Annotated in this window: 39 protein-coding genes, 5 pseudogenes and 1 riboswitch (1 of these 45 cut by a window edge); of the genes and pseudogenes, 19 read left to right on the forward strand and 25 right to left on the reverse strand. The window is 70.8% G+C overall.

Annotation, left to right across the window (positions count from 1 at the left end):
- The 5 genes from katG to ACH5AF_RS21060 form a co-directional block, all read left to right on the forward strand.
- Nucleotides 1-1,887, forward strand: partial view of a catalase/peroxidase HPI gene (gene katG / locus ACH5AF_RS21040; protein ID WP_398903138.1) — the 3' portion only. Its footprint begins 345 nt before the window's first position; 1,887 of the gene's 2,232 nt are visible here — the last part of the coding sequence; its start codon lies off the left edge, out of view; it ends in the stop codon at nucleotides 1,885-1,887.
- Between the two features lie 221 nt (nucleotides 1,888-2,108).
- Nucleotides 2,109-3,209, forward strand: coding sequence for a M20 family metallopeptidase (locus ACH5AF_RS21045; RefSeq protein WP_398903139.1), 1,101 nt, complete (start codon nucleotides 2,109-2,111; stop codon nucleotides 3,207-3,209).
- A 321-nt stretch (nucleotides 3,210-3,530) separates the two neighbouring features.
- Entirely contained in the window at nucleotides 3,531-3,965 is a 435-nt protein-coding gene (locus tag ACH5AF_RS21050) for an Rrf2 family transcriptional regulator (RefSeq protein WP_398903140.1), read from the forward strand.
- A 106-nt stretch (nucleotides 3,966-4,071) separates the two neighbouring features.
- Nucleotides 4,072-5,268 carry an MFS transporter gene (locus ACH5AF_RS21055; RefSeq protein ID WP_398903141.1) on the forward strand — a complete coding sequence of 399 codons (1,197 nt, stop codon included), beginning with the start codon at nucleotides 4,072-4,074 and terminating at the stop codon, nucleotides 5,266-5,268.
- 43 nt (nucleotides 5,269-5,311) lie between these two features.
- Entirely contained in the window at nucleotides 5,312-5,815 is a 504-nt protein-coding gene (locus ACH5AF_RS21060) for a GNAT family N-acetyltransferase (protein ID WP_398903142.1), read from the forward strand.
- A 148-nt stretch (nucleotides 5,816-5,963) separates the two neighbouring features.
- Here ACH5AF_RS21060 and ACH5AF_RS21065 read toward each other — a convergent pair whose 3' ends face one another.
- Nucleotides 5,964-6,374, reverse strand: a complete 411-nt coding sequence (locus ACH5AF_RS21065; protein WP_398903143.1) for a DUF3592 domain-containing protein — start codon at nucleotides 6,372-6,374, stop codon at nucleotides 5,964-5,966.
- 264 nt (nucleotides 6,375-6,638) lie between these two features.
- Here ACH5AF_RS21065 and ACH5AF_RS21070 point away from each other — a divergent pair, with 264 nt between their 5' ends.
- The gene (locus ACH5AF_RS21070) at nucleotides 6,639-8,054 is read left to right on the forward strand and encodes a DEAD/DEAH box helicase (RefSeq protein ID WP_398903144.1); all 1,416 of its coding nucleotides are present in this window, start codon (nucleotides 6,639-6,641) and stop codon (nucleotides 8,052-8,054) included.
- Nucleotides 8,055-8,208: 154 nt separating this feature from the next.
- Here the strand turns inward: ACH5AF_RS21070 and ACH5AF_RS21075 are convergent, their stop codons facing one another.
- Entirely contained in the window at nucleotides 8,209-9,069 is an 861-nt protein-coding gene (locus tag ACH5AF_RS21075) for a UbiA family prenyltransferase (RefSeq protein WP_398903145.1), read from the reverse strand.
- A 45-nt stretch (nucleotides 9,070-9,114) separates the two neighbouring features.
- Here ACH5AF_RS21075 and ACH5AF_RS21080 point away from each other — a divergent pair, with 45 nt between their 5' ends.
- From ACH5AF_RS21080 to ACH5AF_RS21090, 3 genes are read left to right on the forward strand one after another with little or no spacing between them, the layout of a single operon-like run.
- The gene (locus tag ACH5AF_RS21080) at nucleotides 9,115-10,218 is read left to right on the forward strand and encodes a type III polyketide synthase (protein WP_398903146.1); all 1,104 of its coding nucleotides are present in this window, start codon (nucleotides 9,115-9,117) and stop codon (nucleotides 10,216-10,218) included.
- Between the two features lie 10 nt (nucleotides 10,219-10,228).
- Complete coding sequence (locus tag ACH5AF_RS21085; protein WP_398903147.1) at nucleotides 10,229-10,744, forward strand: isoprenylcysteine carboxyl methyltransferase family protein; 516 nt, start codon at nucleotides 10,229-10,231, stop codon at nucleotides 10,742-10,744.
- On the forward strand, nucleotides 10,741-11,772 hold the full coding sequence (locus tag ACH5AF_RS21090) for an NAD(P)/FAD-dependent oxidoreductase (RefSeq protein WP_398903148.1): 1,032 nt from the start codon (nucleotides 10,741-10,743) through the stop codon (nucleotides 11,770-11,772). The genes ACH5AF_RS21085 and ACH5AF_RS21090 overlap by 4 nt, the downstream gene beginning before the upstream one ends.
- Nucleotides 11,773-11,863: 91 nt before the next feature.
- Here ACH5AF_RS21090 and ACH5AF_RS21095 read toward each other — a convergent pair whose 3' ends face one another.
- Nucleotides 11,864-13,042 carry a cation:proton antiporter gene (locus ACH5AF_RS21095; RefSeq protein WP_398903149.1) on the reverse strand — a complete coding sequence of 393 codons (1,179 nt, stop codon included), beginning with the start codon at nucleotides 13,040-13,042 and terminating at the stop codon, nucleotides 11,864-11,866.
- 4 nt (nucleotides 13,043-13,046) lie between these two features.
- The gene (locus tag ACH5AF_RS21100; protein WP_398903150.1) at nucleotides 13,047-13,526 is read right to left on the reverse strand and encodes a cation:proton antiporter regulatory subunit; all 480 of its coding nucleotides are present in this window, start codon (nucleotides 13,524-13,526) and stop codon (nucleotides 13,047-13,049) included.
- Between the two features lie 253 nt (nucleotides 13,527-13,779).
- Here ACH5AF_RS21100 and ACH5AF_RS21105 point away from each other — a divergent pair, with 253 nt between their 5' ends.
- The 4 genes and pseudogenes from ACH5AF_RS21105 to ACH5AF_RS21120 all read left to right on the forward strand — a co-directional run bounded on the left by ACH5AF_RS21105 (nucleotide 13,780) and on the right by ACH5AF_RS21120 (nucleotide 16,783).
- A complete protein-coding gene (locus ACH5AF_RS21105; RefSeq protein WP_398903151.1) occupies nucleotides 13,780-14,070 on the forward strand; it encodes a hypothetical protein in 291 nt (96 codons plus the stop codon).
- A gap of 361 nt (nucleotides 14,071-14,431) precedes the next feature.
- Nucleotides 14,432-14,776: an STAS domain-containing protein gene (locus ACH5AF_RS21110; RefSeq protein ID WP_398903152.1), complete on the forward strand. Its 345-nt coding sequence runs from the start codon at nucleotides 14,432-14,434 to the stop codon at nucleotides 14,774-14,776.
- 100 nt (nucleotides 14,777-14,876) lie between these two features.
- Nucleotides 14,877-14,978 (forward strand): annotated as a pseudogene (locus tag ACH5AF_RS21115) (adenosine kinase); the annotation flags it as partial.
- Between the two features lie 182 nt (nucleotides 14,979-15,160).
- The gene (locus tag ACH5AF_RS21120) at nucleotides 15,161-16,783 is read left to right on the forward strand and encodes a pentapeptide repeat-containing protein (RefSeq protein WP_398903153.1); all 1,623 of its coding nucleotides are present in this window, start codon (nucleotides 15,161-15,163) and stop codon (nucleotides 16,781-16,783) included.
- A 124-nt stretch (nucleotides 16,784-16,907) separates the two neighbouring features.
- On the opposite strand, the gene ACH5AF_RS21125 is transcribed toward ACH5AF_RS21120, so the two are convergent.
- Nucleotides 16,908-17,717, reverse strand: coding sequence for a LysR family substrate-binding domain-containing protein (locus ACH5AF_RS21125; RefSeq protein WP_398903154.1), 810 nt, complete (start codon nucleotides 17,715-17,717; stop codon nucleotides 16,908-16,910).
- A 57-nt stretch (nucleotides 17,718-17,774) separates the two neighbouring features.
- Here ACH5AF_RS21125 and ACH5AF_RS21130 point away from each other — a divergent pair, with 57 nt between their 5' ends.
- Entirely contained in the window at nucleotides 17,775-18,179 is a 405-nt protein-coding gene (locus ACH5AF_RS21130) for a DUF5997 family protein (RefSeq protein ID WP_398903155.1), read from the forward strand.
- Nucleotides 18,180-18,350: 171 nt separating this feature from the next.
- Here ACH5AF_RS21130 and ACH5AF_RS21135 read toward each other — a convergent pair whose 3' ends face one another.
- The 3 genes from ACH5AF_RS21135 to ACH5AF_RS21145 all read right to left on the reverse strand — a co-directional run bounded on the left by ACH5AF_RS21135 (nucleotide 18,351) and on the right by ACH5AF_RS21145 (nucleotide 20,636).
- Nucleotides 18,351-18,641, reverse strand: a complete 291-nt coding sequence (locus ACH5AF_RS21135) for a hypothetical protein (RefSeq protein ID WP_398903156.1) — start codon at nucleotides 18,639-18,641, stop codon at nucleotides 18,351-18,353.
- A gap of 388 nt (nucleotides 18,642-19,029) precedes the next feature.
- Nucleotides 19,030-20,022, reverse strand: a complete 993-nt coding sequence (locus ACH5AF_RS21140) for a saccharopine dehydrogenase family protein (protein WP_398903157.1) — start codon at nucleotides 20,020-20,022, stop codon at nucleotides 19,030-19,032.
- Nucleotides 20,022-20,636 (reverse strand): MFS transporter, encoded by a 615-nt coding sequence (locus tag ACH5AF_RS21145; RefSeq protein WP_398903158.1) that lies wholly within the window; start codon nucleotides 20,634-20,636, stop codon nucleotides 20,022-20,024. The genes ACH5AF_RS21140 and ACH5AF_RS21145 overlap by 1 nt, the downstream gene beginning before the upstream one ends.
- 129 nt (nucleotides 20,637-20,765) lie before the next feature.
- On the opposite strand from ACH5AF_RS21145, the gene ACH5AF_RS21150 reads away from it, so the two are divergent.
- Entirely contained in the window at nucleotides 20,766-21,434 is a 669-nt protein-coding gene (locus tag ACH5AF_RS21150) for a TetR/AcrR family transcriptional regulator (protein ID WP_398903159.1), read from the forward strand.
- Between the two features lie 590 nt (nucleotides 21,435-22,024).
- Nucleotides 22,025-22,381, forward strand: coding sequence for a DUF779 domain-containing protein (locus tag ACH5AF_RS21155; RefSeq protein ID WP_398903160.1), 357 nt, complete (start codon nucleotides 22,025-22,027; stop codon nucleotides 22,379-22,381).
- 15 nt (nucleotides 22,382-22,396) lie between these two features.
- Here ACH5AF_RS21155 and ACH5AF_RS21160 read toward each other — a convergent pair whose 3' ends face one another.
- The 12 genes and pseudogenes from ACH5AF_RS21160 to ACH5AF_RS21215 form a co-directional block, all read right to left on the reverse strand.
- A complete protein-coding gene (locus ACH5AF_RS21160) occupies nucleotides 22,397-22,591 on the reverse strand; it encodes a hypothetical protein (RefSeq protein WP_215185738.1) in 195 nt (64 codons plus the stop codon).
- Nucleotides 22,592-22,698: 107 nt separating this feature from the next.
- Nucleotides 22,699-23,585 (reverse strand): annotated as a pseudogene (locus ACH5AF_RS21165) (phosphatidylinositol-specific phospholipase C/glycerophosphodiester phosphodiesterase family protein).
- A gap of 43 nt (nucleotides 23,586-23,628) precedes the next feature.
- Nucleotides 23,629-23,976: pseudogene (locus ACH5AF_RS21170) on the reverse strand (hypothetical protein); the annotation flags it as partial.
- A 138-nt stretch (nucleotides 23,977-24,114) separates the two neighbouring features.
- On the reverse strand, nucleotides 24,115-25,191 hold the full coding sequence (locus ACH5AF_RS21175; RefSeq protein WP_398903161.1) for an acyl-CoA dehydrogenase family protein: 1,077 nt from the start codon (nucleotides 25,189-25,191) through the stop codon (nucleotides 24,115-24,117).
- Nucleotides 25,188-26,378, reverse strand: a complete 1,191-nt coding sequence (locus ACH5AF_RS21180) for an acyl-CoA dehydrogenase family protein (RefSeq protein WP_398903162.1) — start codon at nucleotides 26,376-26,378, stop codon at nucleotides 25,188-25,190. Before ACH5AF_RS21180 ends, ACH5AF_RS21175 begins: the two co-directional genes overlap by 4 nt.
- On the reverse strand, nucleotides 26,375-27,343 hold the full coding sequence (locus ACH5AF_RS21185; RefSeq protein ID WP_398903163.1) for an NADPH:quinone oxidoreductase family protein: 969 nt from the start codon (nucleotides 27,341-27,343) through the stop codon (nucleotides 26,375-26,377). The genes ACH5AF_RS21180 and ACH5AF_RS21185 overlap by 4 nt, the downstream gene beginning before the upstream one ends.
- 131 nt (nucleotides 27,344-27,474) lie before the next feature.
- Entirely contained in the window at nucleotides 27,475-28,059 is a 585-nt protein-coding gene (locus tag ACH5AF_RS21190) for a helix-turn-helix domain-containing protein (protein ID WP_398903164.1), read from the reverse strand.
- A 73-nt stretch (nucleotides 28,060-28,132) separates the two neighbouring features.
- A pseudogene (locus ACH5AF_RS21195) lies at nucleotides 28,133-29,507 on the reverse strand (beta-N-acetylglucosaminidase domain-containing protein); the annotation flags it as partial.
- Nucleotides 29,508-29,775: 268 nt separating this feature from the next.
- On the reverse strand, nucleotides 29,776-30,525 hold the full coding sequence (locus ACH5AF_RS21200; RefSeq protein WP_398903165.1) for a PIG-L deacetylase family protein: 750 nt from the start codon (nucleotides 30,523-30,525) through the stop codon (nucleotides 29,776-29,778).
- 44 nt (nucleotides 30,526-30,569) lie between these two features.
- A pseudogene (locus ACH5AF_RS21205) lies at nucleotides 30,570-30,713 on the reverse strand (alpha/beta hydrolase); the annotation flags it as partial.
- A gap of 70 nt (nucleotides 30,714-30,783) precedes the next feature.
- A complete protein-coding gene (locus ACH5AF_RS21210) occupies nucleotides 30,784-30,990 on the reverse strand; it encodes a hypothetical protein (RefSeq protein ID WP_398903166.1) in 207 nt (68 codons plus the stop codon).
- Nucleotides 30,966-32,306, reverse strand: coding sequence for a cellulase family glycosylhydrolase (locus tag ACH5AF_RS21215; RefSeq protein ID WP_398903167.1), 1,341 nt, complete (start codon nucleotides 32,304-32,306; stop codon nucleotides 30,966-30,968). Before ACH5AF_RS21215 ends, ACH5AF_RS21210 begins: the two co-directional genes overlap by 25 nt.
- 444 nt (nucleotides 32,307-32,750) lie before the next feature.
- Between ACH5AF_RS21215 and ACH5AF_RS21220 the strand changes: the two genes are divergently transcribed.
- Nucleotides 32,751-33,722: an acetylxylan esterase gene (locus ACH5AF_RS21220; protein ID WP_398903168.1), complete on the forward strand. Its 972-nt coding sequence runs from the start codon at nucleotides 32,751-32,753 to the stop codon at nucleotides 33,720-33,722.
- A gap of 338 nt (nucleotides 33,723-34,060) precedes the next feature.
- Here ACH5AF_RS21220 and ACH5AF_RS21225 read toward each other — a convergent pair whose 3' ends face one another.
- The gene (locus tag ACH5AF_RS21225; protein WP_398903169.1) at nucleotides 34,061-34,948 is read right to left on the reverse strand and encodes an NAD(P)-dependent oxidoreductase; all 888 of its coding nucleotides are present in this window, start codon (nucleotides 34,946-34,948) and stop codon (nucleotides 34,061-34,063) included.
- A gap of 51 nt (nucleotides 34,949-34,999) precedes the next feature.
- On the opposite strand from ACH5AF_RS21225, the gene ACH5AF_RS21230 reads away from it, so the two are divergent.
- Nucleotides 35,000-35,350: a winged helix-turn-helix transcriptional regulator gene (locus ACH5AF_RS21230; protein WP_398903170.1), complete on the forward strand. Its 351-nt coding sequence runs from the start codon at nucleotides 35,000-35,002 to the stop codon at nucleotides 35,348-35,350.
- Nucleotides 35,351-36,233: 883 nt separating this feature from the next.
- Here the strand turns inward: ACH5AF_RS21230 and ACH5AF_RS21235 are convergent.
- The 3 genes from ACH5AF_RS21235 to ACH5AF_RS21245 form a co-directional block, all read right to left on the reverse strand.
- A complete protein-coding gene (locus ACH5AF_RS21235) occupies nucleotides 36,234-37,076 on the reverse strand; it encodes a hypothetical protein (protein WP_398903171.1) in 843 nt (280 codons plus the stop codon).
- Nucleotides 37,077-37,122: 46 nt separating this feature from the next.
- Complete coding sequence (locus ACH5AF_RS21240; RefSeq protein WP_398903172.1) at nucleotides 37,123-37,614, reverse strand: metallophosphoesterase family protein; 492 nt, start codon at nucleotides 37,612-37,614, stop codon at nucleotides 37,123-37,125.
- 128 nt (nucleotides 37,615-37,742) lie between these two features.
- Nucleotides 37,743-38,528 (reverse strand): transglycosylase SLT domain-containing protein, encoded by a 786-nt coding sequence (locus ACH5AF_RS21245; protein ID WP_398903173.1) that lies wholly within the window; start codon nucleotides 38,526-38,528, stop codon nucleotides 37,743-37,745.
- Between the two features lie 4 nt (nucleotides 38,529-38,532).
- A riboswitch (cyclic di-AMP (ydaO/yuaA leader) is annotated at nucleotides 38,533-38,687 on the reverse strand.
- A 460-nt stretch (nucleotides 38,688-39,147) separates the two neighbouring features.
- Between ACH5AF_RS21245 and ACH5AF_RS21250 the strand changes: the two genes are divergently transcribed.
- Complete coding sequence (locus ACH5AF_RS21250) at nucleotides 39,148-40,329, forward strand: zinc-dependent alcohol dehydrogenase (RefSeq protein ID WP_398903174.1); 1,182 nt, start codon at nucleotides 39,148-39,150, stop codon at nucleotides 40,327-40,329.
- Nucleotides 40,330-40,379: 50 nt separating this feature from the next.
- Here the strand turns inward: ACH5AF_RS21250 and ACH5AF_RS21255 are convergent, their stop codons facing one another.
- Nucleotides 40,380-41,159 carry an Fpg/Nei family DNA glycosylase gene (locus tag ACH5AF_RS21255; RefSeq protein WP_398903175.1) on the reverse strand — a complete coding sequence of 260 codons (780 nt, stop codon included), beginning with the start codon at nucleotides 41,157-41,159 and terminating at the stop codon, nucleotides 40,380-40,382.
- Between the last annotated feature and the right edge of the window lie 216 nt (nucleotides 41,160-41,375).

Genomic DNA, 41,375 nt, shown 5'->3' on the forward strand with positions numbered 1-41,375 from the left:
ATCAGCGACGGCCGCGGCGGCGCGGGCGCCGGCCAGCAGCGCTTCGCACCGCTCAACAGCTGGCCGGACAACGGGAATCTCGACAAGGCCCGCCGCCTGCTGTGGCCGGTCAAGAAGAAGTACGGCCAGAACATCTCGTGGGCCGACCTCATGATCCTCGCGGGCAACGTCGCCCTGGAGTCGATGGGTTTCCAGACCTTCGGCTTCGCCGGCGGGCGTGAGGACGTCTGGGAGCCCGAGGAGGACGTCTACTGGGGTCCCGAGTCCACCTGGCTCGGCGACGAGCGCTACACCGGCGACCGAGAGCTGGAGAACCCGCTCGGCGCGGTCCAGATGGGGCTCATCTACGTCAACCCGGAGGGCCCGAACGGGACTCCGGACCCGCTCGCCGCAGCCCGCGACATCCGTGAGACGTTCCGTCGGATGGCGATGAACGACGAGGAGACGGTCGCCCTGATCGCGGGCGGTCACACGTTCGGCAAGACCCACGGCGCGGGCCCGGCGGACGCTGTCGGTCCCGACCCCGAGGCCGCCCCGATCGAGGAACAGGGCCTCGGCTGGAGGAACAGCCACGGCACCGGCAAGGGCGGCGACACGATCACCAGCGGTCTCGAGGGAATCTGGACGAACACCCCGACCGCATGGGACAACAGCTTCTTCGAGATCCTTTTCGGCTACGAGTGGGAGCTGTTCAAGAGCCCTGCCGGGGCCCACCAGTGGAGGCCGAAGGACGGCGGCGGAGCGGGTACGGTTCCCGACGCCCACGACGCGTCGAAGAGCCACGCCCCGACGATGCTGACGACCGACCTCTCGCTCCGGTTCGACCCGGCGTACGAGCAGATCTCGCGGCGCTTCCTCGAAAACCCCGACGAGTTCGCGGACGCCTTCGCCCGGGCGTGGTTCAAGCTGACCCATCGTGACATGGGCCCGGTCGTGCGCTACCTCGGCCCGGAAGTCCCGAGCGAGACCCTGCTGTGGCAGGACCCCCTCCCCGAGGTCACGCACGCGCTCGTCGACGCCGCGGACATCGCAGCCCTCAAGCGCCAGATCCTCGGCCAGGACCTGTCGGTGTCCCAGCTCGTGTCCACCGCGTGGGCCTCGGCCTCGACCTTCCGGGGCAGCGACAAGCGCGGCGGCGCCAACGGTGCGCGCATCCGCCTCCTGCCGCAGAGCGGGTGGGAGGTCAACGACCCCGACCAGCTGGCGACGGTGCTGCGCACCCTGGAGGGGGTCCGGCAGTCCTTCAACTCCGCACAGACCGGCGGCAAGCAGATCTCGCTCGCCGACCTGATCGTGCTCGCCGGTGCTGCCGCCGTCGAACAGGCCGCCAAGGACGCCGGCTTCGACGTCCATGTTCCCTTCACGCCGGGGCGCGTCGACGCGTCGCAGGAGCAGACCGACGTGGAGTCGTTCGCCGCGCTCGAGCCGACCGCCGACGGGTTCCGCAACTACCTCGGGAAGGGCAACCGGCTGCCGGCCGAGTACCTGTTGCTCGACCGGGCCAACCTGCTGACCCTGAGCGCCCCCGAGATGACGGTCCTCGTCGGTGGCCTCCGCGTCCTGGGGACGAACCACCAGCAGTCGCCGCTCGGCGCCTTCACCACAACGCCGGGGTCGCTGACCAACGACTTCTTCGTCAACCTGCTCGACCTGGGCACGACGTGGAAGGCGACGTCCGAGGACGCGACCACGTTCGAGGGCCGCGACGCCGCCACGGGCGAGGTCAAGTGGACCGGCAGCCGTGCCGACCTCGTCTTCGGGTCGAACTCCGAGCTGCGCGCGCTCGCGGAGGTCTACGCGAGCGATGACGCGAAGGAGAAGTTCGTGAACGACTTCGTCGCGGCGTGGGACAAGGTGATGAACCTCGACCGGTTCGACCTCGTCTGATTCATGACGTCCAGGCCGGGCGGTACCGGCCGGCCTGGACGTTCTCCGTCGTGCACCGTTGCGGACCTGTACGGCGCCGGCTGCCCGAGCATGGAGCACGACCGCCACGACCACCACGGCCGACCCGGGCAGCGCGGTGCAGCGCAGAGTGCCGGGCACTGGCCGCGCGTTGGGCTTGATGCGGCGCCAGTTGGCCACGGCCGGCCGACTAGCCTTGCACCATGACGATGCACAAGACCGTCCAAGTGAGTGTTGAGGCGATGCTTGAGGACCTCAGGACACTCGTCGAGATCGAGTCTCCATCGCGCGATCTCGACGCCTTGACGGTGTCGGCCAAAGCTGTCGCCGCTGTCATCGAGAGCCGCCTCGGCGGGCGGGCTACCCTCGTGGAGAGCGAAGCCGGGCCGCACGTCCACTGGTCGGCCGGGGGCGATCCCACAGTACTGATCCTCGGTCACCATGACACGGTGTTTCCTCTCGGCACCCTTGAACGCCGCCCGTTCATGGTCGAAGACGGGCATGCGACCGGCCCCGGGGTCTTCGACATGCTTGGCGGTTTGGTACAGGCCGTTCATGGCCTGGCGACGCTCGATGACCGGTCAGGCGTCGAGATCCTGGTGACCGCCGACGAAGAGGTCGGCTCCCGCTCCTCTCGAGCTCTGATCGAAGCACGAGCCCTTGCCTGCGGCGCCGTACTTGTGCTCGAGGGCGCCGCTGATGGCGGAGCCCTGAAGACCGGCCGTAAGGGCTGCGGCACGTTTCGCGTCTCTGTCGCGGGCCGGGCCTCGCACGCAGGCCTGGAGCCCGCAGTCGGGGTCAACGCCCTGATCGAGGCAGCACACCAGGTACTGGACATCGCGGCGCTCGGTCGACCGGACGTCGGCACGACCGTCACCCCGACCGTCGCGTCCGCAGGCACCCTCGACAACGTCGTTCCCGCAGAGGCGACCGTCGTCGTCGACGTCCGCGTCGAGTCGGCCGGCGAGAAAGAGCGCATCGAATCCGCCTTCGCGGCACTGGCTCCGCATCTCGATGAGGCGAGGATCACGGTTCAGGGAGCCGTCAGCCGACCCCCGATGCCCGGGTCGGCGTCGGCCGAGCTCTTTGCGGTGGCCAAGCGGCTGCTTCCCGACCTCGAAGGCAAGGCAGTCGGCGGCGGAAGTGACGGCAACTTCACGGCCGCGCTGGGGGTGCCGACACTTGACGGCCTTGGAGCAGTCGGGGGCGGTGCCCACGCCGACCACGAGTACCTGGTGATCGAGGCCATGGCCGAGCGGGCGAATCTCGTCGCTGGACTGGTGGACGCGATTCATCACGCATAGGAACGCGAATACGTGAGTTCCTCGGACGGACGGTGGTTGCCGATCGGGCAGTTGACCTGGCGGCGGCGCCTCACCGCGCGGGAATGAAGCTGCGTGTGGGACGGGCTCCCCTCACAGCTGACGAAGCTGCGCTTGCGGGCGGACTCGTGTCCTTCCAGGGTGCGGTCGTGGATGTACTCGCCCAACAGTGCCGCGGTCGCTGCGGTGATTCACAGAGGTCGGGCGTCGGCCTGCAGGTAGGGCTGGACATGCGAGCCTGTGTCGTAACAGAATTAGTTGCGACACAGGGGACGTCGACGACTTCAGATGGCGGGAGGCCTCATGAGCACGAGCAGTCGCATGACCGTGGCCACGCACGCTCTGACCTGGATGGCGTGGGTCTGCCCCAAGCGCCCCGACGGCATCGTGACATCCGAGCAGATCGCCGCCAGCGTCAACACCAACCCTGTTGTCATCCGCCGCACCCTTGGAAGTCTGCGCGACGCGGGCCTCGTGGAGTCGCAGCGCGGCCAGGGCGCGGGCTGGCGGCTGGCCCGCGCTCCGGAATCGATCACCTTGAGGGACGTCTACCTCGCCGTCGAGCGCGATCCGCTCATCGCTCTGCACGCCGCGTCCCCCAATCAGCAGTGCCCCGTCGGGCGGGGCATCCCACCAGTACTGCGAGAGGTGTACGACCGCGCAGAGGAGTCGATGAAAGCCGAACTGGCAACCGTCACCGTCGCCGACGTGGCGAGAGAGACGGTTCCTCAACGCTGAGCCCCCACCCCGCAGTCCCTGGCGGCCGGTCCTCCCGGACCGGCCTCTCTTCGGGCCATTGTCGTAACTGTTTCTGTTACATCAAAACATCTGGAGGTCCCGCATCGTGTACCGATCGCTCGTCGTCCTGGCCGCCGGAATGTTCGCCATCGGCACGGACAGCTTCGTCATCGCCGGCATCCTGCCGGACGCGGCGCAGTCCCTGGGTGTCGGGGTCGGCACCGCCGGCTGGCTGCTCACCGCCTACGCCTTCACCTATGCCGTCCTCGGCCCCGTCATGGCGGCGCTCACTGCCCGCTGGCCGCGCCGCACCCTGTTTCTCGCCGGGTTCGCCGTCTTCACCACTGGCAACCTCGTCACCGCCTTCGCTCCGGCCTTCGGCGTGGCTCTGGCCGCGCGGGCGCTCGCCGGGTTCGGCGGCGCCATGGTCACCCCCGCCGCCGTCGCCGCGGCCACCGCGCTCGCGCCACCGGAGCGTCGCGGCCGCGCCATCGCCGCAGTCATGACCGGCCTCAGTGCCGCGACCGCGCTGGGGGCGCCCATCGGCACGGCGATCGGCAGCCTTACCGGTAACTGGCGCGCCACCATGCTGTTCGTCTCCGCGCTCGGAGTGCTGGCCGCCGCAGGCACAGCCCTGCTCCTGCCCCCGATACCAACGCCTCCGGCAGTACCGCTGCGCACCCGTGTTGCTCCGCTCGCCGACCGCCGCATCGGCCTGACCCTGCTGACCACCTTCCTCGTGTACACCGGTCTGTACACCGTCTACTCCTTCATCGGCGAAAGCCTCGACCGCGCCACCGGCGGCAGCGGCACCACCCTCGCTGCACTGCTGTTCGTGTGGGGACTGGCCGCCACGGCCGGAACTCTCGGCTCGGGCCGTCTGATCGACCGATTCGGCAACCGGCGCATCATCAATGCCGCGATCACCGTGGCCGCCGTCGACTTCGCACTGCTGCCGTGGACGAGCGCACATCTGCCCTCCGCCATCGCGGCACTCCTCCTGTGGGGTGTCTGCGGATGGGGACTCCTGGCACCGCAGACCCATCGCCTGATCACCGCCATGCCGGCGGCGGCACCTCTGCTCACCGGCCTTGCCTCAGCCATGGTCTACGTCGGTGTCTCGGTCGCACCCCTGGTCGGGCAGACAGGGATGGCATGGTTCGGCCCGCACTGGCTCGGTCCCGTCGGTGCGGCGTTCATCGCGCTTGGCCTCGGGGCGGCGGAAGCGGCGCACGCCGTCATCCACCGACACGCGAGGCGCAGCGCGCCCACGGCACGGTCTCAGCCATTGCAGGCCAAGTAGCGCACTGCCTCAACCACCCCCCGAAAGTAAGGACTGCACGACAGTGATCACCACAGAACGCCTCCGGCTGCGCCCGCTCACCGTCGCCGACACCGACTGGTGGGTGGATCTCCACGCCGACAAGGAGATCAACCGGTTCGTCGGCAGCTACACCCAAGAGCAGGCCGCAGCACGCCTGCACGAGACACAGCAGCAGTGGGCTCAGCGTGGTCATGGACTGTGCGCCGTCGAACTGCGCGGCACCGGCAAGGTGATTGGCCGCTGCGGCCTGAACTGGTGGCGGCAGTTCGGTGAGACCGAGATCGGCTGGACCTTCGCCCGCGCCCATTGGGGGCGGGGCTATGCCACGGAAGCGGCCCGAGCGGTCCTCGTGTGGGGCTTCGGGCCCCTGAGGCTCAAGCAGATCACCGCCATGATCCATCACGGCAACACTGCCTCTTCCGCAGTCGCTCAACGCCTCGGATTCACGCGCCTGCGCGAGGACACGGTCCTCGGCCGCCCCTGCACCGTCTACGCCCTGGCCCGGGACGACTTCTCCTCCCCCTGAACAACAGGAAGACGGCACCCTGGCCCGGCCGACCGGTAGCGGCAGCGAAGTTGAGCGTTCCGGCGGTTGGGCCGGCGGAGCGCCTGACACCGACCACGAGGAGGTGTCCGCTCCTTGGGCTGCATCTCCTTGGGGGGATGAGTGTGGTTCAGCGCAGCGTTTGCCCGAGGATCGTGGCATCGACGCCGAGGAGAGTCAGGCCGGCGAGCCCCCAGAGGACCTCGATCACCCTCGAGTCGTAGTTGTCGATGTAGATCTTCGAGGGCGAGGCCGGGTGGTAGCGGATCTGCCACTCCTGTCCGGGACGGAGCAGGTGGCCGTTCGGGACGCCGTCGGTCGGCTCGGCCTCGCGTTCCGTACCTTCCGCGGTGTGGAAGGCGATCACCGGGATGTATGTGGGGTCCCCGTCGCCATCGGTGTCCTCTCGGACGTGGACCACACGTCCGGTGGTACGCACGCCGTGCCGGATCAGCCGCCAGGAACGCCATGAGCGGTGCAGCAGGTGGACGGCGGCAGCCGTGGTAGCGGTGACGAGGACTATCGAAACCAAGGCGTCCATGGTGGGAAGCGTAGGCAGCGGCCGTCGCCTCAGGCGAAGAATCGGGCGAACTCCAGGGTGCAGCCGAGCGCCGTGAGCCGCACGCGGCGTGGGACCCCGGGAACACACGGGCCAGGTGTCCCGGCAGACCCGACCGAGGACGGCGGGCAGCCTGAAGCCAAATGGTTCGATGGTAAAATGTGTATACGCTTCGACGTTCCTGGGGCCCGCACCAAGGGGTGCGGGCCCCGGCTCGTTCCGGCGCCAGACCACGGAAGGGCCCCCATGAACGCGAAGTCGTCAGCCCCTGGGCACCACGGTGCCGACAAGACCCGGCGGGCAGGGGCGCCGCGGGGCGAACTCTCGGCGGAGACGCTGACCCCCGGTTCGCCGCCCGCCGAGTCCTTCGCCGAACTGGGGCTGCCGCCGGACGTGGTGCAGGTGATGACCGGCCACGCGGTGACGGAACCGTTCCCGATCCAGGCGGCCACCCTGCCCGACGCGCTGGCCGGCCGGGACATCCTTGGCCGCGCGCGGACCGGCTCGGGCAAGACCCTCGCCTTCGGGCTGGCCCTGCTCGTCCGTACGGCAGGCCGGCGCGCCGAGCCGAAGCAGCCGCTCGGGCTGGTCCTGGTACCCACTCGCGAACTCGCGCAGCAGGTGAGCGACGTGCTGACACCGTACGCGCTGGCGCTGAAGCTGAGGCTCGCGACGGTGGTCGGCGGGGTGTCGATCGGGAGGCAGACGGCCTTGATGCGGGCCGGCACCGATGTGGTCATCGCGACTCCGGGGCGGCTGACCGACCTCGTGGAGCGCCGGGACTGCCGCCTCGACCAGGTGCGGATCACGGTGCTGGACGAGGCGGACCAGATGTGCGACATGGGGTTCCTGCCGCAGGTGTCGCAGCTCTTGGATCAGGTGCGCCCCGAGGGGCAGCGGATGCTGTTCTCCGCCACGCTCGACCGCAACATCGACCATCTGGTCCGGCGCTACCTGCACGACCCGGTACTCGCCACGGTCGACCGGGCGGCAGGCGCTGTCACCACGATGGAGCACCACGTGCTGCACATCCACCCCGCGGACAAGTACGCGACGGCCACGGAGATCGCTGCCCGGGACGGCCGGGTGCTGATGTTCCTGGACACCAAGCTCGGCGTCGACCAGTTCACCCGCCATCTGCGCAGCAGCGGGATCCGGGCCTCCGCCCTGCACAGCGGGAAGTCGCAGCCGCAGCGTACGCACACGCTCGCGCAGTTCAAGAACGGTGACGTCACCGTGCTGGTGGCCACCAACGTCGCCGCACGCGGCATCCACATCGACGCGCTGGACCTCGTCGTGAACGTCGACCCGCCCGCCGACCCCAAGGACTACCTCCACCGGGGCGGCCGCACGGCACGCGCCGGTGAGGCGGGCAGCGTGGTCACCCTCGTCACCCCGAACCAGCGGCGTGATGTGAACCGGATGATGTCCGACGCCGGGATCCGGCCGACGGTCACACAGGTGCGCTCCGGCGAGGAGAAGCTGACCAGCATCACAGGAGCGAAGCGCCCGCCCACCGGAGGAAAGGCCACCGGCGGCAACGCGCCCTTCCTCGGCCTGGGCACCCGACCGGGCCGCTCCCCGAAGGAATCCCGCAAGAGCGCCGAAGCCCGCAAGACCGCGGAAGCCCGCAAAGCCGCCCGGATACGCAGAGGCCACTGACAAGCCAGGAGCAGGCGGTCAGGACGGCGGAGGAACGGACCGGGGCAGCGTCCCGTCTCCGGAGGAAAAGCAGGTGCGCGTAGCGTCCGGCCATGTCTGGCTCCGCCGGTGAACCGTGCACAGATCTCCCGGCTTGCCCATGCGGATCACCGACTCAGACGATCTGCGCGCCGCTCAGCAGCAGCTGCGCCAGCGCCAGCCCGGCCACCGTGATCGCGGCCCGGAACGGCCACCTGTCGCTGCCGTGCCGCAGGGCGGTACCGGCCATCGCCGTACACCCGGCCGCGCCCGCGACCGCCCAGGCCAGGCCCCCGGGCGAGCCCGGAGGCCCCAAAGTGAGCACGGTGAGGGCAGTCAGCATCACCGCAGGAGCGAGCCACCGGCACGCGGTGGCGCCCAGGCGTTGCGGCAGGCCTCGGACACCTGTCGCGAGGTCGTCGTCGATGTCGGGGAGGACGTTGACGAGATGTGCCCCGACTCCGAGCAGGGCGCTCCCGGCCGACGCCCACCAGGCAGGCCACGGCTGGGACGGCAGTCCGAGCGTCACGAACGCGGGCAGTGAGGCGAATCCGAGGGCGTAGGGAAGCGGGGACAGCACAGTGCCCTTCAGGAAGAGGTTGTAGGCCCAGCCGCCGGCCAGTACTCCCGCCAGGTGCACCGCCGCCGCCGAAGCTCCGCCGAGCAGCGACAGCGGCACACAGACGATCAGCGCCGCCGCGGCCGCCATGGCCACCACGCGTGGCGCCAGCGCGCCGGCCGCCACCGGTTTTTCCCAGCGGCCGCTGGCCGCGTCCCGCCGCGCGTCAACCGCGTCGTTGCACCACCCCACCGAGAGCTGTCCGGCCAGCACCGCGGCCCCGACGCCCACGGAACCGGCCGGTCCGCGGCCGGTCGACACCGCGAGCGCGGTCACGAACACCGTCACGGCGACCGTCGGCTCCGGATGACACGCGCGCAGCAACACCGGTAGCCGGTGTGTCGCCCGCAGGGCCGTCGCAGGGCGGTATAGAGACACGGGTACAAAGTAGTCACCGCACCGAACGTGAGGAGACATACCGGTATGCGTGTCCCCGCGCTCGACGAAGACGCCCCTGCCCAGTCCTTCGCCTCCGACCGGACCACCGCCCTCGTCGCTGTGCACACCGCCCTGCCGGCGCACCGGTACGCGCAGAACGACCTCACCGAACTGATCGGCGACCTGTGCCTGCCGCCGGGCCAGGACCGCGCGTTGCTGCGCCGCCTGCACCGCTCGGCCGGGGTGCGTACCCGTCACCTCGCCCTGCCCATCGAACGGTATCCGGGACTCACCGACTTCGGACAGGCCAACGCCGCCTGGATGAAGGCCGGTCTGGAGCTCGGCGAGGAAGCGCTGGCCGGCGCCCTCGACAGCGCCGGGATCACGCCCTCGGATGTGGACCTGTTGGTCTGCACGTCCATCACAGGAATCGCCGCTCCCTCACTCGACGCCCGCCTCGCCGTTCGCATGGGCATGCGGCCCGACGTCAAGAGGATCCCCGTGTTCGGCCTGGGCTGTGTCGCGGGCGCCGCCGGCCTCGGCCGGCTCAACGACTACCTGCGCGGCCATCCGGACGACACCGCTGTGCTGCTCAGCGTCGAACTCTGTTCACTGACGCTGCAGCAGCGCGACGGATCGCTCGCCAACCTCGTAGCCGGGGCCCTCTTCGGCGACGGTGCGGCGGCCGTCGTCGCACGCGGCGGCCGGGCGGCGGGACCGGAGGTGGTGGACACCCGGGGCCGCCTGTACCCGGACACCGAACATCTGCTGGGCTGGAAAATCGGGGCCAGTGGCTTCCGCGTCGTCGTCGACGCCGGCATCCCCGACATCGTCCGGACCCACCTCGGCCCGGACCTGCGAGCCTTTCTCGCTGCCCATGGCCTCGGACCGGACGACATCGGCATCTGGATCTGCCACCCCGGAGGACCCAGGGTGCTCGCCGCGGTCGCCGACACGCTCGAGCTGCCCGAAGGCGCCCTGGACTCCGCCTGGCGCTCGCTGGCCAGCGTGGGGAACATGTCCTCCGCCTCGGTGCTCAGACTTCTCGAGGACATCGGCAGGACCGGGTGCCCGAAGCCCGGTACCTGGGGCGTACTTCTCGCGATGGGACCGGGGTTCTGCGCCGAATTCGTCCTCCTTCGCTGGTGAGGAACCGCTGATGCCCTGGTACACCCTTCTCGTTCTCGTCATCGCTGCGGAACGCGGCGTCGAACTCGTCGTGGCCCGGCGCAACGCCGCCTGGACCCTCGCCCGTGCCGGCGTGGAACACGGCCGCGGGCACTACCCCGTCATGGTGGCCCTTCACACCGCTCTGCTCGTGGGCTGCCTGATCGAGCCCGTGCTCGGTGGCCGACCGTTCCTCCCCGCCCTCGGGTGGCCCATGCTGGGTATCGTCGTCCTGGCCCAGGCGCTGCGGTGGTGGTGCATCACGACACTCGGACCGTACTGGAACACCCGCGTCATCGTTGTTCCCGGAGCGCGTCTGGTCCGTGCCGGTCCCTATCGTTTCGCCCGCCACCCCAACTACGTCGCCGTCGTCGCGGAGATCGCAGCCCTGCCACTGGTGCACTCCGCGTGGCTGACCGCCACCGTGGTCACCGCGGCCAACGCAGTACTGCTCGGCGTCCGTGTCCACTGCGAGAACACCGCCCTCGCCCGGGCGGCGACGGCATGAAACCGGCGCACGACCTCCTGATCGTCGGAGGGGGGCCCGCCGGACTGGCGACCGCGCTGCACGCCGTGCGGGCAGGCTTCGACGTCGTCGTGGCCGAGCCGCGCAGAGCGCCGGTGGACAAGGCGTGCGGCGAGGGACTCATGCCCGGCGCGGTCCGGGCGCTGCAGGCGCTCGGTGTGACGGTGCCCGGCCAGCCCCTCGCCGGCATCCGCTACGTACAGGACGGGCGGGGGGTTCAGGCGGCGTTCCGGCAGGGCCTGGGCCTCGGCGTGCGCCGTACCAGCCTCCATCTGGCACTCCATACGGCGGTCGTGGAGGCGGGAGTCCCCGTACTGCCCCTCCGCGTCTCGGGCGTGCGCCAGGACGCGACGGGAGTGACCGCGTCAGGTACCGGCCTGCGCGCGAGATGGCTGATCGCCGCGGACGGCCTCCACTCGCCGGTGCGGCGGTCGCTCGGCCTGACGACCACCAGCCGGGGCACGCCCCGGTACGGACTGCGCCGGCACTACGCCGTGGTGCCGCAATCGCCGTACGTCGAAGTCCACTGGGCGCCGCAGGGGGAGGCCTACGTGACGCCGCTCGGCCCCCGGCTTCTGGGCGTGGCCCTTCTGACGTCCTGGCGCTCGCCGTTCGCCACACAGCTGGCCGGGTTCCACCAACTGGCCGCCCGGCTCCCCGCCGAGGCGGCTGTCACGGACGTACGGGGCGCGGGCCCGCTGCGCCAAAGGGCCAGCACGCGCGTGCACGGACGCGTGCTGCTCGTGGGTGACGCCGCCGGATACATCGACGCGCTGACCGGGGAAGGCCTCTCGCTGGCCCTGACGGGCGCCGAAGTGCTGGTCGACCATCTGCGCCGCGGTGCGCCCGCCGGTTACGAGTCCGCCTGGAAAGCCGCGACCCGGCGCCACCGGCTTCTGACCGACTGTCTCGTACGGGCTCGGCAGCAGCCCCGGCTGGCTCGGCTGATCGTTCCCACGGCCGAGCGGCTCCCGCGCCTCTTCACCACCGCGGTGAACGCACTGGCGTGAGCGCACCGGCGTGAACACCGGCCTCGGACCGCGGCCTTCCGCCGCGGCTTCGCCTGACACCCTGTGCATCCGCCCTCCGCACGCGTCAAGGCTAGGGGGGCCTGTCGGCCTCGGCGTCGGACGCGGGCCGGGGCATGAGCGGGGTGGTCCCGGCCATGCGTGTGAGAAGGGGACCCGCGATGGCGAGGATGAAGACATACGCGGTCACCAGCGGGCCGAGTCGGTCGTGCATCGTCCCGACGAGTCCGACGATGACCAGGGAGAACTCGCCGCGTGCGATGAGCACGGTTCCGGCGCGCAGCCGGCCTCGGCGGCCCACCTGGTCGCGGGCGGCGGCGTACCGGCCGGTGAACACTTTCGTGGCCATGGTGACCGCGGCGAGCGCGAGTGCGGCGGGAAGAGCGGGCAGCAGGTCGCCCGGGTCGATGGACAGCCCGATGGCCAGGAAGAACACGGCGGCGAAGAGGTCACGCAAGGGACTGAGCACGGCGCGCGTGCGGGTCGCGGTCTCACCGGTGAGGGTGAGTCCGACGAGGAAGGCGCCGACGGCGGCCGAAGCGTGGACGAATTCGGCCAGTGCGGCGACGATCAGCGTCAGGCCGAGTACCCGGAGCAGCAGTTGCTCGGCGTCGGGGTGGGAGACGAGCCTGCCCAGGTGATGCCCCCACCGGTAGGAGATGGTGAACGCGGCGAGCACCGCCCCCACGGCGGCGAGCACACTCAGGACCGCCTGCCACCACACGCCGCCGGACGCCATGACGGCGAGGACCGGTAGGTAGACGGCCATCGCGCAGTCCTCGATGACCAGCAGGGACAGAACGGCTGGTGTTTCCCGGTTGCCGAGTCGGCGCAGGTCGGACAGCAGGCGGGCAGCGATGCCCGAGGAGGAGACGTACGTGGCACCGGCCAGCGCGAGGATCCCGATGCCGTCCATGCCCAGCAGCCAGCCGGCCAGCGCGCCGGGCGCGGCGTTCAGCACCAGGTCGACCAGGGCCGACGGTACGTGCCGCCGCATGCCCACCACGAACTCGGCGAGGGAGTACTCCAGGCCGAGGGCGAGCAGGAGCAGGATCACGCCGATCGCGGCGCCGGTCTCGACGAACTTCCCGGCGGCGGGGACCGGGGCGATTCCTCCTTCCCCCACGGCGAATCCGGTGAGCAGGTACAGCGGAATGGGTGAGAGGTTGAAACGCCGCGCCACTGTCCCCAGCACACTCAAGGCGGCGAGGATCACACCCAATTCCAGCAGTAGCGCGACCGGCGTAGCCACGTGCTCAGTCCCGGATGATCTGTTCCACGCCCGCGATGCCCTCGTGCGTACCGATCACGACCAAGACGTCGCCGCCCAGGAGAACCTCCTGCGGCGTGGGTGAAGCGATCACCTCATCGCCCCGCACGATCGCGACGATCGACGCCCCGGTCAGCGTCCGCGCCCGCGTGGCGCCGAGGGGTCTGCCGTCGTACGCACTGCCCGACCGCACCTCGACCTGCCCGGACAACAGCCCCGGCACCTCCTTGGTGAGGTCCGCGAACCGCTCCGCGATGCGCGGGGCACCCAGGATCTCCGCGACCGTGTCGGCCTCCTCACTGTTCAGCTGAAGGATCGCCCGTCCCTGGTCCGGGTCTTCTCCCGCGTAGACGACCAGCTCGAACTCACCGGTGCGCCGAGCGACCACACCCACCCGGTCCCCCCGGCGACTGGTGAATTCATAGCGCAGGCCCACACCGGGCAGCAGCACCTCGGTGACATCCATGCGCCCATCATCGAGCGACGCCGCGGGGTCGGCACCCGAGGAGGGGCCAGGCGGGGGCCGGGGCCGTGTCGGGGCGCAGCGGTCGCCCTCACCCGGGCGCCGGTGAAGGTGGGTCGCAGTGGTCGTTCCGGCACGCGGGCAAGGAACACCCGTCCCACCGGCGGGAGTTCGCTGTCCGCCCCCCCGTGGCCTGCCGCGCCCTTACCGATAGGATCGGCGCATAATTTGAACCCGTTCAAAGGGGGATCAGGTCATGCCTGAGCCGACCGCGCCCGACCGAACCGACTCACCTGCCGTCGCCCTGGGCCCCACCTCACTTGCCCTCGGCACCTTCTCCGCCGTAGGCGCATGGGCGCCCGCACTCGCATTCGCCGTGCTCCCCTGGGGGTTCATCGCCGGAGCCCTCGCCGTCACCTTCGGCGCATCGGGAATCTATTGCGCCCGCCACGGCAACGGCCGCATGTGGACCGCCGTCGCCGGAACCATCCTCGGCACCACCGGACTCGCCGGAACCATCACTCTCCTCTGGGCTTTCACCACATGAACCCTGGTCCTCCCCGTCACCGGCGGCACCCGGCACGACCGTGATGGCATCGCCGCGTCGCGGGCGGCCGGCAAGGTTCCAGGGCGTCGGCGACTGCCCGTACCAGCCGGGCACAAGGCTTCGCCGCCGCCCGCGTCCGCGGCGACGGCGAGCTCAAGGCGGAGGTTGTCGACGTACGGCGCGAGGTCCATAGCATCATAATGGCGCCATAGTGGCGCCAGGTAGGGCGTTATGGCCACCCGGAGCGCCATCCCGGCACCACGGCGACACCAGCCAGAGGTTGCCGTAGCGGCCCGCTCGCCGGCGTACGCCCATCGCCTGGGACAATGAAGGCGCACAGGACGCTTTATAGGAGGTCGCCGTGGCAACGGAATCGCACTCCGCCGCAGTGCCCCAGACTCCTGACGTCACCATCAGCGTGGTGGACGACCGAAGAGCTGTCCTCGGCTTCTCCGGGGAGCTGAACGCACACATGGTGCTCGAGCTGGAAGAACTGCTCATGGACCAGCGACTGCGTGACGCCCAGGAGTGGGTGCTGGAGATGGAGGACCTGAAGAGCATCGACCTGGCGTGCGCCTACGCCCTGCTGCGGGCGCAGACGCGCCTGCCCGCGACCGCGACGGTTCACATCCGCGGCGCCCGGCGCGACGTGCAGCGGACCCTGCGCCACACCGGTGTCGATGCGAAGGCGACGATCGAGGAGTGACCAACCGGGCGTCCCCTTCCCGGGATCGTGGTGCGATGCCGTGGTGCGCCAGGCTCCACCCCGGTCGTTGCGGGCCGGGTTCATCCCGAGAGGAACGCCCATGAGCTCCGAGATCGATGTGCTCGTCCTGGGAGGCGCCGGGGTCGACACCATCGTGTACGTCCCCGAGTTGCCGCTCGCGTTCGCCGACAGCTACATGATTCGGAGTTGGAGCCCAAGACACCGACGTCGCGGTCGGTTCACGTCGGCGCAGTCGAGGAGCTTGCGTAAGCAGCCTGCCGAGGCAGGCTGGAGCCGCACACGAGACAGGGCCGGACAGCGCGCCGGTCGCCGTGGCGATCGTGGGACGGCAACCGAACGGCCGCGTCACAGGTCCTCTCCGACATGGCACCCGTCTCCTCTCCCCCGGCCTGGCCCCACTGCGGTCAGGGCACCACCGCCGGCGATCCGGTCGGCTGCATCGGCCGTTCCGTCGATCCGTACAGCGCCTGCCTGGCTCACCTCACGGACACCCAACGGGACGCGTACTTCGCCAGCTTGAACCGTGGCAGTGACATCGACCATCGGGGCACCAGGCTCGACACCGCTCTGCTGGACCGTCTGCACGACGCCGTTCGCGAACCGTCCACCGGGCGGCCGGTGTTCGGCGCGGCGCAGTTCGAGTCGGCGACGTTCTCGGACGACACCTGCTTCGATTCGGTGACGTTCACCGGCATTGTGTCCTTCGAGTCGGCGGCCTTCGGCGGCGTCGCCTCGTTCGAGTCGGTGAGCTTCGGCGGCGACGCCCTGTTCGCAGGAGTCGCGTTCGCCCGCGACGTCTGGTTCGACGCGGCCGGGTTCCGCGGCAACGTCTCCTTCGGCGCGGCCACGGTGGACGGAGATGCCGGGTTCGACGAGGCCACCTTCGACCGGGCGGCGATGGTGGGGCCGCTGGTGTGCGCGGGGCAGGTGACGCTCGCCGGCACGGTGTTCGGCGGCCCCGTCACCATCGCTCTCGCGGCACGGCGCGTGGTGTGCCGTCGCACGCGGTGGTCCTCGACGGCGGCGCTGGAGGTACGGTACGCCACGGTCGATTTCGCGCACGCGGTGTTCGAGTACCCGCTCAGCATCTCCGCCGCGGCGGATCCCTTCCTGCTGCCGGACGGTCGGGGGGTGGACGAGTCGGCGCTCGCCCAGGGGTCGGGACCCGTGGTGCGTATCTCTTCGCTCCGCGGCGTCGATGCCGCCCACCTGGTCCTCGCCGACGTCGACCTGTCGCGCTGTCTGCTGACCGGAACCGTGCATCTGGACCAACTGCGCCTGGAGGGCACCTGCACCTTCGCCGAGGTCCCGCCACGCCGCCGTTGGCGTCCGGTGAGGTTCACCGCGCGCCGGACGCTCGCTGAGGAGCAGCACTGGCGGGCAGCGCACCGCTCCCCGACCCGCGGTTGGGACGTTGCCGTGTTCGGTGCGGGCGATGCCCGGCCCGCGTCGCTGGCGCCGGTGTACCGGCAGCTGCGGAAGTCCTTCGAGGACAGCAAGAACGAACCCGGCGCCGCCGACTTCTACTACGGCGAGATGGAGATGCGCCGCCACGACCCGGGGACCCCCAGGGCCGAGCGCGGCCTGCTCAACGTCTACTGGGCCGTGTCCGGGTACGGGCTGCGGGCGCTGCGCGCCATGAGCTGGCTGGGGCTGACCATACTGGCGACGCTGCTGGTGATGATGCTGTGGGGGCTGCCGAAGGACGACCCGAAGCCGGTGTCGAAGGGGAGGGTCACCGGCCAGGAGATCAGCCTGACGAACGATACGCCGAAGCCGGTCAACCCGGACAGCGGCTACCTGGACCGGCTCTCGTCCGACCGGTTCGAGAGGAGCCTGCGCGTCGTGGTGAACTCGGTGATCTTCCGCTCCTCGGGTCAGAACCTGACCACGACCGGCACCTACACCGAGATGCTCGCGCGCCTCACCGAACCGGTTCTGCTCGGCCTCGCCGTGCTCGCTGTGCGGGGGCGCGTCAAGCGGTAGTCCGCCGCCGTGCCAGTCAGGAGGTGGTGCGCCGTCGTGCTCGTCACGGGGGTGGTCCGCCATCGTGCGTCACGGGGGTGGTCCGCCATCGTGCGTCACGGGGGTGGTCCGGCGCCGCCTGGTGTTACGACCGGCGGCGCGGCCTGCCGCGCTTGCCGGCGTTGGTACCGCCGGAACTGCTCCGTCCGCTCTTGCCGCCGGGTGTGCGGGCCGCGGGCTTCCGCGGCGCACCGCCTTTGGCCGGCTTCCTGTCCGAGTTCCTGTCCGAGTTCCTGTCCGGGTTCTTGTCCGGCTTCTTGCCCTTGGGCTCGGCCGCGGCCGCGGGGCGGCCCCGTGTGCTGTTGACCGTGCGGCCGCGCACGATCCCGATGAACTGCTCCACCAGGTCGGTGGTCTCGTCCTGCGGCCACGACAGGGCGACGCGCGACTGGGGCGCGTCCGTGACCGGCCGGTAGGTCAGGTCCTTGCGGTGGTGCAGGCGGGCCAGTGACTGCGGAACGACAAGGAGCCCCACTCCGGCCGCCACCAGCTCGACGGCGTCCGCCGTCGTGGCCGGCCGCTCGTTCGCCGGCCGTCCCGGCGGGCGCTCCCAGTCGAGTGTGTCGTCGAGCGGGTGCAGCACGATGTCGTCGGCGAGGTCCGCGGTGGCCACCTCGTCGACCGCCGCCACGAGGTGGTCCTTCGGGACCACGACCACCGTCGTCTCGGTGTAGAGGGGGATGGCGCTGAGATCCGTACGGTCGACCGGCAGCCGTACGAAACCGGCGTCGGCGGCACCGCCGCGCAGCAGGCCGAACGCCTCGGCGGCGGGCACGCCGATGAGGGTCAGGGGGACGTCGGGCAGCCGCTCGTTCCAGATCCGCACCCACTTCGTGGGCGTCACTCCCGGGACATAGGCGAGCCGGAACGAAGGGGATACATCCGAGCCTGTCACGCCGCAAGGTTACCGTTCGTGGTCAGAGGCAGCACACACGCTCGATACCCTTGGCACATGACGTCGCACCAGAGCACCCAGACCATGAAGCCCGCGACCGCGGCGAAGAAGCTGGGTGTGTACCTCGAGGCCACCCCCGCCGAGTTCCAGGAGGGTGTCGTCTCGCGCACCGAACTGAACGCGCTCCAGTCCGATCCGCCCGAGTGGCTGCAGGAGCTGCGCCGCAACGGCCCCCATCCCCGGCCGGTGGTCGCGGCGAAGCTGGGCATCTCCATCGCCGGTCTCGCACGCGGCGGAATCACCGAACCCCTCACCACGGAGCAGATCGACGCGCTGAAGCGGGAGCTTCCCGAGTGGCTGGAGAAGGAGCGGGCCACCCAGGCCGAGGTGCGAAAGGAAACCGCGCGTATCAAGGCGAAGAACGAGGAGCGCGCCGCAAAGTCGGACGGTCCGCGTTCCTGACAGCGGAACGTGGCGGTGGCACTTCGAGGAGTGGCATGCGGGGTCCCTGTCCGCGGTCGTCAGGATTGACCTGCACCCATTGTCCTGACCATCGGCGTACCGACTCGTCGTGACCATCGGCGTACGGCCTCGTAGTCCCACCTCGGGCACCAGCCAAGAGTAGCGAGACGATCACGTGCTCGCCGCCGTGGCGGCCTGTTCGTCGTGTTCGCAGAGCATCCGCATGACGGTGGCGGGTGAGGGGTGCTGGCCCTTCTTCGCGCCCGCGGTGATGACGAGTCGCTTGGCGATGTCGCGCAGGCTCATCTCGTGCTCGCGCAGGTGCAGTGCCGTGGACAGCATGGACTCGTCGGTGATGCCCGCGCCGCCGATGGTCTTGCCGCGCTTGCGGGCGGACTCCTGGCCTTCGAGGGTGCGGTCGCGGATGTACTCACGCTCCATCCCGGACATCGCAGCGAGCACCGTGGACACGATGCCGGAGGGGGTGCAAGCCCTTCGGTTCCCCGGTGAGGAACTCCAGGCCGACGTCGCTCGCTTTCAGTTCCGTCGGTGAGCATGGCCAGTTCGATGCCCGGCCGAGCCGCTTGTGCTCGTGGACGACGAGGGTCACGGCGACGCCGGAGGAGCGGATCTCCCCGGCGAGCTTCACGGCGGCCTCCAGCTCGGGCGCCGGGTGGCGCGGGTGGAGATCTTCTCCGAGAAGACCCGGGTCACCCAGGCTTCGACAAGGAAGTCGAGCTGGTGTCGAGGGACTGGCGGGCGGTCGAGGCGCGGGCGTGGCCGCCGGGCGTCCGGGTGTTTCACGAGCGACCGCTTGTGAAACACCCGGACGCCGTAAGCGGTGACAATGTCAGCCCGTTGAGTAAGTCAGGTGGAGGGTGAAGGAGCCGTGCGCAGCCAGTTCGCCGAGGAAGCCGATGGGTTCCACCACCTGGTCAAGGTGGACCACTCCCGGGTACAGGCCCGGGAGGCGGGTGACGGCGAGCGCCGCAGCCAGACCCGTGGCACGACTCTGGTCTCGGCCGCTGAAGGCGATGGCCGCGTCCTCGGTGTGAACGGTGACGGCGAACCCGTCTCCCCCGAGGTGTGCTCGCTCGAGTGCTGCCAGCAGCAGGCGGCGGACGCCGGGGCGGCGCAGCAGCCGGGCCGCGGCGGGCCGCCCGGCAGCGTGGAGGAGACCGGTGACCAGGCGCGAGTCCAGGCACAGACCGGTGGCTGCGGTTGCGGCGCCGGTGGTGGCGGGCAGGGTGTACTGGTCGGAGAAGGGAAAGCGATGGACCGTCCGTCGGCCGTACGGGGCTGGAAAGGCGGCCGTCCAGGACCCGTGAAGTGTTCCCAGGCCGTCAAGGGTCCACTCCAGTGCGGCCGGGCCGTGTCGGTCGCCGGATCCGAGGAGTGCGCTGATGCGCAGGTCGGCGCCGTGGTGCTGGTCGGTGACGTGACGGGCCAGCAGATTGCTGACTCCGGGTAGGAGACCGACGCTGAGGACGGCGGTGGCGCCGGTGCGGCGAGCGGTCGGATCCAGCGGTTCGATCGCGGCCAGGACGGGATGGGAGGCGGAGACGTCCAGGTAGTGGATGCCGCGTTCCAGGCAGGCTCGGGCGATCCGGGCGTTGTTGCGGGCGGCGCACATCACGACGGTGTCGACGTCCGGCGGAAGGTCGTCCATGGCATCGGGGTCGCCCGCGTCGAGGCGCACGGTGGCGGTGCCGGTGATGGGGGCGGCACGTTCGGGGCGGCGTCCAGCGATCAGGACGGTGGCGTCGGGCAGGAGGTCGGTGAGCGCCATGGCCGTGTGCCGGCCGACGGCTCCGTAGCCTCCGATGATGAGGATGGTGGTCATCAGGCTTCTCCGTCGGTGGCCTGGTCGCCGATGGCGGCGGGGTCGGCGCTCGTGTGCTGCCGTCCGGTTTTCGGCGCGGTGGCCCGATAACGCGGCAGCATGGCCAAAGCGCTGAGCGTGCCCACGGCCGCCAAGGCGGCCGCTCCGGCAAGTCCGAGTCGCAGACCGTCGGAAAGCGCGTGCGGTTCGGAGGGCCCGCCGTGCCGTGCGGCCCAGTGGGTCGCGAGCAGGGGCAGGGCGGTCAAACCCAGGGCAGCGCCGAGGCGTTGGGCAGTGTTGAGGACGCCGGAGGCGGAGCCCGTGTGTTCACCGGGCACGGCTTGGAGGGCGGGGGCGGTGGCGCCGACGAAGACGGCCGGCAATCCGGTGGCGAACAGGATGCTCGCGGGCAGGACGGCGGTGGCATATGTCGCGCCGGGGTGGAGTCCGGCGGCAAGTCCCGCCGTCCCGGCGGCCACCAGTGCCATGCCGGTGGCGAGGACCGCGCGGTGCCCGAACCGGGGCACCGCCTGCGGCAGTGCGGTGCGGGCGACGGCCATGTTGACCGCGGCGATCGGCAGGACGGCGAATCCGGCGGCCATGGCCGAGTAGCCCATGGTTTTCTGAAGCAGCAAATCGACACCTCCAGGAATAGCAGCAGTTCGACGGATGTGAGCAGGAGCAGGACGGGCAAGCCGCCCGACCCCAAAGTTTTCATAGTCACGCTACAAGAAGATATTCGTAGTGCCGCTATAATCAAGGGCGTGAGAGCCGAGTCACAGCGCAGAGACCCCGCGGGTGAGAACAGCACGCCAGTCGACGGTCGCACCGCACGGTCGCGGGCCACCCGAGCCCGCATCCTGGCCGCCGCCGCCGACCTGTTCACCGCCCAGGGCTATACAGCCACCAGCATTGGCGCCATCGCGGCCGCAGCCGGAGTCGGCGAGCAGACCGTCTACTACGCCTTCAAGACCAAGAAGGCCGTCCTGGCTGTCGCCCTGGATCAGGCCGTCGCAGGCGACGATCAGCCCGTCCCCACCCTGGCGCGCTCCTGGGCGAAGGCGTTGATCGCCGAATCCGACCCGCACCGGCAGCTGAAACTCCAGGCCGCGGGGGCCGGTGACATCCTCAGGCGCGCGGCGCCGCTGCTGGACGTAGTGCGCAGCGCCGCACCCACCGACCCCGACCTGAACTGGCTGTGGCGTACCAACCTCGAGCAGCGGCTGACAGTGCAGCGCACCTTCGCCGAGGCACTGGTCCGCAAGACCGCGCTGCGGGAAGGGCTCACCCTGGACGCCGCTGCGGACATCGCACTGGCGACTCTGTCGCCGGAGACATACACGTTGCTGGTGTCCAAACGCCACTGGACCCACGAGGCATGGCAGGACTGGGCCGAGTACGCGCTGACGAGCCAGCTCCTGCCGACCGCCTGAACCAAAGGCGTGTCCCGGCGATGAGCTCTCGCGGGATGCGGGCTCCTCATGCCCGTCGACCGGCCTCTCGGCTGCTGCCTGGCGCACGTTGAACCGTTCCGACTCTCCTGCTGGCGACAGCCGGTCGGCTCGGCAGCCGAGGCAGCGGCCGCGGACGCGAACGCGGGCAAGCTCGAAGCGGTGCAGCAACAGCGCGACCCCGGCCAGCGGCCCCAGACTGCCGAGGTCGTCCACGCCCGCCTCGAACAAATGCAGTCTGTCGCTGCCGAGTCCGGCCAGGAGCCAGATGACCGCAGCACCCTGCCGTGGCCGTCTCGCGCAACCAAGGCGCCCAGGACTCCACCCCCGCCTTCCGGCGATGACCGCCATGGCCACACCCTGGTTGGCCTCGATCGCCCGATCAGACCAACGACGGCGCCCATGACAGGGAAAACCGGGGGCTCGTCCGGCTACCCGCGACCTACTTTGCGGCTGGTGTCTGAGTAGGGCCCCGAGGCCCGTACCGACGTCGGGCTCGTGCAACGTACTTGCAACCCGCCGAGGAGTTGACTGGTCACGTTCCGCATCGGCCGTCGTCGAAAGGTCGCCACATGAACGAGCCAGGGGCCCGGCCCGTCGAATTCACTCCTGCCGCCGCGGACCTGATGCGGCGGCTCCGGGCCGCGCACGGGCCGCTGATGTTCCACCAGTCGGGCGGCTGCTGCGACGGGAGTGCGCCCATGTGCTATCAGGCCGGGGAATTCCGGACCGGGGCGTCCGACGTTCTGCTGGCCGAGCTCCATGTGACGGGGGTCGAGGAGCCCGTTCCGTTCTGGATGTCCCGGAGTCAGCACGAGCTGTGGAACCACACCCGGCTCGTGGTGGACGTCGTCGAGGGCCGGGGCAGCGGCTTCTCCCTGGAGGCTCCGGAGGGAGTGCGGTTCCTGATCAGGTCGTTCCTGGCCTGACCCGTGCCGCGGAGCTCAGGGCTGGAGGCTGCTGACGACGGTCGCCGTGGCGGCGATGCCGTCCCGGATGGTCGGCGCCATGCTGGTGCCCGCGAGGAAGAACCCGAGCAGGGCACAGACCACCGCGTGGGACAGCTTCAGACCGCCGTTGCGCAGAAAGATGACTGCGAGCACGAGCAGGAAAAGCACCACCGAAATCGAAATGGCCATCGCCGAGCCTCCTTCGCCGCGCCGGGTCTGCGGCATTCGGCGGCCAGTCTGGCGCAGCGCGGGCCCCGTACGGCCGACTGGCGTGTCCGCCGTACGGGTGACTCGGCTCAGTGGTCCTCTGAGCGGAGGAACCTCTCGAGTCCTGCCAGGTCGTCGGTGTTGACGTGGTCGACGCCGGCGACAAGCAGTTCGCGCCACAGGGCGTCGCGTGCCGGCCCGGGCGTGTCGGGGTGGCCCAGAAGCGGACCCGCCGGCCCCGCCCGTGGGCGATGGTGACGAGGTCGTGCAGCTTCTCCCGTTCGGCGGCGGGGAACTCTCCCGTGCCGAGCCAGCTGAAGCTCTGGGTCCAGTTGCTGGAGATCAGCGGGATGAAGGAGGCGGGAGCGGGGGCGGCGAGGTCGTCCAGGCGCCCGTCGTAGAAGGCGTACCTCCGGCGCTGTGCCTCCATGGGGGCGCGGGCCGTGCGGTCTCCCGAGACGACCGGCGTGACGGCGCCGAGGCGTACGCGGCCGTCGGCGTAGAGGCTCAACATCCGGCGGTAGTCGCGCAGTTGGCGGTCCAGTTCGAGGTATGCGGCGACGCCGTCGGTCTTGATGTCGACGAGCAGGTGCACGGGCCTGCGGTAACCGCGGTACACGCAGCCGTGATTGGCGCGTACGCGGGCGAGCAGCGGCTCGAGGTAGAGGCCGCGGAGGGTGCGGGAAGGGTCGAGCTCGGCGGGCTCGTGGGCGACGAGCAGGTCGCCGTCGACGAGGAAGACGTCCGCCTCGACGCTGGTGAAGCCGTGCGAGAGCGCGTCGTGGAGTGGCCGTTCGTGCAGGTAGTCGTTGTGGGCATGGGCCTGGCGGAGCGGCCGGGGTCCGGCGGGTTCGCCGGCGCTCGCGGCGGCGTGTGCATGGGCCGGGGCGGCGGTGTGTGCGTAGGCGGGCGCGGCGGCGGCGCCCGCGAGTGCGGCGGCGAATGTCGTGACGGCTCTGCGACGGGTGGTCGGCACGGCGGCCTCCGGGCTCGGCGGAACTCCGGCGAGTATCCGACGGTCAAGGCCCAACCGGCAGGTGTATGGACCGAGTTGGCCCATACTTCCTCTCTCCGCCGCTTCGCACGCCTGCGGCGGGCATGGGTGATGACGCTCTGTCAGGCGATCTCGGACCAGCGGAGGCGCGGTCGCACCAGCGCTTCAGCGGGACGTGGTCGTGGCCGACGGCGAGGATGCCCGCGCCGTTGTCCCGCCGTCGTCGGCGGCGTGACCAGGGCCACGGTGGTGGATGGGTCCGGCATCGCGGTCATCTCGTCGCAGACCGGCTGGCGCGGGCGGAGCACCAGGGCGCGGGCGAGGCAGGGGCTTGCAACCGGCCGTCGCTGACCTCGTGGGGGCGGCGGCCGAGTCCTTGGCCGCTGCATCCGTCGCGCCGCCGCTGCCCCAGGTGGTGCAGGCCGCCGCGCCGAGGGTCGGCGCGGCGGCGAGCGCTGTGGCGGCCGCAGCCCGTACGGACCGGCCCGTCATGCCCGTGGCGCAGAGTGCGTCATGGGGCCTGGAGATCGACGAGCGCGGCCAGTGCCTCCTGGTGCCGGCCCGGCGTGCCGAGGGCGATCTCGTCTGCCTTGGCACGCTTGAGGTAGAGGTGCGCCGGGTGCTCCCAGGTCATGCCGATCCCGCCGTGCAGCTGTACGCACTCCTCGGCGGCGTGCACGGCGACCCGTGAGCAGTACGCCTGGGCTACGGCCACCGTGAGCGCGGCATCGGGGCTGCCGGTGGCCAGGGCGTCGGCCGCGGCGCGCGCGGCGGCCCGCGCCGAGACGACCTCCAGCCACAGCTGCGCCATGCGGTGCTTGAGCGCCTGGAACGACCCGAGGGGCCGGTTGAACTGATGACGCTCCCGGGTGTGGCGGACCGTCTCCTCCAGACACCATTCCGCGACGCCGAGTTGCTCGGAGGCGAGCAGTCCGGCCCCGGTGAGCAGCCCGCGCCGTACGGCGGCCTCACCCTCCGCGCGGTCCGCGATGCGCGTGCCCGCCGTGCCGGGGGTGACGGCGGCGAGCGGCCTGGTCAGGTCGAGCGCGGTCTGCGGCTCCACCGTGACATCAGAACGCTCCAGCAGGTACAGACCGTCCGCCCTGAGCACCAGGAACGCATCGGCCAGCACGGCGTCGGCGACGCCGGTGACCACTGGCGAGTCGACGGGCAGCGGGCCGTCCGCGGCGGCCGACAGCGGCAGGGCGGTCACGGCGGTGCGGCGGCCCGCGGCGAGGTCGCCGAGCAGCGCGGTGACGGCGTCGGTCTCCGTGCCGAGCGTCAGCAGCACCTCGGTCGCGACGACCGAACTCGTCAGGTACGGAGCGGGGGTGACGCTGCGGCCCAGCTCCTCCAGAACGACCGCGGCCTCGCGGTGGCCCGCGCCCTGGCCGCCCAGCTTCTCGGGCACGAGCAGCCCCGCGGCGCCGACCTCGGCCGCAAGGGCGGTCCACACGCCGGGGTCGTAGGGGCTGCCGCTCTCTGCGCGGCCGGCGACGAGTGCGGCAGGGTCGGCGCGGGTGGTGAGCAGCGAGCGGACGGCGGCCCGCAGATCGGTCTCGGCCTCGGAGTACAGCAGGTCCGTCATCGCGCGAGGTCCTTCCAGGCGATGTCCTTGTCGCTGCGCGGTTCGGCGGGCAGGCCGAGGACACGTTCGGCGACGATGTTCAGCAGCACCTCGGTGGTGCCGCCCTCGATCGAGTTGCCCTTGGAGCGCAGATAGCGGTAGCCGGCGTCACGGCCGGTGAAGTCGACGAAATCGGGGCGGCTCATGGTCCAGTCGTCGTACAACAGGCCCTCCTCGCCGAGGAGTTCGACGTCCAGGCCGCTGATCTCCTGGTTGAGGCGGGCGAAGGCGAGTTTCGTGCCGCTGCCCTCGGGGCCGGGCTGGCCCGCGGCGAGCTGCTGACGCAGGCGTTCGCCGGTGAGCCGGGCGACCTCGGCGTCGACCCACAGGGTCAGCAGCCGCTGGTGCAGGTCGTGGGTGCGCAGCTCCGGACGCTCGCGCCAGGTGCGGGCCACGGTGCCGATCATTCCGCCCTCGCGCGGCAGACGCATGCCACCGATGGACACCCGCTCGTTCATCAGCGTGGTCTGGGCGACCTTCCAGCCCTGGCCGACGTCGCCGAGCCGGTGTGCGTCGGGGATGCGCACCTCGGTGAGGAAGACCTCGTTGAACTCGGCCTCTCCCGTGATCTGGCGCAGCGGGCGCACCTCGACACCGGGGTCGGTCATGTCGCAGATGAAGTAGGTGATGCCCTGGTGCTTGGGCAGGTCCGGGTCGGTGCGGGCGATGAGGATGGCCCAGCGGGCGACATGGGCGCTGGAGGTCCACACCTTCTGCCCGGTGACCACCCACTCGTCGCCGTCGCGTACCGCGCGGGTGCCGAGTGCCGCGAGGTCGGAACCGGCGCCCGGCTCGCTGAACAGCTGGCACCACACCTCGTCGCCGACCCACAGGGGCCGCAGGAAGCGCCGCTTCGTCTCCTCGGAGCCGTAGGCGAGGATCGTCGGCGCCGCCATGCCGAGGCCGATGCCGATACGGCGGGGGTCGTTGTCGGGCGCTCCGGCGGCGGCGAGTTCGGCGTCGACGACGGCCTGCAAAGAGCGCGGCACGCCGAGGCCGCCGAGGCCCTCGGGGTAGTGCACCCAGGCGAGTCCGGCGTCGAAGCGGGCTTCGAGGAAGGCTCCGCGGTCGGTGGTGGCAGGCGGATGGGCGGCGAGGAACTTCTGGGTGAGGGCGCGCAGTCCGGCTGCGTCGGGTGACTTCTTCATCGGTTCACCCCTTCCGGGACGACGACGAGACGGCCGGTGGTCGTGCCGTCGGCGACGCGCTGGACGGCGCCTGCGGCGTCCTTGAAGGCGACGCGCTCGCTGACGAGCGGCTTGATCAGGCCCTTGGCGGCGTATTCGGTAAGCGTCCGGTGGCAGTCCGCGATGGAGGCGGGATCCTTCCGCGCGTACAGGCCCCAGTGCAGGCCCATGATCGAGTAGTTCTTGACCAGGGCGTGGTTGAGCGCGGGTGCCGGGATCTCGCCGCTCGCGAAGCCGACGATCACGATGCGGCCCTCGAAGGCCACGCACTTCGCGGACCTGGCGTAGGCGTCACCGCCGACGGGGTCGTAGATCACGTCGGCGCCCCGGCCGCCGGTCGCTTCCTTGACGGCGGCGACGATGTCCTCGGTGCGGCGGTCGATGACCACGTCGCAGCCCAGTTCCCGTGCGACGGCCGCCTTCTGCGGACCGCCCACGACGCCGATGACCGTGGCCCCGGCCGCCTTGCCGAGCTGCACGGCGGCGCTGCCGACTCCGCCGGCTGCGGCGTGGACGAGGAGTGTCTCGCCCTCCTTCAGGCCGGCCCGGCGGTGGAGTCCGAACCAGCCCGTCTGGTAGCCGATGTGCAGGGCTGCGGCCTCGGCGTCGTCGAGGGCGTCGGGCGCGGGGAGGAGCGCGGCCCGGTCGGCGACCGCGTACTCGGCGAAGCCGCCGTGCGGCAGGACCGGATTGGTGATCACCCGGCGGCCGTCCTCGGTCTCGCCGCAGATCTCCACGCCAGGAGTGAACGGCAGCGGCGGCTTGATCTGGTACTGGCCCCGGCACAACAGAGCGTCGGGGAAATTGATGTTCGCGGCTCGGACCCTGAGGAGGACCTGCCCTTCACCGGGCGAGGGCCGGTCCACCTCTTCGAGCCGCATCACCTCGCTCGGCTCACCGCTCCGGTGCACGTGCCATGCCTGCATGTCAGGGCCTCCCACAAGCCGTAAGGGCAATTCTGCGCTGCGGCGCATACTAAGCGGTCGCTTGCCTCCGCGGAAGGCCCCACCCGACCGGAAACCCAGATCGCCTCAATCGCGCCGCTACCATGATCGCCTCAATCGCCCCGCGGCCTGGCCCGTACATGCATCCGCTCCCCCTGGGGACCGAAGAGACTGAGGAACTCCACAGGCCTGTCGTCGGCCGCGCCGAACCAGTGCGGCACCCGGGTGTCGAACTCCGCCGCCTCCCCCGGGCCCAGCACCACGTCGTGGTCGCCGAGCAGCAGCCGGAGCCGGCCGGAGAGCACGTACAGCCACTCGTACCCCTCGTGGGTGCGCTGCTCGACAGGCTCCTCGGCCGGCTTGTACACCGCCTTGTACGCCTGGAGCCCGCCGGGCCGGCTGGTGAGCGGGTACATCGTCCGGTTGCCGCGGACGATGGGCTTCGAGCGCACCCTCGGATCGCCGACGGGCGGGGCGCCGACCAGTTCGTCGAGCGGGACCTGATGCGCGCGGGCGATGGGCAGCAGCAGTTCCAGGCTCGGCCTGCGCCCGCCCGACTCCAGCCGGGACAGGGTGCTCACCGAGATCCCGGTCGCCTCCGACAGGGCGCCGAGCGTGGCGCCGCGCTCCCGCCGGATCCTGCGGAGTCGGGGCCCCACCTCGTTGAGTACGGCGTCGAGCCGTGCGTCGTCGTCCATGCCTTCCATTGCAGGAACAGCAAGCCCGTTTGTCAATTCCGCCGATCATGCGGGGCGCGGGCAGGCACGTGCTCCGTGCGGTGGCGAGGAGGCCGGGCAGCCGCCCGCGCAGCTCCCATGCCTCTGCCGCGTCACCGTCCCCGGCTCTCTCCACGAGCCGCAGGGCGGTGCCTGCCGCTTCCGCCCACGCCGTCGTGGCGCCCAGCCAGGGACCGGCGTCGTCCACGAAGCCCTGCTCGGGCAGCCTGTCGCGCAGCACCGACGGCGCCGCGCGCAGCCCCTCCAGGGTCGCGGCGAGAGCGTCGGCGTCACCGTCCTGCCAGAACCGCTCGAATTCCGCGGCCAGTTCGGGTGCCTGCTGCACATTGAGCCGTGAGCCGTAGTTGACGTCCGCGAAGGCCCGCAGGGCGCGTTCGGAGCGCGCGTCGCCGCCCGCGTACCAGCGCAGCGCGGCCAGCCATGACGTACGCGGGTCGTAGGCCCCGTCGTTCCAGGTGTAGTCGGCGACCGTGAACAGCGCGATCTTCGACGCTGGATCACCGGATTGGCGGTGATGCCGGCGAGTTCGGCGGGCTGATGTCGTCCAGCGGTACGGCGAAGGTGCGCACGCCGATGTCCCAGATCGTCCGGAACTTGTCGATCAGGGCACGGGCGTCGGCCTCGGAGCTGTAGCAGACGGACAGGCCCGGCGAGAGGGCGTAGGTGAAGTCGACATGCCGCTGCTCCGCGGCGTCGGCGAGCTCCTCGATGCGCGCCAGCGCCGGGGCGGGGTAGGGCTCGCGCCACTTGTCACGCAGGCACGGGTCGTCCTTGGGCGAGTACACGTAGATGTTCATCTTGTGCTCGCCGTAGAAGTCGAGCTGGTCCAGCCGGGCCTCGTGCGACCAGGGCGTGCCGTAGAAACCCTCGATGACTCCGCGCAGGGGCGCGGCGGGCCAGTCGCGGACGAGCAGGCCGGCCACGTGGGCTCCGGGGCGGTCGCGGTGCGGCAGGACCTGGCGCAGGGTCTGGGCGGCGTAGTAGGTGCCCGGATCGTCCTTGCCGACGAGGACGATCCGGTCTCGGCCGATGCCGAGGACGTAGCCCTCGGCGGGGAGTTCGTCGGGGCCCTGCGCTCCCAGGGCGCCGAGGACCTCGGCGGAGCGGACGTGAACGGCCAGCCGGTCGTCCACGGCATGGCCGGCGCGCACGATCTGCCGGGCGCCCGCGTCGCGCAGGGCACGCTCGATGACGTCCAACGTGCGGCGGTCGGCGTCCTCGTCGGCGATCAGGGTGACGGTCGAGGTGATGGTGACCCGGTCGTCGAGGGACCGGACGGACTGCGGTGTCGGGGTGATGGCCGGGACCCGGCGCTCGGGGTGGTCCTGAATGGCGGCCTCACCGACGGACGGCGTACACGCGAGCGCGAATGACGCGACGAAATCGGCTATTCGTAGGCGAAGCGTCACATTTCCTCCATGGGCCGCTGGGGTCGCACAAGGAAGTCACGCATCACATCACGTGCCATCGATCTGCCCGGACAGGAGCTGTGTCAATCCGGACCGCCACCGCCCCGGCCGCTGCGCGGCAGTGGGACGACACCGCGCGGACCCACGCCGTCGCGCACCGCAGCGGTTCACCGGACGTATTCGGCCCCCGCGCGTCGCTTCGCGCCGCGACAGCATGAAGCCCCGGACTCGGCAAGCGAGCCCGGGGCCCTGTACAGCGCGGTTCCCTTCAGCGTCGCGGGAACACCTCGAACGTGACCGCCGGACGGCCGCCGAAGCGCGGTGCGGCAGCCTCGGCCATACCGGTGAGGAAGGTGCGGCAGTACTCCTCCGGATCCTTGTCCGTCAGGCCCTCGATGTACATGCGGTGCTCAAGCAGCGAGCGCACGGACCTCTCCAGGCCCGGCCGTGCGTCGACCGCGTGGGTGGGCGTGGTCGACCCCGCCACCGCCACCCAGCGGACGCCGTCCCACGGTTCGAGCCCCTGCTCGGAGATCAGCTCGGGGAAGATCCACCGGTTGCCGGCGTCACCGGCGGCGTCCAGCGTCGCCCGCCCCACGGCGCGGTGGTCGGGGGTGTTCCAGAACGTGCCGCCCCAGGTGTCACGGTGGTTCAGGGTGATGACCAGCTCGGGCCGGTGGCGGCGGACAGCGGCCGCGATGTCACGCCGCAGCCTCGTCCCGTACTCGACGACCCCGTCCCGGTGGTCGAGGAACTCCACCGTGGGGACGCCCACCACCGCGGCGCTGGCGCGCTGCTCCTGTTCGCGCAGCGGCGCGCACTCGGCCGGGTCGATGGAGTCGATGCCCGCCTCGCCGCGGGTGGCGAGGAGGTAGACGACCTCTCGTCCCGCGTCGGTCCACGCGGCGATGGCGGCGGCGCAGCCGTATTCGAGGTCGTCGGGGTGGGCGACGACGGCCAGCGCGCGCTGCCAGTCGCCGGGCATCTCCTCGAGCTGTTGGGTCACTTGTTCCGTCATGGCCGCAGGATAAGGCCCGTACCTGCACCGGGACGGACGGATCGTCAGACCTCGTCACGCGCCAGGGCCGGCAGCCGGTCGAGTACCCAGGGCCCGCTCGCGCGGACCCCGTCGCGCTCGTACTCGTCGGTGACCCAGGTGCGCAGCCCGCGGATGGTGCGGGCGGTGGACAGCGAGTCGGCGGTGTCGTCGTCCCTGCACGTCCCCGTCCGCCCAGTGGATCACAAGGGCGGACGGGGACAGGACCTGGGACGGGGGTCAGCCGGTGGGGAAGTTGTCCGGGGTCCTGATCCGGTCACGGATCCAGACGCCGGCGGGCTTCAGCGATGTCGTGCCGGTCCAGGGACCGTTGTTGTCGCAGGTGCCGGTCTTGAACACGGCTCCGGACCGGTGGTCGTCGGAGTAGTTCCAGTTCACCCAGCTGATCTTCTTGCTCGCCATCAGATCGAGGTAGCGCTGGGACATGACGAAGTCGTCGGCGCCTTCTCCCGCGTAGTCCTGGGTGCCGAACTCAGTGACGAAATGGGCAGTTTGTCGGCGGCCCGGGAGAGGGTGCTCAGGTACTCGTCCCGGTGCGAGGCCGCGTAGAAGTGGAAGGTGTACATGATGTTGGCGGCCCTGACCGGGTTGTTGACGATCTCGCTCTCGTCGGAGCCGTCCGACACCCCGAGGGAGGACCAGGCGCGCGTGCCGACGAGGATCGGGGTGTCCGGGTCGTTCTGCCGGATGACCGGAATCAGCTGCTCGGCGTAGCTCTTGATCGACGACCAGCTCACGCCATTGGGTTCGTTGGCGATCTCGAACAGCAGGTTGTTCTTGCTGCGGTGGCGCTGGGCGATCTCGGTGAAGAACGTCTTGGCACGGGCGAGGTTGTGGTTCGGGTCGCCCGGGCTGAGCATGTGCCAGTCGACGATCGCGTACAGGCCACGGGCGGTGGCCTGCTCGATGATCGAGTGCACCTTGTCGGTGAAGCGGCGCGGGTCGGTCTCGTAGCCGCCCTCCTGGATGTACATGGAGATGCGCAGGACGTCGGCGTTCCAGTCGGTGGACAGCGCGTTGAGCGAGCCTGTGGTGACGCACTGGCTGTACCACTGCAGGCCGTGGGTGCTCATGCCGCGCAGCTGGACGGGCCTTCCGTACTGGTTGCAGAGCCTGGTGCCGCAGACCTTCAGGGGGCCGTTGACGGCGACAGGTGTGCCGGCGGCGGTCGGGGCGGCGTCGACGGCGAGGTGGTCGACGTTGGGCCCGCCGTTGGCGGTGGTGGCGGTGGCCCTGATGGTGTTGGTACCGGCCTTGAGGTCGGCGGTGACGGTGGCCGTCGACCAGGAACTCCAGGAGCCGGTTCCGCCGAAGGCACGTTCGTCGGCGGCGAGGGCGCCGTTGACGAGGATGTCCATGGGACGGTTGGTGGTGGTGCCGTTGGCGAAGCGCAGGGTCAGGGTGGCCCGGCCCGCCTGTGCGGCGTTCACCGACCACTGGACGTAACTTCCCTCCATGTTCTCGTAGTTCACGAATCCGGTGCCGGTGTAGCCGGCGTGGTCGGATTCGACGAGAGCGCGCGAGACGGCCGCGTTCTCGGCCTCGTGGGTGACGGCCGCGTTCTCGGCCTCGTGGGTGACGGCCGCGTTCTCGGCCTCGTGGGTGACGGCCGCCGCGGGTGCGAGCGGCTCGGGGACAGGAGCGGCGGGTGCCGTGGGTGCGGCGGTGAGGGCGAGCGTCAGGGCGGTGCCGATCAGGCCGAGGGCGGTCAGCGGGCGTTTCCAGAGCCGTGCCGGTCTCATGGGGTCTCCGTTGGCTGGGCGGATGTGCCGGCAGAACCGATGGCATCGGAGCTTGACTGGAAGGAAACTTTCCTAACCAGAGGAATAGCAGGGGTGGCGGACCCTCGGCAAGGGCCCCTGAGCGGGAAGTCGGGCGCCGTGGACGGTGACCGCGCGAGTGCCGCGCTCCGGACAGTCCGGCCCGTGTGGACCCGTGTCCGGGCAGCTTCGGGACGCCACGAGCCCTCGGCCGTCGAGCACCGCCACCCATCCGGCGCAGTGCTGGTGCATCCCGCTGAACGGCCTGCTTCAGCGACGCGCCGGCCGCTCACCTGCCTCGTCGATCACGTACGGGACCCTGTTCGCGCGGCGCACCGGCGGTCGCGGCGTGCGTGCCGCCGTCTTGTCAGCGATGGCTTGACGTGCTGATCTGCTGCCCCGGCTCCCGTACCGAAGGCGGTTCCCATGGCCCTGTTCGATCTCCCTCTGGAGGAGCTGCACAGGTATCGCAGCTCCTCCGCCGAGCCGGCGGACTTCGACACGTTCTGGACGAAGACGCTGAAAGAGGCCCGCGCCCATGATCTCAGCGCACGTTTCGACCGCGTCGAGACCCCTCTGACCTCCGTGGAGGTCCATGACGTGACGTTCGCCGGCTTCGGCGGCCACCCGGTGAAGGGGTGGCTGGTACTGCCGGCCGGCACATCCGAACCGGTGCCGCTGGTCGTTGAGTTCCTCAGTTACGGCGGCGGGCGCGGACTGCCGCACACTCATCTGCTGTGGGCGTCGGCGGGATTCGCGCACTTCGTCATGGACACCCGCGGTCAGGGCAGCGGCTGGGCGCACGGCAGCACGGCGGATCCGGTGGGCAGCGCCCCCGCCCACCCCGGCTTCCTCACCAGGGGCATCGGTGATCCCCATGAGTTCTACTACCGGCGGGTGTTCACCGACGCCGTACGCGCCGTGGAGGCGGCGCGCACGCATCCGCTGACGGACGCGGCCAGGACGGCGGCCGTCGGCGCGAGCCAGGGCGGCGGGATCGCGCTGGCCGTGGGCGGCCTGATGCCGGACCTCGCCGCCGTCGCCCCGGACGTTCCGTTCCTGTGCGACTTCCCGCGCGCCACGACGCTCACCGACCGCGACCCCTACCGGGAGGTGGGCAACTACCTGCGCACCCACCGCGGCCGCAGCGAGCAGGCGGCGCGCACGCTCGCGTACTTCGACGGGGTCCACTTCGCGGCGCGTGGCCGGACTCCCGCCCTCTTCTCGGCGGCGCTGGAGGACCAGACGTGTCCGCCGTCCACGGTGTTCGCCGCCTTCAACGCCTACGCCCACGAGGAGAAGCACATCGAGGTCTACGACTTCAACGACCACGAGGGGGGCGGCCCGTTCCAGGAGGCCGCCCAACTGGCCTGGCTCCCCGGTGTGCTGACGCGGTGACGGACGGGGGCCGTGGGACGGACGGGGGCCGTGGGACGGACGGGGGCCGTGGGACGGACGGGGGCCGCGGGACGGCCGTCGCCCTGACCAGGCCGGCAGCCGGTCCTGTCCTGCGCGACAGAAAACGCTTTCCCCGTCGCACCGAGGAGCTGACATGCAGCCGCCCGGAACCGCGGCCGCGTACGACGGTCTCCCCGGCGGTGGCTGGGTTTCCCAGCCGAGCGTCTTGCGTGGGCGGCTGTCGAGTTCGGCGGCGACGGCGTCCCAGTCCTCGCGGGTGTGCCTGGGCAGGGTCGGTGCGCTGCCGCCGTGGCTGCGGCTCCCGGCCCGCCGTCTCCTCAGCGGCGGCCCAGCACCTCGGCGATGCGGATGAACCCGTCCGTGCCGTGGCCCAGGCCGATGACGCGGCGGGCCATGCCCTCTGCCGCGCGCATCACGCCCGCGTCGATGCCATGCCCCTCGGAGGTATGCACGATGTGGGCCATGGACGAGGCCGCCGAGGTGATCGGGTTGCCCTCGCCGGAGAAATCGCCGTCGGCCACACCCTCAGCGAGTTGCTCGAAGAGTGGCGGCAGGATCGCGCCTATGCCCTTGGCGAACGGGGCCAGCTCCCGCGCGGTGACACCCTCCGCCCAGGCCACCGCCAGGGCGTGGGCATAGCCCGCCATGGCGGTCCAGAAGATGTCCAGCAGCGCGATGTCGTACGCCGCCGCCCGGCCGATCTCCTCGCCGAGATGGGTGTGGGTGCCGCCCAGTGTCTCAAGGGTGGGAAGGTGCTCGCGGTAGAGCTCCTCGGGGCCGCTGTGGACGAGGACCGCGGCGGGCGTTCCGATGGTCGTGGTCGGTGTCATGATGGCGCCGTCCAGGTACTGGATGCCGTGCCCCGCTGCCCAGGCCGCCGTGTCGCGGGCCCGGGCCGGAGTGTCGGCGGTCAGGTTCACCACCGTACGGTCCTTGAGCGCGTCGGTGACCGCCTCGCGCCGCAGAACGGCGTCCACAGCGTCGTAGTTCACCACGCAGACAACGGTCAGCCCGCTCGCGGCGACCGCCTCCTCGGCGGATCGGACGCCGACCGCGCCTCGCTCGACCAGGTCGCGGTCCCTGCTCGGCGTCCGGTTCCAGACGGTCGTCCGTAGGCCGGCGTCCAGGAACGCTCCGGCCAGGGCTCGGCCCATCGGCCCGAGACCGAGCACGGTGACGGCAGACTGTTCAGTGCGTGAAGACACGATTATCAACCTCTTTAGAAATACCGGAAGAAAGCAATGAAGGGGGCCCATATGACGCGCAGTCGTACCCGGGACATGAACGTCTGCGGAGTGACCGCCGCGATTGCCGTGATCGACGGCAAGTGGAAGACCGTTCTGCTGTGGCTGTTGGAATCCGGCCCGTGGCGCCCCGGGGAGCTGCGACGCCGGCTGCCGGGCCTCAGCGAGAAGGTGCTGACTCAGGCGCTCCGCGAGATGGAGACGGACGGACTGGTGCACCGGGAGGTGCATGACGAGCTGCCGCTGAAGACGGTGTACTCCCTCACCCCGTTCGGCCGCGAGCTCTCGGAGGCCCTGGGGCCCGTCTCCGACTGGGGCCACCGTCGTCTGGAGAAGCTCGCCCAGGCACAGTCGGCCTCCTGACGCATGGTCACCCCCGTCTCACGTGGATCCGGCGTCCCTTCGGCCGCCGTGTGACCAGGTTCCCCTCTGCCTCCATGCGTCGACAAGTACCCACAAAAAGGTGGGTACGGAGGGCGGTGGCCTCTTGATGCCGGTGCGCTCGCGGGTGTCTCGTGGCGTGGGGGTGGGTCGGCCTGGGGCCGACAGGTGGCGGGGAACTTCGTCGTCGGACGCAACGGCGAACACCGAACGCGCCGCTCACCCGCCCGGCCCTCGGCGGGGGTCCACCGTCGGGGGGCTGTCGAGCAGGGCTGCCAGCCGGAGCATGGGGCGGCCAGGCCCGCCAGGCGGATCCGGTTGCTCGTTCGATGGACAGTGACCAGGTGGCGGCCAGGGTGGCGGTCTGGTCGTCGGGGAGGGTCCCGGGTTGCGGCAACAGGTCGGCCAGCAGCCTTCGGTAGGAGGCACAGGTCAGGTCCGCGGCGATGATGTAGCGCGGCCAGGGCGAGGGGCAGGTGTCCCAGGTCGGCGACAAGGCTGTTGAGCTGGTCGGTTGGCTCGTGGCGGTCGCGGGCTGTGAGTACGCCCGTGAGGTAGGCGGCGGCTTCCTGGGGGTGAACGAGCCCACGGTCACCCGGCGTCGGCCTGCTCCGGTCAGGCGGTTCTCACCGGCAACCCGATGTCTACGAGGTTCGCTGATCGGGCACTCGGCGACGGCGTGCGAGGGCGACTGACGAGCGCGGACAGGAACGTCAGTCGCAGGTGCTGGACCACCGCGTCGGTGACGATCTCGCACCCGGCCCTGAGCGGCCGGGGGCGCTCGGGCCCGTTCCTACGGGGCGGGGGTGCCCGGCGCTCGGGCGCGTCCCTACGGGGCGGGGGTGGCCGGCGCTCGGGCGCGTCCCTACGGGGCGGGGGTGGCCGGGGTCGCGAGGAAGCGGTGCAGTGAGGACTTCATGGCCGCGACGAACGCCTCCCGGGTCGTGTCGCCGACCAGGTCCAGGGACAGGTAGGGGTTGAGGTCCTCCAACTCGACGAGCAGCAGTGCGCCGTCGCGGGTACGGCAGGCGTCGACGCGCTGGATCCCGTGGTCGACCGTGTTCCAGGCGATGAAGCGCCGGGCGAAGTCGAGGTCGTCCCCGGTGGGCTCGTACGGCTCAAGGTCCCAGCGGCGGGCGGGGTCGGGGGCGTGCAGGGCGTACTGGAAGGTGTCGTCGACGAAGTAGAAGGAGACCTCGTAGCGGAAGTCGACGCGCGGCTGGATCAGGACGTCGCCGCGGGCGAGGTCGGGGAGCATGCCGGGGCGCACGAAGCGTAGCCCTATGGAGTCCGCGCCGGTCTTGGGCTTGACGGCGTACTCGTCGGCGGCGGGCAGCAGCCCGAGGTCGTCGAGCCGGTCGACGGTGGGGATGACCGGGTATCCGGCCCTGGTGAGGTCCAGCAGGTACTGCTTGCCGGCCATGTCCCCGCGGGCGCTCAGCGGGTTGTAGACCCGGGTGCCGCGCTGCACGGCCCGGTCGCGGAAGGCGTCGTACGCGTCCTGGTAGTGCAGTACGGGACCGCTGTTGCGGACCACGACACCGTCGAAGTCGTCCATCAGCGCGGCTGCGTCCGCCGGGTGGGCGAGTGCGAGGGTGAAGTCCTGGCGCAGCCGGGAGGACAGGAAGATGTCCTCGTCGCAGTACCGTCGGCCCTTGGCCCGGTAGGCGAGGTCGGTGACGAACAGGAGGCGGGGCCTGGCGGACACGGGCGGGCTCCTCGGATCGGTTGACCGTAAAACTACCCGGTTCCGTTCACAGGCGGTGCAGCCGGACCTCGGTGAGCGCACCGTCCGCCACCTGGGCGGTCATGTACGTGTGGTGGGGCTGGCGCCTGCGGTCGGTCGGGGAACCGGGGTTGAGGAGCCGCAGGCCGCCGGGGGCCGTGGTGTCCCACGGGATGTGGCTGTGGCCGAAGACGAGCACGTCGAGGTCGGGAAAGCGGTCGGCGCACCGCTGTTCCCGTCCGCGGGCCGGGCCGGTCTCGTGCACGACGCCGAACCGGAGGCCGCTGAGCTCCGCCCGGGCCACTTCCGGCAGCCGGGCGCGCAGTTCGGCGCCGTCGTTGTTGCCGTACACGGCGAGGAGGCGGGCGGAACGGGCCTCGAGCAGGTCGAGGGTCGCGGTGTCGACCCAGTCGCCGGCGTGGACGACCACATCGGCCTCCTGGACACGGGCCATCACCTCGTCGGGCAGCCGGCGGGCGCGGCGGGGCACATGAGTGTCGGAGATCAGCAGCAGTCGCATGCCCCTACCTTCCGCCTTCCGGCACCGGGCGGGCACACGGCCGCGCCGGACGCCGCGCTGACGTGATGTCAGAACAGGAGCCCGGCGCGATTCCATCTGCAATCGAAGCCGCGAATACGGGGCTACGGTCAGTACGGACCGTTCACGTTGTCGATGGAGCCGTACCTGGCGGCGGCGTAGTTGCACGCGGCGGTGATGTTCGCGACCGGGTCATAGCTGTCCATCGACGTGCCGGGCACGTGGTAGGCCCGGAACGTGGGGTCGATCACCTGGAGAAGACCCTTGGAAGGCGTACCGTTCACCGCGTTGATGTCCCAGTTGTTGATCGCCAGCGGATTTCCGGAGGACTCACGCATGATGTTCCGGTGGATTCCCTCGTAGGTGCCGGGAATTCCGTGCTTGGCCATGATGTCGAGCGATTCCTTGATCCAGCCGTCGAGATCGTCGGAATACGTCTTGGCCTTGGCGGGCTTCGCGGCCGGGGCCTTCTTCGCCACCGGGGCGGTGCGGGCCGCGGTGCGGTCGGCGCGGGCGGTGTCGGTGGCGCGGTCCAAGGGCTTGGCCTTGGCGCCGATGCTGAGCTTCAGACCGGGGCGGATCAGCGACGGGTCAGCGCCTATGTTCCGGCGGTTGTCGTTGTAGAGCTTCTTCCAGCCGCCACTGAGGGAGTGCTCCTGGGCGATCTTCGCCAGCGAGTCACCCGCGACGACCGTGTACGTCGTGGGGGCCTTCTTCGCCGCGGCGGATGCCGTGACGACGGCCTTCGCGGTCGCGGACTGGGCCGGTTGCGCGGCACCGGCGGTGGTCGCGCCGATCACCGGCAGGGCGAACGCTGCACCGCCCATGCCCGCGGCGACGAGGCCGCGGGTGAGCCGGCTGGACTTGTGACGGCGGTGCTTACCCTTTGCAGGCATGACGCATTCCTCTCCGTCGCCTGCGAGGTGAGCTGTCGGGTTCGGGCTGGAGATGCCCGGTCGCATGGTCGGTGCGACTTCACCCCGAGCCGTTCCGGATTCCGGATCGGCGGCTTACCTGGGTCCCCCGCTCCTGCCGAACGAGTGCGTGTGGTCGGATTCCGGATGGCGGCAGGACTCGGCGGTCCATCCGGATTGCGGTGACCGTAAGGGAGAGCGACCGGAAGGAACAAGCCATGAATTCACAACCGCAATGCCAAGGCGGAAAAACAGTACGTAAATGACCTTCCTGATTTCCTGTCGAGAACTCAACTCGCGTTCCCCACAAGGAAGCTGCGCAGTCAGCCGCCGACCCCGCGGCCGCGTCGCGTGACCGACATCACGGAAGCGAGAACAAAAAGCAAAGAGCCACCCTAGTCACCTCTAAACGGACATTAGGGCAATAAAAAGGGAGGTGCCCGTACGGAAAATTCCGACACTTCACCGTTCGGGAATAGTCCGATTTATTCCGTATGTAATGACCTCGCCCGATTCGGGTACTCGCTCGTGGTGTTCGGGTGCGCGGCTGCGCCCGTACGGCGGCCGCCGGCCGCCCACCGACATCACGTGGGAGGACACGATGCGCGCGCTGACATGGCAGGGCCGGAGGGACGTCCGGATCGAGACGGTCCCCGATCCCCGCATCAAGGAGCCGACGGATGTCATCGTCCGGGTGACCTCGACCGGCATCTGCGGTTCGGATCTGCACCTGTACGAAATCCTCGGCCCCTACCTCGACCCGGGCGACATCCTCGGCCACGAGCCCATGGGCATCATCGAGGAGACCGGCCCCGAGGTGCGAAGCCTCTCGGCCGGTGACCGCGTCGTCGTCCCGTTCAACGTCTCGTGCGGCGAGTGCTTCATGTGCGCCCAAGGACTCCACTCGCAGTGCGAGACGACCCAGGTGCGCGACCGCGGCACGGGCGCGTCGCTGTTCGGCTACACAAAGCTGTACGGGCAGGTGCCCGGCGGGCAGGCCGAGTACCTGCGGGTGCCCTTCGGCGACAAGCTGCCGGTCAAGGTGCCCGAAGGACCGCCCGACGAGCGCTTCGTCTACCTGTCGGACGTGCTGCCGACCGCGTGGCAGGCCGTGGAGTACGCCGGCGTCCCGTCCGGCGGGTCATTGACCGTCCTCGGCCTCGGGCCGATCGGCGACATGGCGTGCCGCGTGGCGCTCCACCGCGGTGCCGGACTCGTCATCGGTGTCGACCTCGTCCCCGAGCGCCTCGACCGGGCCGAGGAACGGGGCGTGAAGGCACTCGACCTGCGCGAGCACGACGACGTCGCCGACGCGGTCCGCGAGCTCACCGACGGCCGGGGCTCGGACGCGGTCATCGATGCCGTGGGCATGGAGGCCCACGGCGCACCGGTCGCCAAGGCGGGCCAGTGGGCGACGGGCCTGCTGCCCGGACGGGTGGCCCGCCGGGTCATGGAGCACGTCGGGGTGGACCGGCTGCAGGCGTTCTACACGGCCATCGACGCGGTGCGGCGCGGCGGCACGATCTCGCTGGCCGGGGTCTACGGGGGCATGGCGGATCCCGTGCCGATGCTCACCCTCTTCGACAAGCAGATCCAGCTCCGCATGGGCCAGGCCAATGTCCACCGCTGGGTGGACGACATCCTTCCGGTGCTGACGGACGCCGATCCGCTCGGTGTCGAGGGCTTCGCGACCCACATAATGCGGCTGGAGAAGGGCCCCGAGGCGTACGCGATGTTCCAGGCGAAGGCCGACGGCATGGTCAAGACCCTCCTGAAGCCGTAGCCGACCCTGCTCGGTGCCGTGTTCTGCGCCCTGCCTCTGTGCCCTGGCCCTCAGTCCTGGCAGTCGGGGCACCACATCGAGCGGCGGCCGCCGGTGCGGTCCGAGCGCAGTGACCCGCCGCAGCGCGGGCACAGCGGGTCGGGGTCGTCCCGGTGTCCGGTGAGCCAGGTCCGACGGGGCGGTACGCGCGCGGTCGGTACGGCCGACCGCAGGACCCGGCCCATCGCCGCGTGGATCCGGCGCAGCTCGGCCTCGTCCAGGTCGCGCGCGGGCCGGGAGGGCGCCACCCGGGCGCGCCAGAGGATCTCGTCACTGAGGAGGTTGCCCAGGCCGGCGAGCACCGACTGGTCCATCAGCACGTTCTTGACGGCGCCCCGTCGGCCTGCGACGCGCTCCAGGAAGGTGTCCCGGGACAGACCGAGCGCGTCCGGGCCCAGATCGCCGAGGATGTGGCCGACGGCCTCGTCGCTCCCGGCGAGGTGGACGCCCTGGAGCTTGCGCTGATCGCGGTAGTGCAGCCGGCGGTCGTCGTCGAGGACGAGCACGAGCCGGTCGTGCTCCGCCACGGCGTCGTCGGGCGAGGCGCACAGGAGCAGCCCCGTCATCCCGAAGTGCCACACGACGGTGGGCCCGTCGGTGGGCGCCACGAGCCACTTGCCGTGCCGCCGGGGCTCGCCGAGTCGCCGCCCCACCAGTTCCCTGTGCAGCCGCCGCACGGTCACTCCGCGCAGCACACCGGCGTCGCGGACGTCGATCCCCGTGATACGTCGACCGGTGCCGCAGGAACGCAGCACCTCTCGGAACCCTTCGACATCCGGCAGCTCGGGCATGTCCTCCTCCGTCGACGTCCGTCGCCCGTCCCGGCCACGTCGCGGCACACGGCGCGGACCCCGGCCGGGTACCCCGTGTCCGCGGGTGAACCCCCGTGGGGGGGGCCCCCCGCCGGGGGGGGCCCCCCCCCGGGGGGGGGCCGCGGGGGGGGGGGGGGGGGCCCCGGGGGGGGGGGGGGGGGGGGGGGCCACAAAAGGGGCAGGAAGCGCCACCCC

This window comes from Streptomyces sp. NPDC018833 (genome assembly GCF_044390825.1).
In the GTDB taxonomy this organism is placed as follows: Bacteria; Actinomycetota; Actinomycetes; order Streptomycetales; family Streptomycetaceae; genus Streptomyces.

What these genes read in the sequence shown, in the direction of transcription:
- ACH5AF_RS21215 (WP_398903167.1), bottom strand. Translation starts at nt 32,306, where the DNA reads ATGAGACCGGCACGGCTCTGGAAACGCCCGCTGACCGCCCTCGGCCTG.
- ACH5AF_RS21070 (WP_398903144.1), top strand. Translation starts at nt 6,639, where the DNA reads ATGAACGCGAAGTCGTCAGCCCCTGGGCACCACGGTGCCGACAAGACC.
- ACH5AF_RS21090 (WP_398903148.1), top strand. Translation starts at nt 10,741, where the DNA reads ATGAAACCGGCGCACGACCTCCTGATCGTCGGAGGGGGGCCCGCCGGA.
- ACH5AF_RS21250 (WP_398903174.1), top strand. Translation starts at nt 39,148, where the DNA reads ATGCGCGCGCTGACATGGCAGGGCCGGAGGGACGTCCGGATCGAGACG.
- ACH5AF_RS21065 (WP_398903143.1), bottom strand. Translation starts at nt 6,374, where the DNA reads ATGGACGCCTTGGTTTCGATAGTCCTCGTCACCGCTACCACGGCTGCC.
- ACH5AF_RS21160 (WP_215185738.1), bottom strand. Translation starts at nt 22,591, where the DNA reads ATGGCCATTTCGATTTCGGTGGTGCTTTTCCTGCTCGTGCTCGCAGTC.
- ACH5AF_RS21100 (WP_398903150.1), bottom strand. Translation starts at nt 13,526, where the DNA reads ATGGATGTCACCGAGGTGCTGCTGCCCGGTGTGGGCCTGCGCTATGAA.
- ACH5AF_RS21255 (WP_398903175.1), bottom strand. Translation starts at nt 41,159, where the DNA reads ATGCCCGAGCTGCCGGATGTCGAAGGGTTCCGAGAGGTGCTGCGTTCC.
- ACH5AF_RS21230 (WP_398903170.1), top strand. Translation starts at nt 35,000, where the DNA reads ATGACGCGCAGTCGTACCCGGGACATGAACGTCTGCGGAGTGACCGCC.
- ACH5AF_RS21050 (WP_398903140.1), top strand. Translation starts at nt 3,531, where the DNA reads ATGAGCACGAGCAGTCGCATGACCGTGGCCACGCACGCTCTGACCTGG.
- ACH5AF_RS21200 (WP_398903165.1), bottom strand. Translation starts at nt 30,525, where the DNA reads ATGACGGAACAAGTGACCCAACAGCTCGAGGAGATGCCCGGCGACTGG.
- ACH5AF_RS21045 (WP_398903139.1), top strand. Translation starts at nt 2,109, where the DNA reads ATGACGATGCACAAGACCGTCCAAGTGAGTGTTGAGGCGATGCTTGAG.
- ACH5AF_RS21130 (WP_398903155.1), top strand. Translation starts at nt 17,775, where the DNA reads ATGACGTCGCACCAGAGCACCCAGACCATGAAGCCCGCGACCGCGGCG.
- ACH5AF_RS21080 (WP_398903146.1), top strand. Translation starts at nt 9,115, where the DNA reads ATGCGTGTCCCCGCGCTCGACGAAGACGCCCCTGCCCAGTCCTTCGCC.
- ACH5AF_RS21180 (WP_398903162.1), bottom strand. Translation starts at nt 26,378, where the DNA reads ATGAAGAAGTCACCCGACGCAGCCGGACTGCGCGCCCTCACCCAGAAG.
- ACH5AF_RS21105 (WP_398903151.1), top strand. Translation starts at nt 13,780, where the DNA reads ATGCCTGAGCCGACCGCGCCCGACCGAACCGACTCACCTGCCGTCGCC.
- ACH5AF_RS21175 (WP_398903161.1), bottom strand. Translation starts at nt 25,191, where the DNA reads ATGACGGACCTGCTGTACTCCGAGGCCGAGACCGATCTGCGGGCCGCC.
- ACH5AF_RS21190 (WP_398903164.1), bottom strand. Translation starts at nt 28,059, where the DNA reads ATGGACGACGACGCACGGCTCGACGCCGTACTCAACGAGGTGGGGCCC.
- ACH5AF_RS21220 (WP_398903168.1), top strand. Translation starts at nt 32,751, where the DNA reads ATGGCCCTGTTCGATCTCCCTCTGGAGGAGCTGCACAGGTATCGCAGC.
- ACH5AF_RS21155 (WP_398903160.1), top strand. Translation starts at nt 22,025, where the DNA reads ATGAACGAGCCAGGGGCCCGGCCCGTCGAATTCACTCCTGCCGCCGCG.
- ACH5AF_RS21120 (WP_398903153.1), top strand. Translation starts at nt 15,161, where the DNA reads ATGGCACCCGTCTCCTCTCCCCCGGCCTGGCCCCACTGCGGTCAGGGC.
- ACH5AF_RS21140 (WP_398903157.1), bottom strand. Translation starts at nt 20,022, where the DNA reads ATGACCACCATCCTCATCATCGGAGGCTACGGAGCCGTCGGCCGGCAC.
- ACH5AF_RS21085 (WP_398903147.1), top strand. Translation starts at nt 10,229, where the DNA reads ATGCCCTGGTACACCCTTCTCGTTCTCGTCATCGCTGCGGAACGCGGC.
- ACH5AF_RS21245 (WP_398903173.1), bottom strand. Translation starts at nt 38,528, where the DNA reads ATGCCTGCAAAGGGTAAGCACCGCCGTCACAAGTCCAGCCGGCTCACC.
- ACH5AF_RS21185 (WP_398903163.1), bottom strand. Translation starts at nt 27,343, where the DNA reads ATGCAGGCATGGCACGTGCACCGGAGCGGTGAGCCGAGCGAGGTGATG.
- ACH5AF_RS21240 (WP_398903172.1), bottom strand. Translation starts at nt 37,614, where the DNA reads ATGCGACTGCTGCTGATCTCCGACACTCATGTGCCCCGCCGCGCCCGC.
- ACH5AF_RS21210 (WP_398903166.1), bottom strand. Translation starts at nt 30,990, where the DNA reads ATGTCCCAGCGCTACCTCGATCTGATGGCGAGCAAGAAGATCAGCTGG.